General features: G+C 65.3%; 55 protein-coding genes and 1 riboswitch (2 of these 56 cut by a window edge). Of the genes, 36 read left to right on the forward strand and 19 right to left on the reverse strand.

Going from position 1 to position 55,836, the window contains the following annotated elements; genetic code table 11:
- Nucleotides 1-1,283, reverse strand: partial view of an MDR family MFS transporter gene (locus tag JQ616_RS36420; RefSeq protein ID WP_212022998.1) — the 5' portion only. The gene continues 331 nt to the left of window position 1, outside the view; 1,283 of the gene's 1,614 nt are visible here — the first part of the coding sequence; its start codon is at nt 1,281-1,283; its stop codon lies off the left edge, out of view.
- Between the two features lie 22 nt (nt 1,284-1,305).
- The gene (locus JQ616_RS36425; RefSeq protein WP_212022999.1) at nt 1,306-2,493 is read right to left on the reverse strand and encodes an HlyD family secretion protein; all 1,188 of its coding nucleotides are present in this window, start codon (nt 2,491-2,493) and stop codon (nt 1,306-1,308) included.
- A gap of 156 nt (nt 2,494-2,649) precedes the next feature.
- On the opposite strand from JQ616_RS36425, the gene JQ616_RS36430 reads away from it, so the two are divergent.
- Nucleotides 2,650-3,354, forward strand: coding sequence for a TetR/AcrR family transcriptional regulator (locus JQ616_RS36430; protein ID WP_212023000.1), 705 nt, complete (start codon nt 2,650-2,652; stop codon nt 3,352-3,354).
- A gap of 39 nt (nt 3,355-3,393) precedes the next feature.
- Here JQ616_RS36430 and JQ616_RS36435 read toward each other — a convergent pair whose 3' ends face one another.
- Complete coding sequence (locus JQ616_RS36435) at nt 3,394-5,091, reverse strand: ATP-binding protein (RefSeq protein ID WP_212023124.1); 1,698 nt, start codon at nt 5,089-5,091, stop codon at nt 3,394-3,396.
- 147 nt (nt 5,092-5,238) lie between these two features.
- On the reverse strand, nt 5,239-6,165 hold the full coding sequence (locus tag JQ616_RS36440; RefSeq protein WP_212023001.1) for a LysR family transcriptional regulator: 927 nt from the start codon (nt 6,163-6,165) through the stop codon (nt 5,239-5,241).
- A 157-nt stretch (nt 6,166-6,322) separates the two neighbouring features.
- On the opposite strand from JQ616_RS36440, the gene JQ616_RS36445 reads away from it, so the two are divergent.
- The 12 genes from JQ616_RS36445 (at nt 6,323) to JQ616_RS36500 (ending at nt 20,453) form a co-directional block, all read left to right on the forward strand.
- Nucleotides 6,323-7,354, forward strand: a complete 1,032-nt coding sequence (locus JQ616_RS36445) for a class 1 fructose-bisphosphatase (RefSeq protein WP_433996036.1) — start codon at nt 6,323-6,325, stop codon at nt 7,352-7,354.
- A gap of 11 nt (nt 7,355-7,365) precedes the next feature.
- A complete protein-coding gene (locus tag JQ616_RS36450; RefSeq protein ID WP_212023002.1) occupies nt 7,366-8,241 on the forward strand; it encodes a phosphoribulokinase in 876 nt (291 codons plus the stop codon).
- Nucleotides 8,238-10,262: a transketolase gene (gene tkt / locus JQ616_RS36455; protein ID WP_212023003.1), complete on the forward strand. Its 2,025-nt coding sequence runs from the start codon at nt 8,238-8,240 to the stop codon at nt 10,260-10,262. The genes JQ616_RS36450 and tkt overlap by 4 nt, the downstream gene beginning before the upstream one ends.
- 15 nt (nt 10,263-10,277) lie before the next feature.
- Complete coding sequence (gene fba / locus JQ616_RS36460) at nt 10,278-11,360, forward strand: class II fructose-bisphosphate aldolase (protein ID WP_212023004.1); 1,083 nt, start codon at nt 10,278-10,280, stop codon at nt 11,358-11,360.
- 36 nt (nt 11,361-11,396) lie between these two features.
- Nucleotides 11,397-12,854 carry a form I ribulose bisphosphate carboxylase large subunit gene (locus JQ616_RS36465; RefSeq protein WP_433996037.1) on the forward strand — a complete coding sequence of 486 codons (1,458 nt, stop codon included), beginning with the start codon at nt 11,397-11,399 and terminating at the stop codon, nt 12,852-12,854.
- 21 nt (nt 12,855-12,875) lie between these two features.
- Nucleotides 12,876-13,301, forward strand: coding sequence for a ribulose bisphosphate carboxylase small subunit (locus JQ616_RS36470; RefSeq protein WP_212023006.1), 426 nt, complete (start codon nt 12,876-12,878; stop codon nt 13,299-13,301).
- A 110-nt stretch (nt 13,302-13,411) separates the two neighbouring features.
- Nucleotides 13,412-14,344, forward strand: coding sequence for a CbbX protein (cbbX, locus tag JQ616_RS36475; protein ID WP_212023007.1), 933 nt, complete (start codon nt 13,412-13,414; stop codon nt 14,342-14,344).
- Entirely contained in the window at nt 14,341-15,057 is a 717-nt protein-coding gene (locus JQ616_RS36480; RefSeq protein ID WP_212023008.1) for an HAD-IA family hydrolase, read from the forward strand. Before cbbX ends, JQ616_RS36480 begins: the two co-directional genes overlap by 4 nt.
- 612 nt (nt 15,058-15,669) lie before the next feature.
- The gene (gene chvE, locus JQ616_RS36485; RefSeq protein ID WP_212023009.1) at nt 15,670-16,737 is read left to right on the forward strand and encodes a multiple monosaccharide ABC transporter substrate-binding protein; all 1,068 of its coding nucleotides are present in this window, start codon (nt 15,670-15,672) and stop codon (nt 16,735-16,737) included.
- Between the two features lie 66 nt (nt 16,738-16,803).
- Entirely contained in the window at nt 16,804-18,375 is a 1,572-nt protein-coding gene (mmsA, locus tag JQ616_RS36490; protein ID WP_212023010.1) for a multiple monosaccharide ABC transporter ATP-binding protein, read from the forward strand.
- Nucleotides 18,372-19,562, forward strand: a complete 1,191-nt coding sequence (gene mmsB / locus JQ616_RS36495; protein ID WP_212023011.1) for a multiple monosaccharide ABC transporter permease — start codon at nt 18,372-18,374, stop codon at nt 19,560-19,562. Before mmsA ends, mmsB begins: the two co-directional genes overlap by 4 nt.
- 57 nt (nt 19,563-19,619) lie before the next feature.
- The gene (locus JQ616_RS36500; protein ID WP_349630097.1) at nt 19,620-20,453 is read left to right on the forward strand and encodes an inositol monophosphatase family protein; all 834 of its coding nucleotides are present in this window, start codon (nt 19,620-19,622) and stop codon (nt 20,451-20,453) included.
- 190 nt (nt 20,454-20,643) lie between these two features.
- Here the strand turns inward: JQ616_RS36500 and JQ616_RS36505 are convergent, their stop codons facing one another.
- Complete coding sequence (locus JQ616_RS36505) at nt 20,644-21,990, reverse strand: glycosyltransferase family 87 protein (protein WP_212023012.1); 1,347 nt, start codon at nt 21,988-21,990, stop codon at nt 20,644-20,646.
- 214 nt (nt 21,991-22,204) lie between these two features.
- Here JQ616_RS36505 and JQ616_RS36510 point away from each other — a divergent pair, with 214 nt between their 5' ends.
- Entirely contained in the window at nt 22,205-22,396 is a 192-nt protein-coding gene (locus tag JQ616_RS36510; RefSeq protein WP_212023013.1) for a hypothetical protein, read from the forward strand.
- Between the two features lie 12 nt (nt 22,397-22,408).
- Here the strand turns inward: JQ616_RS36510 and JQ616_RS36515 are convergent, their stop codons facing one another.
- On the reverse strand, nt 22,409-23,635 hold the full coding sequence (locus JQ616_RS36515; RefSeq protein WP_212023014.1) for an ABC transporter substrate-binding protein: 1,227 nt from the start codon (nt 23,633-23,635) through the stop codon (nt 22,409-22,411).
- Nucleotides 23,636-23,818: 183 nt separating this feature from the next.
- Between JQ616_RS36515 and JQ616_RS36520 the strand changes: the two genes are divergently transcribed.
- Nucleotides 23,819-25,450 carry a flavin-containing monooxygenase gene (locus JQ616_RS36520; protein WP_212023015.1) on the forward strand — a complete coding sequence of 544 codons (1,632 nt, stop codon included), beginning with the start codon at nt 23,819-23,821 and terminating at the stop codon, nt 25,448-25,450.
- 162 nt (nt 25,451-25,612) lie between these two features.
- Here JQ616_RS36520 and JQ616_RS36525 read toward each other — a convergent pair whose 3' ends face one another.
- Complete coding sequence (locus JQ616_RS36525) at nt 25,613-26,650, reverse strand: LacI family DNA-binding transcriptional regulator (protein WP_249137781.1); 1,038 nt, start codon at nt 26,648-26,650, stop codon at nt 25,613-25,615.
- A 130-nt stretch (nt 26,651-26,780) separates the two neighbouring features.
- Complete coding sequence (locus JQ616_RS36530) at nt 26,781-27,707, reverse strand: LysR family transcriptional regulator (RefSeq protein WP_212023017.1); 927 nt, start codon at nt 27,705-27,707, stop codon at nt 26,781-26,783.
- A 128-nt stretch (nt 27,708-27,835) separates the two neighbouring features.
- On the opposite strand from JQ616_RS36530, the gene JQ616_RS36535 reads away from it, so the two are divergent.
- The 5 genes from JQ616_RS36535 to JQ616_RS36555 all read left to right on the forward strand — a co-directional run bounded on the left by JQ616_RS36535 (nt 27,836) and on the right by JQ616_RS36555 (nt 33,020).
- A complete protein-coding gene (locus JQ616_RS36535) occupies nt 27,836-29,077 on the forward strand; it encodes a CaiB/BaiF CoA transferase family protein (protein ID WP_212023018.1) in 1,242 nt (413 codons plus the stop codon).
- Between the two features lie 62 nt (nt 29,078-29,139).
- Nucleotides 29,140-30,354, forward strand: coding sequence for an ABC transporter substrate-binding protein (locus tag JQ616_RS36540; RefSeq protein WP_212023019.1), 1,215 nt, complete (start codon nt 29,140-29,142; stop codon nt 30,352-30,354).
- Nucleotides 30,355-30,376: 22 nt separating this feature from the next.
- Nucleotides 30,377-30,994: a DsbA family protein gene (locus JQ616_RS36545; RefSeq protein ID WP_212023020.1), complete on the forward strand. Its 618-nt coding sequence runs from the start codon at nt 30,377-30,379 to the stop codon at nt 30,992-30,994.
- A gap of 18 nt (nt 30,995-31,012) precedes the next feature.
- Nucleotides 31,013-31,747 carry a glutathione binding-like protein gene (locus JQ616_RS36550; RefSeq protein ID WP_212023021.1) on the forward strand — a complete coding sequence of 245 codons (735 nt, stop codon included), beginning with the start codon at nt 31,013-31,015 and terminating at the stop codon, nt 31,745-31,747.
- 1 nt (nt 31,748) lies between these two features.
- Nucleotides 31,749-33,020 (forward strand): CaiB/BaiF CoA transferase family protein, encoded by a 1,272-nt coding sequence (locus JQ616_RS36555; RefSeq protein ID WP_212023022.1) that lies wholly within the window; start codon nt 31,749-31,751, stop codon nt 33,018-33,020.
- A gap of 25 nt (nt 33,021-33,045) precedes the next feature.
- Here the strand turns inward: JQ616_RS36555 and JQ616_RS36560 are convergent, their stop codons facing one another.
- The 5 genes from JQ616_RS36560 to cobU are packed head-to-tail and all read right to left on the reverse strand — an operon-like array spanning nt 33,046 to nt 35,493.
- A complete protein-coding gene (locus JQ616_RS36560; protein ID WP_212023023.1) occupies nt 33,046-33,783 on the reverse strand; it encodes a CbtA family protein in 738 nt (245 codons plus the stop codon).
- Between the two features lie 10 nt (nt 33,784-33,793).
- Nucleotides 33,794-33,991, reverse strand: coding sequence for a CbtB domain-containing protein (locus JQ616_RS36565; RefSeq protein WP_212023024.1), 198 nt, complete (start codon nt 33,989-33,991; stop codon nt 33,794-33,796).
- A complete protein-coding gene (locus tag JQ616_RS36570; protein ID WP_212023025.1) occupies nt 33,988-34,332 on the reverse strand; it encodes a hypothetical protein in 345 nt (114 codons plus the stop codon). The genes JQ616_RS36565 and JQ616_RS36570 overlap by 4 nt, the downstream gene beginning before the upstream one ends.
- Complete coding sequence (gene bluB / locus JQ616_RS36575; RefSeq protein WP_212023127.1) at nt 34,310-34,942, reverse strand: 5,6-dimethylbenzimidazole synthase; 633 nt, start codon at nt 34,940-34,942, stop codon at nt 34,310-34,312. The genes JQ616_RS36570 and bluB overlap by 23 nt, the downstream gene beginning before the upstream one ends.
- Nucleotides 34,943-34,989: 47 nt before the next feature.
- On the reverse strand, nt 34,990-35,493 hold the full coding sequence (cobU, locus tag JQ616_RS36580) for a bifunctional adenosylcobinamide kinase/adenosylcobinamide-phosphate guanylyltransferase (protein WP_212023026.1): 504 nt from the start codon (nt 35,491-35,493) through the stop codon (nt 34,990-34,992).
- Between the two features lie 127 nt (nt 35,494-35,620).
- On the opposite strand from cobU, the gene cbiB reads away from it, so the two are divergent.
- Together cbiB and cobD are read left to right on the forward strand one after the other, a co-directional pair.
- Nucleotides 35,621-36,562, forward strand: coding sequence for an adenosylcobinamide-phosphate synthase CbiB (cbiB, locus tag JQ616_RS36585; RefSeq protein ID WP_349630098.1), 942 nt, complete (start codon nt 35,621-35,623; stop codon nt 36,560-36,562).
- Nucleotides 36,563-36,571: 9 nt separating this feature from the next.
- Nucleotides 36,572-37,537: a threonine-phosphate decarboxylase CobD gene (cobD, locus tag JQ616_RS36590; RefSeq protein ID WP_212023027.1), complete on the forward strand. Its 966-nt coding sequence runs from the start codon at nt 36,572-36,574 to the stop codon at nt 37,535-37,537.
- Here the strand turns inward: cobD and JQ616_RS36595 are convergent.
- Together JQ616_RS36595 and cobO are read right to left on the reverse strand one after the other, a co-directional pair.
- Nucleotides 37,534-38,982 carry a cobyric acid synthase gene (locus JQ616_RS36595; RefSeq protein WP_212023028.1) on the reverse strand — a complete coding sequence of 483 codons (1,449 nt, stop codon included), beginning with the start codon at nt 38,980-38,982 and terminating at the stop codon, nt 37,534-37,536. The genes cobD and JQ616_RS36595 overlap by 4 nt on opposite strands.
- An 11-nt stretch (nt 38,983-38,993) precedes the next feature.
- Nucleotides 38,994-39,647 (reverse strand): cob(I)yrinic acid a,c-diamide adenosyltransferase, encoded by a 654-nt coding sequence (gene cobO / locus JQ616_RS36600; RefSeq protein ID WP_212023029.1) that lies wholly within the window; start codon nt 39,645-39,647, stop codon nt 38,994-38,996.
- Between the two features lie 36 nt (nt 39,648-39,683).
- Nucleotides 39,684-39,894, forward strand: a riboswitch (cobalamin riboswitch).
- Nucleotides 39,895-39,987: 93 nt separating this feature from the next.
- On the opposite strand from cobO, the gene JQ616_RS36605 reads away from it, so the two are divergent.
- Genes JQ616_RS36605 through cobJ form a run of 7 tightly spaced genes read left to right on the forward strand, consistent with a single transcriptional unit; the run spans nt 39,988 to nt 47,895 of the window.
- Nucleotides 39,988-40,362: a DUF1636 family protein gene (locus JQ616_RS36605; RefSeq protein ID WP_212023030.1), complete on the forward strand. Its 375-nt coding sequence runs from the start codon at nt 39,988-39,990 to the stop codon at nt 40,360-40,362.
- Nucleotides 40,359-41,393, forward strand: a complete 1,035-nt coding sequence (gene cobW / locus JQ616_RS36610) for a cobalamin biosynthesis protein CobW (protein ID WP_212023031.1) — start codon at nt 40,359-40,361, stop codon at nt 41,391-41,393. The genes JQ616_RS36605 and cobW overlap by 4 nt, the downstream gene beginning before the upstream one ends.
- On the forward strand, nt 41,393-44,641 hold the full coding sequence (gene cobN, locus JQ616_RS36615) for a cobaltochelatase subunit CobN (protein ID WP_212023032.1): 3,249 nt from the start codon (nt 41,393-41,395) through the stop codon (nt 44,639-44,641). The genes cobW and cobN overlap by 1 nt, the downstream gene beginning before the upstream one ends.
- Nucleotides 44,638-45,801: a precorrin-3B synthase gene (cobG, locus tag JQ616_RS36620; RefSeq protein ID WP_212023033.1), complete on the forward strand. Its 1,164-nt coding sequence runs from the start codon at nt 44,638-44,640 to the stop codon at nt 45,799-45,801. The genes cobN and cobG overlap by 4 nt, the downstream gene beginning before the upstream one ends.
- Nucleotides 45,801-46,430 (forward strand): precorrin-8X methylmutase, encoded by a 630-nt coding sequence (locus tag JQ616_RS36625; protein ID WP_212023034.1) that lies wholly within the window; start codon nt 45,801-45,803, stop codon nt 46,428-46,430. Before cobG ends, JQ616_RS36625 begins: the two co-directional genes overlap by 1 nt.
- Before the next feature lie 2 nt (nt 46,431-46,432).
- A complete protein-coding gene (locus tag JQ616_RS36630) occupies nt 46,433-47,164 on the forward strand; it encodes a precorrin-2 C(20)-methyltransferase (RefSeq protein ID WP_212023035.1) in 732 nt (243 codons plus the stop codon).
- On the forward strand, nt 47,161-47,895 hold the full coding sequence (cobJ, locus tag JQ616_RS36635; protein WP_212023036.1) for a precorrin-3B C(17)-methyltransferase: 735 nt from the start codon (nt 47,161-47,163) through the stop codon (nt 47,893-47,895). The genes JQ616_RS36630 and cobJ overlap by 4 nt, the downstream gene beginning before the upstream one ends.
- Here the strand turns inward: cobJ and JQ616_RS36640 are convergent.
- The gene (locus tag JQ616_RS36640; protein WP_212023037.1) at nt 47,871-48,620 is read right to left on the reverse strand and encodes a cobalt-precorrin-6A reductase; all 750 of its coding nucleotides are present in this window, start codon (nt 48,618-48,620) and stop codon (nt 47,871-47,873) included. The genes cobJ and JQ616_RS36640 overlap by 25 nt on opposite strands.
- On the opposite strand from JQ616_RS36640, the gene cbiE reads away from it, so the two are divergent.
- From cbiE to cobF, 6 genes are read left to right on the forward strand one after another with little or no spacing between them, the layout of a single operon-like run.
- Nucleotides 48,619-49,800 carry a precorrin-6y C5,15-methyltransferase (decarboxylating) subunit CbiE gene (gene cbiE / locus JQ616_RS36645; RefSeq protein WP_212023038.1) on the forward strand — a complete coding sequence of 394 codons (1,182 nt, stop codon included), beginning with the start codon at nt 48,619-48,621 and terminating at the stop codon, nt 49,798-49,800. The two genes, JQ616_RS36640 and cbiE, sit on opposite strands and share 2 nt — an antisense overlap.
- Nucleotides 49,797-50,165, forward strand: a complete 369-nt coding sequence (locus JQ616_RS36650) for a cobalamin biosynthesis protein (RefSeq protein ID WP_212023129.1) — start codon at nt 49,797-49,799, stop codon at nt 50,163-50,165. The genes cbiE and JQ616_RS36650 overlap by 4 nt, the downstream gene beginning before the upstream one ends.
- Entirely contained in the window at nt 50,162-50,947 is a 786-nt protein-coding gene (gene cobM / locus JQ616_RS36655; protein WP_212023039.1) for a precorrin-4 C(11)-methyltransferase, read from the forward strand. The genes JQ616_RS36650 and cobM overlap by 4 nt, the downstream gene beginning before the upstream one ends.
- A complete protein-coding gene (locus JQ616_RS36660) occupies nt 50,944-52,251 on the forward strand; it encodes a cobyrinate a,c-diamide synthase (protein WP_212023040.1) in 1,308 nt (435 codons plus the stop codon). The genes cobM and JQ616_RS36660 overlap by 4 nt, the downstream gene beginning before the upstream one ends.
- A complete protein-coding gene (gene cobA, locus JQ616_RS36665; RefSeq protein WP_212023041.1) occupies nt 52,248-52,976 on the forward strand; it encodes a uroporphyrinogen-III C-methyltransferase in 729 nt (242 codons plus the stop codon). Before JQ616_RS36660 ends, cobA begins: the two co-directional genes overlap by 4 nt.
- A gap of 7 nt (nt 52,977-52,983) precedes the next feature.
- On the forward strand, nt 52,984-53,733 hold the full coding sequence (gene cobF / locus JQ616_RS36670; protein WP_212023042.1) for a precorrin-6A synthase (deacetylating): 750 nt from the start codon (nt 52,984-52,986) through the stop codon (nt 53,731-53,733).
- A gap of 37 nt (nt 53,734-53,770) precedes the next feature.
- Here the strand turns inward: cobF and JQ616_RS36675 are convergent, their stop codons facing one another.
- The 3 genes from JQ616_RS36675 to JQ616_RS36685 all read right to left on the reverse strand — a co-directional run bounded on the left by JQ616_RS36675 (nt 53,771) and on the right by JQ616_RS36685 (nt 55,324).
- Nucleotides 53,771-53,962, reverse strand: coding sequence for a hypothetical protein (locus tag JQ616_RS36675; protein WP_212023043.1), 192 nt, complete (start codon nt 53,960-53,962; stop codon nt 53,771-53,773).
- Nucleotides 53,963-54,244: 282 nt separating this feature from the next.
- Nucleotides 54,245-54,751, reverse strand: coding sequence for a YkgB family protein (locus tag JQ616_RS36680; protein ID WP_212023044.1), 507 nt, complete (start codon nt 54,749-54,751; stop codon nt 54,245-54,247).
- A gap of 36 nt (nt 54,752-54,787) precedes the next feature.
- Nucleotides 54,788-55,324 carry a carboxymuconolactone decarboxylase family protein gene (locus tag JQ616_RS36685; protein WP_212023045.1) on the reverse strand — a complete coding sequence of 179 codons (537 nt, stop codon included), beginning with the start codon at nt 55,322-55,324 and terminating at the stop codon, nt 54,788-54,790.
- A gap of 130 nt (nt 55,325-55,454) precedes the next feature.
- Between JQ616_RS36685 and JQ616_RS36690 the strand changes: the two genes are divergently transcribed.
- Nucleotides 55,455-55,836 carry the 5' portion of an AraC family transcriptional regulator gene (locus JQ616_RS36690; RefSeq protein ID WP_212023046.1) on the forward strand. 572 nt of this gene lie beyond the right edge of the window, so the window shows 382 of its 954 coding nt (coding positions 1-382); the start codon lies at nt 55,455-55,457; its stop codon lies beyond the right edge, outside the window.

Below are 55,836 nucleotides of genomic sequence, written 5' to 3' on the forward strand. Positions count from 1 at the left end.
GCCCCGCCGAGGTTGCGCATCATGTTGGAGATGCCGGAGGCGGCCGGCGCATCCTGCGGTGCGACGCTGCCGAGGCTGACGGCCGACAGCGGCGCCAGCATGATGGCCTGGCCGATCGCGCGGACGATGTTCGGCACGAAGAACTGGTCGCCGGAGTAATCGAGCGACATCTGGATGTTCATGAAGGACGAGATCGCAAACAGGATCATGCCGGTGAAGGCGATGTAGCGGGCATCGAAGCGCTGCATCAGCTTCGGTACCAGCGGGATCAGGATCAGTTGCGGCAGGCCGGTCCAGGCCAGCACCTGGCCGATCTGCTCGGCATTGTAGCGCTGTACCTGGCCGAGATAGGCCGGCAGCAGATAGACCGAGCCGAACAGCGCGAAACCGACGAACACCGCCGAGATGGTGCCGAAGCCAAAACTCCGCTGCGTCAGCAGGCGCAACCGGATCAGCGGCTTCTCGACCACGAGCTCGATCCAGACGAACAAAGTGAGGCTGACGGCTGCGATCACCGCGAGCCTGACGATGAAGGGCGAGCCGAACCAGTCGTCCTTGTTGCCTTCCTCGAGCACGGCCTGCAGCGACGAGAGACCGATCGCCATGGTGATAATGCCGAGCCAGTCGCCCTCGCGCAGCAGATGTAGCTGCATCGGCTGCCGTTCCAGCGTGAAATAGAGGGTGATGACCATGACCGCGGTCGGGACCACGTTGACGAAGAAGATGGTCTGCCAGCCGTAATTTTCGGTGAGAAAGCCGCCGATGGTCGGGCCGATCGCCGGCGCAAAGGTCACGGCAAGCGCGAACATCGCAAGGCCGACCGGCTGCTGGGTCTTCGGCAGCTTGGTGAAAACCAGCGTGAAGGCCATCGGGATCAGCACGCCGCCGAAGAAGCCCTGCAGGCCGCGCATCGCGATCATCGACGGCAGGTCATGGGTGAAGGCACAGGCGACCGAGAAAATCGCGAACAGGGTGGCGAAGCTGATGATGATCTTGCGGAACGAGAACACCCGGCTGAGATAGTCGGTCAGCGGGATCACCACGATCTCGCCGATCAGATAGGACGTCGAGATCCAGGAGCCGTTGTCGACTCCGGTTCCGATGCCGCCCTCGATGTTGAGCAGCGAGGCGTTGGTGATCTGGATATTGAGGATCGCCATGAAGGCGCCGATCATCGCGGCGACGATGGAGATCCAGACGGCGAGGCTGGCCCGGTTGGGGTCGGTTGCTACGGCCGCTGCGCGCGGCGCAGAGGCCGGGGAGGAGAGCGCGAGGTCGGACATGACATCACCTGTTTGACATCGATTACTTGAACGAGGCGACAGCGAGCTTAGGCGAGGCGCTGGAGTGCGGCGCCTCGGCGGTCGGTTGCGACAGCGTCGCGATCGTTGGGATCACCGACATGCCGGGCCGCAGTTCGACCGGCGTCGCGTCGAGCGCGATCTTCACCGGGATGCGCTGCACCACCTTGGTGAAGTTGCCGGTGGCGTTGTCGGGCGGCAGCAGCGCGAATTCCTGGCCGCTGGCGGGCGCCAGGCTGTCGACATGGCCGCGCACGACCTGTCCCGGGAACATGTCGACCGCGATTTCGACCGGCTGGCCCTTGCGGACATTGGTGAGCTGCGTCTCCTTGTAGTTCGCGATCACATAGGCGCCGGTGGCCGGCACCAGCGACATCAGCTGCGTGCCGGCCTGCACGAACTGGCCGGTGCGCAAGGTGCGGTTGCCGACCACGCCGTCGATCGGGGCAATGACGGTGGTATAGCCGAGGTTCAGTTCGGCCTGATGCTGGAGCGCGGTGGCGCGCGCCTGCGCCGCGATCGCCTGGGCAATGTCGGCCTTGAGCAGCTCGACCTGACGCAGCGCGGAGGCGAGGTTTGCGGTATCGCGGGCGACCGCGGCCTGCGCGCTGGCGTAGCGCGACTGTGCCTGCTGCGCGTTCTGCACGCTGCCGAAGCCAGTGCCGGCGAGGTCGGTGTAGCGCTTGTTCTCCTGCTCTGCGAAAGTCTGGTTCGCGGTGTCGACCGCGAGCGTCGCGCGGGCCGCTTCGATCACGGATTGCTGCACGTCGAGCTGCGCGCGCTTGCTGGTGATTGCGGCTTCGGCGGCGGCGACGTCGGCCTTGGCCTGATCAAGCGCGACCTTGAAATCGCGTTCGTCGATCCGCGCCAGGATCTGGCCGGCGCGCACATGCTCATTGTCACCCACCAGCACCGCGCTGAGATAGCCGGAGACCTTTGGCGCGATCGTGGTGTTGTCCGCCTTCACATAGGCGTCGTCGGTCGAGATCTGAAAGCGGCCGACCGTCCAGTAATCCCAGCCGTACCAGGCCCCACCCGCCAGGACGGCGAGGGCTGCGCCGGCCAGCAGCAGGCGGCGAAGCTTGCCCTTGGCGGCGGCAGGCTTGGCGGCGTCCGGGGTAGCGATCAGCTGCTTGGCGGTCTCGGCCGGAACCTGGCTCTCGGCCTTGAATGATGTCTCATGCTGGCTCATGGCGGCGCTCCTGATCCGTTCTATCCCGTTGAAAAGCCTTGCCAATGTCGGCGTGCGGTCACGGGATTAATTAGGAAACTTGATGTTTTCCAAAATAGAGCCCATATTGGGACTGTCAATAGAATGACAGTCATCATCTAAAAGCATGGCTCGCGGATGAACCGGAATGACAAAGACCAGACGGAGCAGGCCGCGCCGGAGCGGCGCGGCCGCGGGCGGCCGCAGCTTCGCTCCGACGACGAGACGCGCACGCTGATCTATGAGGCTGCGCGGCGTGAATTTTCAGAGCGCGGCTTCGCTGCGGCCAATATCGCCGACGTGGCCTGCCGCGCAGGTGTCTCCACCAAGACGCTCTATCGTTTGATCCCAACCAAGCTGGCGCTGTTCGAAGGCATGGTGACGGACCGGGTGGACCGGTTCGTGTCGATCGTGAATCTCGGCGCCTGCGATGGCCGCACTATTGCGGCGGCGCTGGAGACTGCGCTGCTGACTTGCGCCGAGCTCATTCTCGATGGCGAGGTCATTGCGCTGCAACGGATCATCCTGGCCGAGAGCGACAAATTCCCCGACATAGCCGAGACGTTCTACGAGAAGGCCATGCAGCGGACCATCGCTGCGCTGGCGGGCTGGCTCGGCGTGCAGCAGCGGCGAGGGCGGATCGTGCTCGACGATACCGAGGCGGCCGCCGGCATGCTGCTCGGCATGCTCGTGTTCAAGCCGCAGCGCGACGTGATGTTCGGGCACAAGCCGGTGCTGACGCGCAGCGAGATCGAGGCACGCGTGAAGGCTTGTGCGGCACTGTTCCTGTCGGGATGCGCCGTGCCGGCCGACCAGACCAGGAAGCAGAGCGGGGACGCGTGATGCCGGAGCCGGCCGCGTTCTAGTCCTGAGCGGCTCGCGTTACTTGGCGGCAACCGACGATGCGGGAGACTGCGTCAGCACCTGCCGGATCATCCGCGCCAGATCGGCCTTGCGATAAGGCTTCGGCAGCAGCGTCACGTCGGGGTCGAGACGGCCGTGATGGATGATCGCATCCTCGGTATAGCCCGAGGTGAAGAGCACGCGCACCGAGGGCAGCCTGGCGATCACGGCATCGGCGACCTGCCGGCCATTCATGCCGCCGGACATGATGACGTCGGTGAACAGCACGTCGCAGACGAAGCCATTGTCGACCGCGGCCAATGCTTCCGGCCCGTTGGCGGTGACCATGGTGCGGTAGCCGAGCTGCTCGAGCTGTGCACTGACATAGTTGCGGACCAGCGGATCGTCCTCGACGACCAGAATGGATTCATGGCCGCCGCGGGTGTCGACCGGAGGCGGCGGCTCGACGTCGACCATGTCGCCCACGCTGCGCGGCAGATAGAGCTTGATCGACGTGCCGTGGCCCTCTTCGGAATAGATCTTGAGATGGCCGTCGGACTGCTTGATGAAGCCATAGACCATGCTGAGCCCGAGGCCGGTGCCCTTGCCGGTGTCTTTGGTGGTGAAGAACGGTTCGAACACCTTGTCGCGGATCGCCGCCGGGATTCCGCCGCCGGTGTCGCTGACCGCGACCATCACATACTCGCCCGCGCGCACGTCGGGATTCGCGGCGGCATAGACCTCGTCGAGGATGACGTTGCTGGTCTCCAGCATCAGCTTGCCGCCGTCGGGCATCGCATCGCGGGCATTGACGGCGAGATTGAGCAGCGCGGTCGCCATGTGGTTGGGGTCGATGAAGGCCGGCCAGGCATCGGACTCGAGCGCGGTGTCGATCTCGATCTGCTCGCCGAGCGACGGGCGCAGCAACCGCGCAGTGTCCTGCACCAGCGTGTTGAGATCGGCTTCGCGCGGTTGCAGCGGCTGCTGCCGCGAGAACGCCAGCAGATGCTTGGTCACTTCGGCGCCGCGAAAGGCGGCGTCGCTGATCATCTTTGTCACTGACGACAGCGCGGCGTCGTGCTCGACCGCCTCGGCGAGGATGTCGATCAGGCCGGTAATGACGGTCAGGATGTTGTTGAAGTCGTGCGCGATGCCGCCGGTGAGGTGCCCGACGGCTTCCATCTTCTGCACCTGGCGCAGCTTCTGCTCGGCTTCGAGCTGCTCGCGCGCAGCCTCCACTTCGCGGGCGCGCATGAAGATCTCGGCTTCCATCCGCTCGGTGCGCTCGCGCAGCCGGTCGGTCAGCTCGGCCTGCTCGGCGCCGCGCTGCTTCAGCTGGATGAAGCTGGTGACGTCTTCCACCCGATGGATGATGTAGATGAACTGTCCGGTCGGCCCGAACACCGGCGTATTGCGCGGGCTCCAGAACTTTTCCTCGAATCCGCCGCCCTCCGACTCGGGCTTACGGATGTCGTATTTCTGCACCGTCATGGTGTCGGGGCGGCGGAACTGGACCACGCGCTCGAGCGAGGCGCGCAGGTTCCGCACCCCGTCTGCCGCCGGATCGTCCGGATTGTCGGGAAAGATTTCGAACAGGTGGCGCCCGAGGACCGCCGCGCGCTCGGTCTTGGTGGCGCGCAGATAGGCGTCGCTTGCGGCTACGATACGGAAGTCGGGCTGGGTCAGCACCAGATAAAGGCCGGGCGCCGCCTCGAATAACGCCTTGAAGTCAGGCATCGGCGGGGACTGGTTTTGCAGTTCATCCTCCCTCGCAGGGATACGGTCCGCCACTGACCGCACTCAAGATGTGGCATGCGCTTGTCGGAACTGCAATGCTTAACATACGGTACCAGCTCCATTTTTCGCGTCGTGGCGATTCTTCCGCTAGTGCGAATTCGGCAGATAACGCCAGCCCTCCTTGCCGAGAAAGTCCAACATGGCCTGCGCCGGCGGCAGCAGGATCTTGTCGATCCGCCTGATCGCATGCCACTGCCGGACGATCGGCAGGCCCTTCACCTTGAGCACCACCAGCCGGCCATCCTCCAGCTCATGGAACACCGTATGCTGGGAGATGAAGGCGATGCCGAGCCCGGCCATGACCGCCTGCTTGATGGTCTCGTTGCTGTCCATCGCCATGCCGAGCTTCGGCTCCAGTCCGACCCGCTCGAAATATTGCTGCATCAGCATCCGCGTGCCTGACCCTTGCTCGCGGGTGATGAAGGTTTCATTGGCGAGCTCCGACGGGGCGACGTGCCGCCGCCGCGCCAGCCGATGGTCGGGTGCTGCGATGATGAAGTGCGGATGCCGGCCGAGCGGCTTCATCTCGACCTCGACATCGGCCGGCGGCCTGCCCATGACCGCGATATCGAGGTCGTAGCCGCGCAGCGCGTCGCGGATCTCCTCGCGGTTGCCGATCCGCAGCGTGACCTCGATCTTGGGAAAGCGGCGCGAGAACGCCGCGATCGCGAACGGCACGAAGTATTTCGCGGTCGAGACAGCGCCCATCGCGACGCGGCCGCCGCTGCGGCCGGCGATCATGTCGAGCGATTGCTCGCAATCCTTCAGCGCCGCCTCGATCCGTTCCACCAGCGCCAGCACATGCGCGCCGGCATCGGTCAGCGCCATGCCGTCGCCGGTGCGCTGGATCAGCGGCAATCCCGCCAGCGCCTGCAAATTGCGGAGCTGCAGCGTTACCGCGGGTTGCGTCAGGTTCAAGCGGTTGGCCGCCGAGGTGATCGAGCCGGCCTCGTGCAGGGTCGACAATGCGCGCAACTGGCGGATGGTGAGGTCCCGCGTGAAGTTGCCAGCCATATGACAAGCTCCATAAGAAAAACTTTGCCCAGACCCAAGATAATGAAATTTCCCTAATTGGGCAATTCGCGCGTTGATAGTGCCAGGGCGACTCCCCTGAGGTCGCCTCTCGAAGCCTCGGGACAGAGGGCGCGATCATAGGGAGAGGCCGGTGGAGATTCGTCCTGCATTGCATGCCCATCTGGAGTGGCCGACGCGGCATAACCCGCTGCGCGCCGCGACCGTTGCGGTGATCGAAGCGCTTGCTGCGGCCGCGATCGAGCTGTCGCGCACCATTGCCGCCGGACCGCTCGCCGGCATCGTCGGCGAGAGCGGCGGCGTCAATCCCGACGGCGATCGCCAGAAGACCATCGACATCGTCGCCGACGGCCTGATGCGCGACGCGTTGCGTACCGCGCCGGTCGCCGCGCTGCTGTCGGAAGAGGCCGAGCTGCCGGAGACGCTCGATCCCGATGCGCCGCTCTGCGTCGCGATCGATCCGCTCGATGGATCGGCCAATCTCGAAAACAATATCTCGATCGGCACCATCTTCTCGATCCGGCCGAAGGGCAACGACATCCTCTCGACCTTCTTCGAGCCTGGCACCGCGCAGTGCGCCGCCGGCTGCTTCATCTACGGTCCGCAGACCGTGCTGGTGCTGGCGCTCGACCAGTGCGTCGACTGCTTCACGCTGGATCCGCGCAGCGGCGAGTTCGTCCTGACTGGGCGCGACCTGCGGGTGCCGCAGGACGCCTCGGAGTTCGCCATCAATGCTTCGAACCGGCGGCACTGGAGCGGCCCGGTGCGCAATTATATCGACGACTGCCTCGCCGGGGTGAATGGCGAGCTCGGCCAGGATTTCAACATGCGCTGGATCGGCTCGCTGGTGGCGGAAGCCTACCGCATCCTGATGCGCGGCGGCGTGTTCCTGTATCCGGCGGATGCGCGCCAGGGTTATCGCGAAGGCCGCTTGCGCCTACTGTACGAGGCGCACCCGATCGCGTTGATCATGGAATGGGCCGGCGGCGCCGCGTCGAATGGCCGCTCGCGCATCCTCGAATTGTCGGCACGCACGCCGCATCAGCGCGTGCCGCTGATCATGGGATCGACGCGCGCCGTGCGCGACGTCGATGCGATCCACCTGACCGTCGAGCCGTTGTTCGAGAGCAGCGATGCCCCGCTGTTCGCGCGGCGCGGCCTGTTCCGCTGAAGGGGGAACGTATGTCTCGTCGACATCCCATCATCTCGATCACCGGCTCCTCCGGCGCCGGCACCACCTCGGTGAAGAAGACGTTCGAGAACATCTTCCGCCGCGAGAACGTGGTCGCGGCCTACATCGAGGGCGACGCCTTCCACCGCTACGACCGTGCCGAGATGCGCAGCTTGATGTCGGAGAAGGCAGAGCGCGGCAACAAGCACTTCAGCCATTTCAGCCCCGAGACCAATCTGTTCGAAGAGCTGGAGAAGCTGTTCAGCGACTATGCCGAGACCGGCACCGGAACGACGCGGCACTATGTGCACGACGAGGAGGAGGCACGGCTCTACGGCGCCAAGCCCGGCACCTTCACCGCCTGGGAGGCACTGCCGGAGAATTCCGACCTGCTGTTCTACGAGGGCCTGCATGGCGCCGTGGTCACCGACAAGGTGAATGTCGCGCAGCACGCGGATCTCAAGATCGGCGTCGTGCCGGTCATCAACCTCGAATGGATCCAAAAGCTGCATCGCGATCGCAGCCATCGCGGCTACTCCACCGAGGCGGTGACCGACACCATCCTGCGCCGCATGCCGGACTACGTGAATTACATCTGCCCGCAATTCACCGAGACCGACATCAACTTCCAGCGCGTGCCGACGGTCGACACGTCGAACCCGTTCATCGCGCGCTGGATCCCGACCCCGGATGAATCGATGGTCGTGATCCGCCTGAAGAATCCGCGCGGCATCGATTTCCCCTATCTGCTCTCGATGATCCCGAACAGCTTCATGTCGCGTGCCAATTCGATCGTGGTGCACGGCGCCAAGCTCGACCTCGCGATGCAGCTGATCCTGACCCCGCTGATCCTGCAACTGATCGAACGAAAGAGGCGAACGATATGACGACCGCACTTGCGTCCGTTGCGAGCCGCCCCGACATCAGCCATGACGAGATGGCCAACGCCATCCGCTTCCTCGCCATCGACGCGGTGGAGCAGGCGAAGTCCGGCCATCCCGGCATGCCGATGGGCATGGCTGATGTCGCCACCGTGCTGTTCACCGACTTCCTGAAGTTCGACCCGGCCGATCCGGCCTGGCCCGACCGCGACCGCTTCGTGCTGTCGGCCGGTCACGGCTCGATGCTGCTCTATGCGCTGCTCTATCTGACGGGCTACGAGAGCATGACGGTCGATCAGCTCAAGGCTTTCCGTCAATGGGGATCGCAGACCCCAGGCCATCCCGAGTATGGCCATACGCCTGGCGTCGAGACCACGACGGGACCGCTCGGACAGGGGATTGCGACCGCGGTCGGCATGGCGCTTGCCGAGCGGCTGATGAATGCCCGCTTCGGTGACGAGCTCGTCGACCACTACACCTATGTGATCGCCGGCGACGGCTGCCTGATGGAAGGCCTCAGCCATGAGGCAATCTCGCTGGCCGGCCATCTGCGGCTCAATCGCCTGATCGTGCTGTTCGACGACAACCGCATCTCGATCGACGGCGCGACTTCGCTGTCCTGCTCGGACGACCAGGCCGCACGGTTTCGGGCCAGCGGCTGGAATGTGTGCCGCATCGACGGCCACGATCCGGAAGCGATTTCCGCGGCGATCAAGCAGGCGCGAGCGAGCGATCGTCCGTCGCTGATCGCCTGCCGGACGGTGATCGGGTTCGGCGCGCCGAACCGGCAGGGCAGCGAGAAGGTGCATGGCGCGCCGCTCGGTGCCGACGAGGTGGCGAAGACCCGCAGCGCGCTGCGCTGGCCGTATCCGGCCTTCGAGATTCCCGATGCGGTGCTCGCCGAGTGGCGCGAGCTCGGCGGTCGCGGCCGTGACGCGCGGCGGGCCTGGATCGAGCGCTCGCGTGCCGCTTGCAAGGCGGACAAGGGCGAGCGGTCTCCGTTCCACGATGCGCTGAACCGGAAACTGCCCTGCACCTATACCAAGGCGATGGCCGCGCTCGTCGAGCGCTTTGCGACCGAGCGGCCGAAGCTCGCCACGCGACAGGCCTCGCAGCAGGTGATCGACGTGATCGCGGAAGCGCTGCCCAATCTGCTGGGCGGCTCGGCCGACCTGACGCACTCCAACCTGACGCAGGCGAAGTCGCAGGTCTCGGTGCGGCCCGAAACGCTCGACGGCAGCTACATCCACTACGGCATCCGCGAGCATGGCATGGCCGCGGCGATGAACGGCATCGCGCTGCATGGCGGGTTCATCCCCTATGGAGGCACCTTCCTCAGCTTCGCCGATTACAGCCGGCCGGCGATCCGCATGGCGGCGCTGATGGGGATCCGCGTCGTCCACGTGATGACCCACGATTCGATCGGGCTCGGCGAAGACGGGCCGACGCATCAGCCGGTCGAGCATCTGGCGGCGCTGCGCGCGATCCCGAACGTCCTGGTGTTCCGCCCGGCCGATGCGGTCGAGACGGCGGAAGCCTGGGACTGCGCGCTGAAGGCGGAGAGTTCGCCGTCGATCCTCTGCCTGTCGCGGCAGGCACTGCCGACGGTTCGCACCGAAATCAAGGATAACCAGGTCGCGCTCGGCGCCTACGTTCTCGTCGAGCCGTCCTTCGCGCGTGACGTCACCCTGATTGCAACGGGTTCGGAGGTGGCGATCGCGCTCGAAGCCGCAAGGCTGCTGGCGGAAGACGGAGTACAGGCCGCGGTCGTCTCGGCCCCGTGCTTCGATCTGTTCCGCCAGCAGCCGAGCGACTATCGCGCCAAAGTTCTGGGCAGCGCGCCGCGCGTCGGCGTGGAAGCTGCGGTCGAGGGCGACTGGGCACGCTGGCTCGGTGACAACGGAGCCTTCGTGGGCATGACCGGCTTCGGCGCCTCCGCACCGGCCGACGTGCTGTACCGCGAATTCGGCATCACGCCCGCGGCAATCACTGCTGCAGCAAAACAGCTCATGCAACGAGCGAATTGAAAGGAGGACGCCACGATGGCGCGGATCACACTGAGGCAATTGCTGGACCACGCCGCCGAACGCGGCTACGGCGTGCCGGCCTTCAACATCAACAACATGGAGCAGGGTCTCGCCATCATGGAGGCGGCGGCCGCCTGCGATGCGCCGGTCATCATCCAGGCCTCGCGCGGCGCGCGGTCCTATGCCAACGACATCATGCTGGCGAAGATGATCGATGCGCTGGAGGAGATGTATCCGCAGATCCCGCTCTGCCTGCATCTCGATCACGGCAATGAAGAGGCGACCTGCGCCACCGCGATCCGCTACGGCTTCACCTCCGTGATGATGGACGGCTCGCTGAAGGCCGACGCCAAGACCGCCGCCGACTATGACTACAATGTCGATATCACCCGGCGGGTGGTCGACATGGCGCATTGGGTCGGCGCGTCGGTCGAAGGCGAGCTCGGCGTGCTCGGCTCGCTCGAGCATGGCGGCGGCGAGCAGGAGGACGGCCACGGCGTCGAAGGCACGGTGAGCCATGATCAGCTGCTCACCGATCCCGACCAGGCGGTCGATTTCGTCCGCGCCACCAAGGTCGACGCGCTGGCGATCGCGATGGGCACCTCGCACGGCGCCTACAAGTTCACGCGCAAGCCTGACGGCGAGATCCTGGCGATGCGCGTGGTCGAGGAGATCCACACCCGCCTGCCCAACACGCATCTAGTCATGCACGGCTCGTCCTCGGTACCGCAGCCGCTGCAGGACATGTTCAACCAGTTCGGCGGCGAGATGCCGCAGACCTGGGGCGTGCCGGTCGAGGAGATCGTCCGCGGCATCAAGCACGGCGTGCGCAAGGTCAATATCGACACCGATTGCCGGCTGGCGATGGCGGCGGCCTTCCGCAAGGTCGCCACGCAGTCGAAGAGCGAGTTCGATCCGCGCAAATTCCTCAAGCCTGCGATGGATGCGTTGCGCGAACTCTGCCGTGACCGCTTCGAGCAGTTCGGCACCGCCGGCAATGCCGCCAGGATCAAGGTGGTCGCACTGCCTGAAATGGCCCGTCGCTACCGCGCCGGCGCACTCGACCCGCAGATTGGAAAGATGACCCAGGCCGCCTGAGCAGACGGCGACGAACGACAGGAGAGTTTAATGAATATGCAGCAGTCGATCACGGTGCGCGGCAAGGATCGCTACAAGTCCGGCGTGATGGAATACAAGCGGATGGGCTATTGGGAGCCGAACTACGAGCCCAAGGACACCGACGTCATCGCCCTGTTCCGCGTGACGCCGCAGGACGGCGTCGATCCGACCGAGGCTTGCGCGGCGGTCGCGGGTGAATCCTCGACCGCGACCTGGACCGTGGTGTGGACCGATCGGCTGACCGCCGCGGAGAAATACCGCGCGAAGTGCTATCGCGTCGATCCGGTGCCGAACTCGCCCGGCAGCTACTTTGCCTATATCGCCTATGACCTCGATCTGTTCGAGCCGGGCTCGATCTCGAACCTGACGGCGTCGATCATCGGCAACGTGTTCGGCTTCAAGCCGCTGAAGGCGCTGCGGCTCGAGGACATGCGGCTGCCGACTGCCTATGTGAAGACCTTCCAGGGTCCGGCGACCGGGATCGTGGTGGAGCGCGAGCGGCTCGACAAGTTCGGCCGACCGTTGCTCGGCGCCACCGTGAAGCCGAAGCTTGGCCTGTCCGGCCGCAACTATGGCCGCGTCGTCTACGAGGCACTGAAAGGCGGACTCGACTTCTGCAAGGACGACGAGAATATCAACTCGCAGCCCTTCATGCATTGGCGCGACCGCTTCCTGTATTGCATGGAAGGCGTCAATCGCGCGCAGGCGGCTACCGGCGAGGTCAAAGGCACCTATCTCAACGTGACCGCGGGCACCATGGAAGACATGTACGAGCGCGCCGAGTTCGCCAAGCAGCTCGGCTCCGTCATCATCATGATCGACCTCGTGATCGGCTACACGGCGATCCAGTCGATGGCGAAATGGGCGCGCCGCAACGACATGATCCTGCATCTGCATCGTGCCGGCCACTCGACCTACACGCGCCAGCGTTTGCACGGCGTCTCGTTTCGCGTTATCGCCAAATGGATGCGGCTCGCCGGTGTCGATCACATCCATGCCGGCACCGTCGTCGGGAAGCTTGAAGGAGACCCGGCGACGACGCGCGGCTACTACGACATCTGCCGCGAGGACTTCAACCCGATGACGCTCGAGCATGGCGTGTTCTTCGATCAGCCTTGGGCAAGCCTCAACAAGATGATGCCGGTCGCCTCGGGCGGCATCCACGCCGGCCAGATGCACCAATTGCTCGATCATCTCGGCGAGGACGTCGTGCTGCAGTTCGGCGGCGGGACCATCGGCCATCCGAAGGGTATCCAGGCCGGCGCCACCGCCAACCGCGTTGCGCTCGAAGCCATGATTCTCGCCCGCAACGAGGGCCGCGACTACGTCCACGAAGGTCCGGAGATCCTCGCCAAGGCCGCCCAGACGTGCACGCCGCTGCGCGACGCGCTCGAGGTCTGGAAGGACGTGAGCTTCAACTACGAGTCGACTGACTCGCCGGACTTTGCCCCGACCGCGACCCCGGCAACGTGACGCAGTGAAAGGAGAATCGACATGAGAGTGACCCAAGGCTGCTATTCTTTCCTGCCCGATCTCACCGATGAGCAGATCGCAGCGCAGGTGCAATACTGCCTCGACAAGGGCTGGGCGGTGAACATCGAGTTCACCGACGACCCGCATCCCCGCAATACTTATTGGGACATGTGGGGCCTGCCGATGTTCGACCTGCGCGATGCCGCCGGCATCATGAAGGAGCTCGCCGATTGCCGCCGTGTCTATGGAGACCGCTACATCCGCATGAGCGGGTTCGATTCTTCCCATGGCTGGGAGTCCGTGCGCATCTCTTTCATCGTCAACCGGCCAAAGAACGAGCCCGGCTTCCGCCTCGAGCGGCAAGAGGTCGGCGGCCGCAGCGTTAGCTATACGACCAGGGCTTACGCGCTGGATCGCCCCGAGGGCGAGCGCTACGCAGATCAGTAACCGCGTCCGGTTGGCAAGCCAGACGGGTTGCTCCCTCGACCGCCTGGTCCGGATGCACTTCTCCGTCGTCGCCGCAGCGACGACGGAGCTTTTCTGAAAGCGAGAGGATAATGACGCAAGCGCAAGAACAGATTAGCGAACAAATCCGCCAGACCCCGCCCGAGACCATCGATCTCCGGCATGAATTCGCCGACCTCGGCATCGGAAATGTGCTCGACCAGCTCGATTCCGAATTGATCGGCCTCAAGCCTGTAAAGACCCGCATCCGTGAGATCGCCTCTCTGCTGCTGGTCGAACGCATCAGGCAGAAGATGGCGTTGGCGACGACATTCCCGACCCTGCACATGTCGTTCACCGGCAATCCCGGCACCGGCAAGACCACGGTTGCGCTGCGGATGGCCGGCATCCTGCACAAGCTCGGCTTCGTGCGCCGCGGCCACGTCATCAGCGTCACGCGCGATGACCTCGTCGGGCAATATATCGGCCACACCGCGCCGAAGACCAAGGAGATCTTGAAGAAGGCGATGGGCGGCGTGCTGTTCATCGACGAGGCCTATTACCTCTACCGTCCCGAGAACGAGCGCGACTACGGCCAGGAGGCGATCGAGATCCTGTTGCAGATCATGGAAGCGCAGCGCGAGGATCTGGTGGTGATCCTGGCCGGCTATGGCGACCGCATGGAGAAATTCTTCCAGAGCAATCCAGGCTTCCGCTCCCGGATCGCACATCACATCGACTTCCCGGACTATTCGGATGGCGAGCTGCTCTGGATCGCCGAATTGATGTTGCAGCAGCAGAATTATCGCTTTTCTCCGGAAGCACGCGAGGCCTTCACCCGGTACATCGGCATCCGCAAGGAACAGCCGCTGTTCTCCAATGCCCGCTCGATCCGCAACGCGCTCGATCGCATCCGGCTACGCCAGGCCAACCGGATCGTGGCGAAGCTCGACCGCACGCTCACGGCCGACGACGTGATGTCGATCGAGGCCGGCGACGTGCTGGCCAGCCGCGTGTTCGCGAAAGGGGCGGACGAGGGGCGATGAACCACGCGCTCGCGACGATCCGGACTGCCGGGATGCGCGATATCATCGCTGGCGCGCGTGCCCTGATCTTCGATGTCGACGGCACGCTCGCCGAGACGGAAGAGGTGCATCGCCGCGCCTTCAATGAGGCGTTTGCCGAAGCCGGCCTCGACTGGTTCTGGGATCAGGTCACCTACGCGCGGCTGCTTCGCACAGCCGGCGGCAAGGAGCGCATCCGCGCCTTCGACCAACGCAACGCGGTTCCGTCGCTGACATTCGCTGAGATCGCCGACCTGCACAGGATCAAGACCGCGCGCTACGCCGCTCTGATTGCGGGCGGCAGCTGCCCTTTGCGGCCCGGCGTCCGGGCCTGGCTCGCCGGCGCCCGCCGTCGCGGCCAGCGTCTGGCGATCGCGACGACGACCTCGCATGGTAATATCGATGCGCTGCTCTCGGTCGCGCTCGGGCTTGATTGGGCCGATCTGTTCGAGACGATCGTCGCCGGCGACGACGTGCCGCGAAAGAAGCCGGCGCCCGATGTCTATATCGAGGTTCTGGCGCGGCTCGGGCTCGGGCCGGCGGATTGCATCGCCGTCGAGGATTCCGGCAACGGCCTCGCCGCCGCGGCGGGGGCGGGCATCCCCGTCGTCATCACCCGCAGCACCTATTTCAGCGACGACGATTTTGCCGAGGCATTGCTTGTTGTCGACGATCTCTCGGAGATCGATGCCTGAAGGCCGCGGCCGCCGCCGGCTAGCAGCTCCAATTAATTTCTTCGGATAGTGAAATAAATGGCGCTTGCATCCCTAGCATAGTAAGGGCACAATCTCACCGAAGGTTGCCAGAAGCAGCAATGCCACCGAATTGGCTGGTGGACTGACAAGCAATTCCGGGAGACTGCGCCTCATGATCCCTTGCTCTCCGATAAATTTATTCGGATAGTGAAATAAATGACCAGTCGGTGCTTGCATCCGTGAGGGCGCCATCCACCATAAGTTGCCAGAGGCAAGTGCTGCATCACCAGATGTTCTGGCGGGCGCTGGCGTTTGCCAGCGATTGCGGGAGGCGGGCGCCTCATAATCTTCCACCTCATCCGTCCCACGACGTGAATCGCGGGTGAACCCGGCATGGCAGGATCGACTTGGCTGATCAACATGGCTGATCGTGTGGAGCGAGCATTGGCGCTGTTGACGGGTTCAATCCACATCCCGCAATTTCGGTTGGCGACTATCCCGGTGCCGATCCGGCATCGTCGTAGATCTGCGGCCAGCCCACCAATGATAGCGGTCGATTGACGCTGTCCAAGACAACGATAACCAACTCAAAAAGAACCGAGGGAGCGAAGCATGTTCAAATTGAAGACCACCTTGTTCGCGTTGGCGTTGGCAGGTCTCTCCGTGACCGCGTCGGATGCGTTCGCCCAGAGCAAGGCCACCATCGGCATCGCGATGCCGACCAAGTCGTCGGCGCGCTGGATCGACGACGGCAACAACATGGTCAAGGTGCTGAAGGAGCGCGGCTACGGCACCGACCTGCAATATGCCGAGGACGACATTCCGAACCAGCTCTCCCAGGTCGAGAACATGGTGACCAAGGGTGCTAAGGTGCTGGTCATCGCAGCCATCGACGGCACCACGCTGTCCGACGCGCTGAAGCAGGCCAAGGCCCAGGGCATTACGGTGATCGCCTATGACCGGCTGATCCGCGACACCCCCAATGTCGATTACTACGCGACCTTCGACAATTTCCAGGTCGGCGTGCTGCAGGCGAGTTCGATCGTAAATGCACTGGGGCTGAAGGACGGCAAGGGTCCCTTCAATATCGAGCTGTTCGGCGGCTCGCCCGACGACAACAATGCCTACTTCTTCTACGACGGTGCGATGTCGGTGCTGAAGCCGTATATCGACAGCGGCAAGCTCGTGGTCGGTAGCGGCCAGATGGGGATGAACAAGGTCGCCACCTTGCGCTGGGATGGCGCGACCGCGCAGGCGCGGATGGACAATCTGCTCAGCGCGTTCTACGGCAAGAAGCGCGTCGATGCGGTGCTGTCGCCCTATGACGGCCTGTCGATCGGCATCATTTCCTCGCTGAAGAGCGTCGGCTACGGCAGCAAGGACCAGCCGATGCCGTACATCAGCGGGCAGGATGCAGAGGTGCCCTCGATCAAGGCGATGCTGCGCGGCGAACAGTACTCGACGATCTTCAAGGACACTCGCGACCTCGCCAAGGTCACGGCCGACATGGTCGATGCCGTGCTGAGCAAGAAGGAGGTCAGCGTCAACGACACCAAGACCTACAACAACGGGGTCAAGGTGGTTCCGTCCTATCTGCTCAAGCCGGTCGTGGTGGACAAGACAAATTGGGAGAAAGTCCTGATTGACAGCGGCTACTATAAGCGCTCGCAATTCGACTAGGGCGCACAGCCGGGTGAGCGGCGGCGAACCATGTCGAGGCCGATCGACGCTGCAGGACATGATCCGATGACGGCAATGCTTGAGATGCGCGGCGTCAGCAAGAGCTTTGCCGGCGTGCAGGCGCTGCGCGACGTCAGCTTGACCGTGGAAGCCGGCCAGATCCATGCCCTGGTCGGGGAGAACGGCGCCGGCAAGTCGACCCTGATGAAGGTGCTGAGCGGGGTCTATCCGGCCGGCAGCTACGACGGGTCGATCGTGTTCGACGGCGAGGAGCGCCGGTTCCGCGACATCAACGACAGCGAGGCGCTCGGGATCATCATCATCCACCAGGAGCTGGCGCTGATCCCGCTGATGTCGATCGCCGAGAACATCTTTCTGTCGCATCCGCCGTCGCGCTTCGGCGTCATCGACCGCCACGCCGTGCATCGGCGAACCGCCGAGCTGCTGGCGCAGGTCGGCTTGCGGGAGTCGCCGGATACGCTGATCACCGACCTTGGCGTCGGCAAGCAGCAGCTGGTGGAGATCGCCAAGGCGCTGTCCAAGCGGGTGCGCCTTTTGATCCTCGACGAGCCGACCGCCAGTCTCAACGAAGCCGACAGCGCCGCCTTGCTCGATCGGCTCCTGACCTTCCGCGAGCAGGGCATTGCCTCGATCCTGATCTCGCATAAGCTGAACGAGGTTGCGCGGGTCGCCGACCGCATCACGGTGCTACGCGACGGCCGCACCGTCGACAGCATCGACTGCCGCACCGAGCGGATCGAGGAGGATCGTATCATCCGCAGCATGGTCAACCGCGATCTCGCGCATCGCTTTCCGGAGCGAAGCGCCGAGATCGGCGAGCCCGTGATGAGCGTGGAGAACTGGTCGGTGTATCATCCGCTGCATCCCGAGCGGCAGGTGATCAAGAATGTCGATTTCAAGCTGCGCCGCGGCGAGGTGGTCGGCATCGCCGGCCTGATGGGCGCCGGCCGCACCGAGTTCGCCATGAGCCTGTTCGGCCGGGCCTGGGGCAGCAACGTCACCGGCGAGGTCCGCCTCGAGGGACGTGAGGCCGATCTGTCCAGCGTGCCGGCCGCGATCGCTTCCGGACTTGCCTATGTGACCGAGGACCGCAAGCAGCTCGGGCTGATCCTTGCCGCCGACGTCCGCAAGAACGTGACGGTGGCGAGCCTCGGAAAAGTGTCGGAGCGCGGCGTGATCGACGATGTCATCGAGCTGAAGGCCGCGAACGACTACCGCACCCGGATGCGGATCCGTTGCTCCGACGTCTACCAGGCGACCGGCGACCTCTCGGGCGGCAACCAGCAGAAGGTCGTGCTGTCGAAATGGCTGATGACCGATCCCAAGGTGTTGCTGCTCGACGAGCCGACCCGCGGAATCGACGTCGGGGCGAAATACGAGATCTATTCCATCATCAACGAGCTCGCCGAGGCGGGAAGGGGCGTCGTGGTGATCTCGTCGGAGATGCCCGAGCTGCTCGGCATCTGCGACCGGATCTGCGTGATGAATGACGGCGCCTTCGTCGGCGAGTTCGCGAAGGGCGAGGCGACCCAGGAGAAGATCATGCGCGCCATCATGCGCAATGTCAGGATGTCCGGCGTCGATAGCGGCGCGGCGCGGGCCGGAGGGGCGCAATGACCGACAAGACGGTGTCACTTCCCGAGACCCCGAAGCATTCCGGCTTCATCAAGAACAATCTGCGCAATTACGGCATGCTGCTGTCGCTGCTGGCGATCATGCTGTTCTTCGAGATCGTGACCGACGGTACGCTGCTGCAGCCGCTCAACCTCACCAATCTCGTGCTGCAGAACAGCTACATCGTCATCATGGCGCTTGGCATGCTCTTGGTGATCGTCACCGGGCATATCGACCTTTCGGTCGGCTCGGTCGCGGGCTTCGTCGGCGCGGTCGCTGCGGTGCTGATGGTGCACTACCATGTCAGCTATCCGATTGCGTTCGTCGCCTGCCTCTTGGTCGGAGCTGCGATCGGCGCCGCCCAAGGCTATTGGGTCGCTTATTTCAAGATTCCGTCCTTCATCGTGACGCTGGCCGGCATGCTGGTGTTCAAGGGCCTGGCGCTCGCGGTGCTGCAGGGGCAGTCGGTCGGGCCGTTCCCGCCGACCTTCCAGAAGCTGTCGTCGGGCTTCATTCCCGAGCTGTTTCCCAGCGCCGGCACGCTCTACCCGACATCGCTGCTGATCGGTGTGGTGCTGGCGTTCGTGCTGGTGCTGGCCAGCGCCAAGAGCCGGGCGCGCGAGCAGGCGCATGGCATCGAGGTCGAGCCCTATGCCTTCTTCATCGTCAAGAGCATCACGCTTGCCGGGGCGGTGCTCTACTTCACCTATCTGATCGCCTCGCATCGCGGCCTGCCGAACGTGCTGGTGATCATGACCGCGCTGATCGCGCTCTACGGCTTCGTCACCCGGCGCACCGTGGTCGGCCGGCAGATCTACGCGGTCGGCGGCAATGCCAAGGCGGCGAAGCTGTCGGGCGTCAAGACCGAGCGGCTGACCTTTCTGACCTTCGTCAATATGGGCGTGCTCGCTGCGCTCGCCGGGCTGGTGTTCGCAGCCCGGCTCAACACCGCGACGCCGAAGGCCGGCCTCGGCTTCGAGCTCGACGTGATCGCCGCCTGCTTCATCGGCGGCGCCTCGGCCTATGGCGGCGTCGGCCGGGTCGGCGGCGCGGTGGTCGGTGCCATGATCATGGGCGTGATGAACAACGGCATGTCGATCCTCGGCATCGGCATCGATTATCAGCAGGTGATCAAGGGCCTCGTGCTGCTGGGCGCCGTCTGCATCGATGTCTACAACCAGCGTCGGTGACTGCGACGTGGTCACATTTCTGCGGTAGAATGACTAGGCAATGCAGGAGAATGCCGCGTGAAACTGTCCCATGCCGATGCGCTGACCATCGGAAACATCCTTGCCGAAGTCGGCCGCAGCGAAATCATGCCGCGATTTCGCCGCGTGCGGGAGATCGAGGTCCGCACCAAGACATCGGCGTTCGACGTTGTCACCGAGGCCGATGAGCTTGCCGAGCAAGCGATCTCGGCGGCGCTGCTGCGGGCGTTCCCGAATGCCGCCGTGATCGGCGAGGAGGGCACGGCGCGTGATCCGGCCGCACTCGATCAGGTCGGAACCGCGGAGCTCGCCTTCATCATCGATCCGATCGACGGTACCCGGAATTTCACCTCCAGCCTGCCGCTGTTCGGCAGCATGGTGGCCGCCACCATGCGCGGCGAGATCGTGTTCGGCGCAATCCATGATCCGGTCAGCAATGACACGGCATTTGCGCTGCGCGGCGAGGGGGCGTGGCTCGAGCTGCCGGACGGCAGGCGGCATGACCTGAAAGTGGCGCCGGCGGTGCCGGTCAATCAGATGGACGCGGTGGTCGGCGTCAACTTCCTGCCCGAGCCGTTGCGCGCGATCGTCGCCGGCAATTTGTCCAAGCTCGGCGCCAGCGCCTGGCTCCGATGTGCCGCGCATGAGTATCGCATGGCGGCATCAGGTCATTGCCATCTGCTGTTCTACAACAAGCTGATGCCGTGGGATCACGCCGCGGGCTGGCTGCTGCATCGCGAGGCCGGCGGCTACAGCGCGCATTTCGACGGATCGCCTTACAAGCCGGTCAATCTGACCGGCGGCTTGCTCTGCGCGCCCAATGAGGAGAGCTGGCATGCGGCCCGGCAGGCGATGCTGATGCGCGTCGAGTAGGGGCGGAATACGACTCCTTCCACGGGTCGTCCCTGCGAAAGCAGGGACTCATACTCCGCGGCGGACATTGTGAGAGCGACTCGTCGTTCCAGCCGCTTTCAGCAAAGACCATCGGTGGTTATGGGTCCCTGCTTTCGCAGGGACGACAGCGGAATGTGTTGAGCTGCTGCGGCTTGCGCCTTCGGGCAACTCAGCGATTGGCGATTTCGGCCGGCGCATCGCCAAGTGGCCAATGCCTGATCCGTCGCGTCACCAGCGCGATGAGGGCTGCGGCAGCGACCGGAGCCAGTTGAAGGCCGTTGGCGCTCGCAGGCACCATGGCAAACGGCGTCACATAAAGCGCGGCGAGTGCGATGCGCTCATAGGGCAGCCAGCCCTGCACGAGTGCTTGCGAGATCAGCCAGGCGCCGGGGATCGCCAGCATCACCACCTCGTAGCTGCCGAGGGAAGGGATGCACAGCGCCGTCACGCCCACCATCAGCGCGATCTCGGCCGCGCCGCCGCGGCGTTTCCGCAGCATGGCGATCAGAACGATAATCGCGATCGCAGCCGCGACCACCTGAACGACCCAGGCAACGCTGCTCGAGCCGCCGGCCAGCCTGATTGCGGCGTAGGGACTTCCGAATTTCTCGAAGCCGGGCGCGCCGCCGAGGCTCCAGGCGCCCGCTTCCGGGAGAACGGCAATAAATTTGAGCCACGGCTCGATCCCGAAGCTCGCGGTCGCCGCCAGCACGAGAACCAGTGCCGTTGCCGCCGCAGCACCGAGCGCGCGCCAGCGCCGGGTCAGGATCAGCATCAGCGGCGCAAGCAGGGCGACCTGCGGCTTGTAGGCAAAGCATCCGAGCAAGATGCCCGCGATCACCGGATAGCGATCGAGCGTCACCGCCGATCCGCCGAGCAGGGCGGCCGAGAACAGCGAGTTCTGTCCGAATAGCGCGCACACCCATACGCCGGGAAAGGCGAGCGCGGGAACGATCGATCCGCCCTTCAGAATGGCCCGCACCGCCGCTGCATAGGCGGCGCCGGTCGCGACCACCCAGATGATCGCGGCCGTTGCAAACGACAGCAGCGCGAAGGGAAGCCAGAGCAACAGCGAGGTCGGCGGATAGAAGAACGGGGCGTAGGTCTTGTGACCGAGCACGGCCGCGACGGCGGCGCGGCCCGCGTCACCATAGGCATTGCCGGCGTGGCCTTCGCGCGCGAGCTTGGCCGCGGTCCAGAATGCTGCGAAGTCGGGGCCGACATCCATCGTCGGCGCCGCCCACGGGATGATCGCGATGCAGCCAACGAACAGCAGCAGGAAGACGCGGGTGAAGGCGGTGACGCGATCGGCCGTCAGCCAGTCGGCGTCGCGCAACGCGGCGACCAGCGCGCCGGTCCGCGGCGAAGATTGAGCTGTCGAGGCACGGGACGCCTGGCCGATCGCTCCGCGCTCCGTCACCGCGCCGCGAGCTGCGTCAGCCTGCGTTGCGAGATCAGCCGTGGCATGATCGGCGAAGGCCAGCCTGTGCCCCTCGAGGTTCGACTTTTGCGACATCGGCCGCTTCATTCCGATTGCGTCGTGCACGCGCCAGATGTGGACCAAATCGTCTAAGGTTGCGTAAATCCGGCCGCTGCAATTGGGTAGGACAGAGCGGGAACTCGGCGTTGGGCATTGCCCGTGTCCACGCCGGGCATGGTAAAGAAATCCGCAACCCGCAACCCGCAACGCGCGACCGTCTGACCGGCGCTGCGCTCGGTGGTTGGGTTCAATGGAAATGGCGGTTTTGCGGCCCTTCAACCGGGACATCTGGTTGGCCGGCGGCCCGAAGCTTGCGCTCGCCGGCTTTCATTATCCGACCCGGATGGCCGTGATCGGGCTCGCGGACGGCGGTCTCTTCATCTGGTCAAGTTTTGCGATCGTCGCCCGCCAGCCGGAGACCAGTTCGGCAGCCGGGCAATGACGCACAGAGGCCTCACTCGTTGCCGACCTCGCCGGTGATGATGTTGCCGAACAGCTTCCAGCTCTCGCCTTCGAACCGCATCAGCTGCGACTGCTCGATCGGGCGGAAATCAGTCGCGCTGGTGTTGATCCGGATCCCGGGCAGAATCATCTTCGGTGCAAAATCCTTCAGGCTGGCGGCCTGCTTCATGACGTTCTCGCGCGTGAGATCGTCGCCGCATTGCTTGAGCACCTGCGCGAGTGTCTGCGCGGCGGCATAGCCATAGACGTGATTGCCGTTGGTCTTGTCGCCGTCGGGCATGTACTTGTCCATGAAGGCGCGCCATTCCCTGGTTTCTGCATCGTCGTTCCAGATCGTGTCGGTCGGATCCTTCAGATATGCGACCGAGATGATGCCCTGCGAATGCTCGATGCCGGCGGCGCGCATCACAGAGGCGACCGAGGTCGCGGTCGAGGTCAGGAAGAAGGTCGGCTTCCAGCCGAGTTCGGCGACCTTCTTGATGGTCTGCGCCGCGCCCTTCGGCGCCGCCCAGGTGAACAGGATGTCGGCGCCCGAGGCCCGCAGCGCCACGATCTGCGAATCCAGCGTCGGATCGGTCAGTTCATAGGATTTGTCGGCGACGATCATGCTGCTGGCCTTGTCGCCAAGGCCGTCGCGCAAGCCCTTCAGCGCATCCTTGCCGGCATCGTCGTTCTGCCAGAGCACCGCGATCTTGCCGTTCGGCAGCTTGTCCAGGATGTACTTGGCGTAAATGCGCCCCTCGCTCTGGTAGTTCGGCTGCCAGCCCATCGTCCAGGGAAAGCTTTGCGGATCGCCGAAGCGCGTCGCGCCCGAGGCGATGAAGAGGTGAGGGACCTTCTTGCCGTTGAGATATTTCTGGATCGCGACATTGGGCGCGGTGCCGAGCGGCTGGAACACCAGCAGCACCTCGTCGCCCTCCACCAGCTTGCGCGCCTGCTCGACCGATTTCGGCGGCGAGAAGCCGTCGTCATAGCTGATGAAGTTGATCTTGCGTCCGTTGATGCCGCCCTGGTCGTTGATCATCTTGAAATAGGCGGCTTCAGTGCGGCCGATCGCGCCGTAGGCGGACGCGGGGCCGCTATAAGGCATGATGTTGCCGATCTTGATCTCGGTATCCGAGACCCCCGGGCCGTAGTTCTTCTGCGCGAGCGCCGGCGACAGCGCGCCGATCGCTGCCGCGACCGCTACACACGCGCGAAGACAAAAACCGTCCAACATCCCTGAGTCTCCCCCTGATGATTCACCGATCGCCTTGTGACGTCCGTGCGGACCCGCTGCTCGGGGCCCGGCGCGTTGACGCCCGGCGACATTTATCGTATCCGCTTCCATTCTGGAAACGTTTCCAGACTAGCGCGCGTTCCCACCGATGGCAATATTCCTGCGGCCGGAGAGATGTGACAAATGAGCAGACTGGAGCAGACGAGCCCGGACCGCGAGGCAAGGCCACCGCTGGTCGCCGAATGCGACGCCGTCGTGGTTGGTGCCGGCTTCGGCGGGCTCTATGCGATCTATCGGTTGCGCGAGCTCGGCCTAAAGGTGATCGGCATCGAGGCGGCGGCCGATGTCGGCGGCACCTGGTACTGGAATCGCTATCCCGGCGCGCGCTGCGACATCCCGAGCCTGCTCTATTCCTACACCTGGTCGGAGGAACTGCGGCAGAAGTGGCGCTGGAGCGAGAAATACGCCGCCCAGCCGGAGATCCTGCGTTACGCAAGGCACGTTGCTGACCGGTTCGAGCTGCGCTCCCTGATCCGCTTCGATACGCGGGTGATTGATGCCGATTGGGACGAGGCCGGCGAGAGCTGGACGGTGCGCACCGACCGTGGCGATTGCATCGTGGCATCCTTTTGCGTGATGGCGACGGGCAATCTCTCGGTCCCCAACAAGCCGAAACTGCCGGGCCTGGAGCGTTTCCGCGGGCCGGTCTATCACACCGGGCAGTGGCCGCATCAGGAGGTCGACTTTTCCGGCTTGCGCGTCGCCGTGATCGGCACTGGCTCGTCGGGCGTGCAAACCATCCCGATGGTCGCGAAGGCGGCGAGCCGCCTGACCGTGTTTCAGCGCACGCCGAACTATTCGGTGCCGGCGCGCAACGCGCCGCTGTCCGACGCCGACATCGCAGCCGCCGAGCCGATGATCGCGAAATATCGCGAGAGCCTCGAGACGCCGGAGTTCGGGCGCGTACCGGCGAATGCGTTCGATGCGTCGGTGCCGGCGCGGGACGTGCAATGGGCGCGCTATGAACAGCTCTGGGAGCAGGGCGGAGGCGGCATCCTCACCGCATTTCCGAATATCCTGACCGACGAGGCGGTCAACGATGTCGCCTGTGACTTCGTACGCGACAAGATCCGCGGCATCGTGGACGATGCGGCGACGGCGGAGGTGCTGTCACCGAAGGACTACCCGCTCGGCGTCAAGCGCATCTGCATCGATACCGGCTATTTTGCGACCTACAATCTGCCGCATGTCGAGCTCGTCGACCTGCGCGCGGAGCCGCTGACGTCCGTCACCGAGGGCGGCGTCGAGACTGCGACGCGATCCTTCGCGCTCGACGCGCTGGTGCTGGCGACAGGCTATGACGCGATGACCGGGGCGCTCGCCGCGATGCGGATTCGCGGGCGCGACGGCGCGACACTGAATGAGGCCTGGGCCGACGGGCCTCGCGCCTATCTCGGGTTGATGGTGTCGGGATTCCCAAATCTATTCGTCGTGACCGGACCTGGCAGCCCGTCGGTGATTGGCAATGTGATCCATGCCTGCGAGAACCATGTCGAGTGGATCACCACCTGTCTCGCCGGCATGCGCGCCAAGGGACAGACGCGGATCGAGCCGGAGCCCGATGCCGAGCGCGCCTGGATGGCGCATGTCGCGGATGCTGCCAGCCGCACGCTCTATCCGAAGGCCAATTCCTGGTACCAGGGCGCCAATATCGCCGGCAAGCCGCGCGTGTTCATGCCCTATGTCGGCCAGGGCTACCGGCACCGCATCGCGCAGATCGCGCAGCGCGGCTACGAGGGTTTCGTGCTGCGCTGAGGGCACCGTCTCTCCCCGTCATTGCGAGGAGCGCAGCGACGAAGCAATCCATTTCTCCGTTGCGCGAAAGGCGGATTGCTTCGCTTCGCTCGCAATGACGTGGATGGAGTGATCCGAACCGAAGCACTGGAACCGTTTCCAGTGACCGCTTGTTCCGCCGGGCTACTTCCGCCCGCGCGCGGGCGCGGCGCAGGAATGGCGCAGGATCAGGCGCGTCGGCAGGAACACGGGCTCGCTGCTGCCGGCCTTGTCGCTGTCGCGGATCCGCTCCAGCAACAGCCGCGCGGCGGTGCGGCCGACCTCGTTCATGTCCCAGCTCAAGGCCGAGATCGCGGGCGTTGCATGGCGGGCGAGGTCGGTGTCGCCGCTGCACACGATCGAGACGTCCTGCGGATAGCGCAGGCCGTTGCTGGTGATCGCCTCCAGCACCTCGGCGAGCATGCTGGTGCCGAGGGAGATGATCGCGGTCGGCGGCCTGGCCGATTGCAGCAACTGGCAGACCGAGCTGAAGGCGGTGTTGGCGCCCTGCATATGCGGGCGGATCAGGTTTGCGTCGACCTCGATCTGCGCCTCGCGATGCGCCTGCCGGTAGCCCGCGAGCCGCTCCGAGCTCGGCAGCACGGCAGCGCTTCCAGTGAGCAGGGCGATCCGGCGGTGGCCGAGGCCGATGAGGTAGCGCGTCGCCTCCAGCGCGCCGCCGCGGTGATCGACCCGAACCGGCACGCTGTCAGGCACCTCGCGGTCGACGGTGACGCAGGGCAGGTCGAGCGTCGCCAGCCCCTTCATGAAGTCCTTGTGGGAATTGTCTCCGGCAAACAGCAGCAAGCCGTCCATTTGCCGCCTCCGCACCGCCGACAGGAACGCGGCCTCGCGCGCCTCCTCATGCTTGGTCGCAGCGAGCATCAACAGGAAGCCGGCGCGCTGGAATTCCTCCTCCGCCGCGCTCACCATGCCGGTGTAGTGCGGGTTGGAGAAGTCGGCCACCATGCAGCCGATCGTGTTGGAAGCCCGAGAGCGCAGCGCCTGCGCCGCCTGGTCGGGCTCGAAGCCCAGCCGCTTCACCGCTCGCATGATGCGGGCATGCAGCTCCGCGCTGGTGTAGATGCCGCCATTGAGGGTGCGGCTGACGCTCGAGACGGACACGCCGGCCTCCGCCGCGACGTCACGAATCGTCGGTCGTGTCCGTCGCGCCTTTGCCATCCGTGGTCGGGTCCTGTCGATTCGGCATTGCCGCCGCCACGCGGCTCGCGCCAGACGGCATCGCCGAACCTAATCAGGCTCCGCCGCGAATCTCAAATGATTCTTGGCTGGCCTAGCGTGCCGGCGCGGGTTATCGGCGTGAGGCGCTGAGGAACAGCGGACGGAAGATATCCAGGAATCCGGTCGCAGCCGGCGTCAGCGGGCGGTTCTTCAGCCGCAGGATCCCGATCCTGCGAACCAAAGGCGGCGCGACCAGCCGTTTCACGACCACGCCACGCGGCGGGCGGGGCGGCAATGCCGAAGCCGGAACGATCGAGATGCCGACATTGGCGGCGACGAAATCGTAGAGCGTGCCGAACTGCTCGACGATGGTGCTGTGCTTCAGCACGATGCCGTTCGTGGTGGCGACGCTGTCGATCTGCTGCCGCAGGCCGGAGCCGGTCGGCAGCGAGACGAACGGTTCGTTGCGCAGCTCGCGAAGGCTCAGCGTGCTCTTGTTTCGCAGCGGATGGCGAGAAGGCAGGATCGCAAAGCAGGATTCCTGCACCGCATCGTCGCTGACGACTTCCTGGCCGAGCGCCGTGACGTTGCCGACGCCGAAGTCGGCGAGGCCGCTGCGGACATCCTCATAGACCTCGCTGCCAAGACCCTCGCGCAAGTGGATCTCGACGCCCGGATGCGCCTTCCTGTATTTCAGCACGGCCTCCGGCACCACGTGGTGGGTGAGCGACAACAGGCAGGAGATGATCAGGCGTCCCCTGATCTGCTCGCCGAGCGCGCGGGCGTTGTCGACCTGGGCGCCGAGATCGGCGAGCAGGCGCTGCGTCGATGCGGTGAATTCGCGACCCGGCGCGGTCAGGATGACGTTGCGCGTCGATCGCAGGAACAGCGAGACGCCGAGCTGCCGCTCGAGCTGAAGCACGAGACGGCTCACCGCCGACTGCGTCATGCCGAGGTCGGCCGCAGCGGCGGTGAAGCTGCCATAGACCGCAACCGAGTTGGCGGCACGAAGGTGTTTGAGGCTGACCTCGAACTGGCGTCGGCGGCGCTCGCGCATCATTCATTCCAATTCTGCATCAATAATCCGGATCGGAAAATATTTGACCTATATGACCGCGGCGTCAACGATGAAGACAACGACAGAGCAGCAAGCGGGAAGGGACGTTCCGGATGACGGCGAGCCAGATGATGACGAGGCAAGGCGCGCTGCACGGGGTTCGCGTTCTCGATCTGACGCGGTTCTATTCGGGGCCGTTTGCGACCTTGATGCTGGCGGGCTTCGGTGCGGAGGTCATTCGCATTGATGGGCCGGAGCAGGGCGATCCCACCATGACCGGGCCGCCGTTCCTCGGTAAGGACGGCGTTTCGCTCGACCGCAAGCATGACAGCGATCTCGGCCTCGCCTATCTGAAGCGTTGCCGCGACAAGAAGTCGATCACGCTGAACATGCGCACGCCGGAGGGCATGGAGCTGTTCCATGCGCTGCTTCGCAAGTCGGATATCCTGGTCGAGAATCTGCGTCCCGGCGCGGCAGAGCGGCTCGGGATCGATTACGAGACAAATCGCCAGGTCAACCCCGCGATCGTGCATTGCGCGCTGACCGGCTATGGCTCGACCGGCGCCGACCGGCGTCTCAAGGCCTATGACCTGATGATCCAGGCCGCGGCCGGCCTGATGTCGATCACGGGTGCGCCCGACGGCGGCCCCAGCAAGGCGGGCACCGCGCTTGCCGACGGCATCACGGGCGCCTTTGCCGTCTCCGGCATCCTCGCCGCGCTGACCGAGCAGCGGATGTCGGGGCGGGGTCAATTCGTCGACGTCGCGATGGCCGACTGCCTGTTGTCGCTGGTGCTCGACGAGCCGCTGGATTGCTATCCGCAAATGGGAATGGCGCCACGGCAGGGCAATCGCATCATGCGGTTCTCGCCGTTCAACACCTATGTCACGCGCGACGGTGCGATCGCGCTCGGCGCCGCAACGAACGAGGACTGGCTGGCGTTGCTCGGCGTGATCGACCGGCTGGACCTCGCCGAAGACGCGAAGTTCATGAACACCGGCTGGCGTGTCGCCAACAACGCGATCATCGACGCGATCGTCATCGAATGGACGGAGAAGCGGACCACAGCGGAGGCGATCGAGGCGCTCACTCGCGGCGACGTCGCGGCAAGCCCGATCCGTGACATCGACGACATCCTCGCCTGGGAGCATCTTGGCGCGCGCGACATGCTGCAGACGATTGCGCATCCGACCGAGACGCTCGAGCAGCGCGTCGTTGGCGCCGGATTCCCGATCAAGATGGGACGGACAGCTAAGGGATACACCGCGCCGGCCCCGACGCTCGGGCAGCACAATCAGGAGGTCTATGGCGGCCTGCTCGGCCTCTCCGGGGAGAGGATCGACGATCTGAAGTGCAGGCGGATCATCTGAAGCAAAGAAGGGCGGCACATGCATGCCGTCCCAGGCGAGGAGAGTCGAGGAAAGTCATGGTGATGAAAGGATCTACGTTTGCGGCGATCGCGCTGCTGGCCGGCAGCACGATGCTGGCGCCGGTTCAGGCGGAGGATGTGCAGCCGGTTCGGATCGGCGTGCTCACCGACATGTCGGGGATGTACCGCGACATCATGGGGCCGGGCTCGGTGCTCGCCGCGAAGATGGCGGTCGAGGATTTCGGCGGCAAGGTGCTGGGCCGTCCGATCGAGGTCATCTCCGGCGATCACCAGGCGAAGCCCGATGTCGGCGCGGCGATCGCCCGCAACTGGTTCGACAATGGCGGCGCCGATGTCATCGTCGACGTGGCGCAATCGGCCGTGGCGCTCGCCGTGCAGGAGCTGGCGCGAGCGCGCAACAAGATCGTCATCCACGGCGTCACCGGAAGTCCCGCGATCACGCAGCAGGCCTGTGCGCCGACCGCGTTCTCCTGGTCGCTCAATGCCTACGCCATTTCGGCGCCGTTGCCCAAGCCGCTGATCGAGCGTGGGCTCGACAGCTTCTTCTTCCTCTCAGCCGACTACTCCTTCGGCAAGGCGATGGAGGATGCTGCGGCGGGCGCGATCAAGGCGGCCGGGGGCAAGGTGCTCGGCTCGGTGCGGTTCCCGCAGAATAATCCCGACTTCAGCTCGTTCCTGCTGCAGGCCGTGGCGTCAAAGGCCAAGGTGATCTGGCTGATCTCGGCGGCGGAAGACACCACCAACGCCCTCAAACAGGCCAAGGAGTTCGGCATCGCCGAGGGCGGTCAGCACATCGTGGTGCCGCTGACCTACATCACCAATGTGCATGCGCTCGGAATTGCCAATGTGCAGGGTCTGACCTTTGCGACGCCGTTCTACTGGGATCGCACCGACAAGACGCGCGCCTGGTCGGAGCGCTTCTACAGGCAGCATCATGCGATGCCGACCATGGATCAGGCCGCGGTCTACTCGGGGACGCTGCATTATCTTGAGGCGGTCGCGGCCGCCAAGACTCTGGATGGTCTGAAGGTCGCCGACGAGATCCGGAAGCTGCCGGTCAACGACATGTATGTCGAGAACGGCTCGGTGCGTGCCGATGGCTGGCTGATGCATCCGTTCTACATGGCGAGCATCAAGGCGCCTGCCGAGGTCAAGAAGCCCTGGGACTACTACAAGATCGAGAAGGTCATTCCGGCATCCGAGGCGGCGCAGCCGTTGTCGGAGAGCCAGTGTCCGCTCGTCGCTCAATCGCAATGACATCCGCATGGAAGGAGAGACAATGTCCCGCGAAATTCTCAAGATGTATTCGGACTACAAGAGCCCCTACGCCTGGCTGGCGTTCGATCCGGTGTTCGAGCTGGAGAAGACTTACGACATCAAGGTGCAGTGGCGGCCGTTCCAGCTGCGCATCAAGGGCTCGGGCCAGCGCAGCGTCTACTCGGAGTACAAGGTCAAGTATTCCTACATGGACGCGCGGCGAAGCGCGAACGAGCGCGGCGACAAGAAGATCATCCGTGGCCCGCTGAAGATCTTCGACACGGCACCGGCGCTGATCGGCGGCCTGTTCGCGGAGAAGCAGGGACGTCTGATCGAATACAGCCGCCTGGTCTACGAGCTGTTCTTCCGTCGCGAGCTTGCTGTCGACGAGGTCGACGCGGTGGAGCGCTTCATCGAATCGCTCGGGATGTCCGGCGCCGAATTCCGCGGCTATCTCGAAGGTGATGGCCGGCGCGAATACGAGGAGGCGCAGCTGGAGAGCCAGGGCGATCATATCTTCGGCGTGCCGATCTGCGTGTTCCGCGGCGAGCAGTTCTGGGGCAATGACCGCGTGCCGATGCTGGAGCGGCGGCTGCAGGAGGCCGGTCTGTCGCTGTCGCGCGAAAAACAGCTGGCTTGAGCCGTGTCGGAGGCTCCGATGATCGACCTTCATTTCGCGCCGACACCGAACGGCTGGAAGATCTCGATCATGCTCGAGGAATGCGGGCTGCCGTACACCGTCGTGCCCGTCAACATCACGCGCGGTGACCAGTTCAAGTCCGAATTCCGGACGCTCAATCCCAATGGCCGGATTCCTGTCATCGTCGACCGGGATCCGCCTGGCGGTGGAGCGCCGCTGACGATCTTCGAATCGGGAGCGATCCTGCTCTACCTCGCGGAGAAGGCCGGCCGGTTCATGCCACGTGACCTCCATGGCCGCACCAGCGTGCAGCAATGGCTGATGTGGCAGATGAGCGCGCTCGGGCCGATGCTCGGCCAGAACGGGCACTTCTCGCTCTATGCGCCGACCAGGATTCCCTACGCGGTCGAACGCTACAACAACGAGGCGCGTCGTCTCTACGGCGTGCTCAACGATCGACTGGGCGAGAGCGGTTATGTTGCGGGCGAGGAGTATTCGGTCGCCGACATCGCCTGCTTTCCGTGGGTGATGACCCACAAGGCGCAGGGCTTCACGCTCGACGACTTCCCGGAAGTCAGGCGCTGGTTTGCCGAGCTGCGCGCACGGCCGCCGCTTCAGAAGGGGCTGGCCGTCGGGCGGCGCGCGATACGCAAGACGCTCGACGAGCAGGCGCGCAGCAATCTGTTTGGAACGAGACCGGCAGGCGGAGACGCGGCTGCCGGAACGCTTCGATCACAACACTTGGACAATTGAGATGACCCTGCCTCCGAAAATGCTGACCGGCTATCGCGTGCTCGATATCACCCAGTTCGTCGCCGGTCCGACCTGCACGCGTCTGCTGGCCGAGGCCGGTGCTGACGTGATCAAGATCGAGCTCGCGCCATTCGGCGATCGGTCGCGCTTCCAGGGCCTGAAGCCGCGCGATCCCGCCTACAAGAACACGTCGCAGAGCACGTATTTCTTTCAGCAGAACCATTCGAAGCGCAGCCTCGCGCTCGACTTCAAGCATGAGAAGAGCCGCCAGATCCTGACCGGGCTTGCAGCGAAGGCCGACGTTTTGGTGGAGAACTTCACCCCGGGTGTGATGGCGCGCGCCGGGCTCGGCTATGAGACGCTCAAGGCCATCAATCCGCGGCTGATCATGTGCTCGATCTCCTTTGCGGGACAGACCGGTCCTCTGAGCGACAAGCCCGGCTTCGACTACATCGCCCAGGCTTTCGCGGGCATCACCGGGGTGATCGGCGAACCCGACGGCAAGCCGGCGCAGGTGCCGGTTGCGATCGGAGATGCCTCGACCGGCGTTGCCGCGGCGATGGCGATAGCCTTTGCGTTGCTTCACCGCGAGCGGACCGGAGAGGGGCAGTTCATCGAATCGACGCTGCTCGACACCTACTTCCATATGCATGAGGCCAACGTGCCGAAGGTTTCGCTGCGCGGGGACAGCTTTGTGCCGCAGCGGGAAGGCTCGTTGCATCCGAACGGCGGCCCGGTCGGCGTGTTCGACTGCGGACGCGACGAGTTTCTGGTGATCTGTGCGCTGGCGCATCAGTGGCCGCAAATGGTCCGCGCGCTGGGGCGGCCGGAGCTCGAGAAGGATCCGCGGTTCGAGTCCGCACGCGCCCGGGCCGACAACAGGGTGTTGGTAGGGGAGATCGTCGAAGCCTGGCTCAAGACTTTCCCGTCGCGCGCGGCGGCGATCGCCGCGCTGGAGCAGGAGAGGATTCCCTGCGCTCCGGTGCTGACCCTGAATGACGCCATGGCCCAGCCGCATCTGATCGAGCGCGGCACGGTCCGCCATGTCAGCGATCCGCAGATCGGAAAGTTTGCCATACCCGGCGCGCCGATGCGCTTCTCGGAATGGCCGCAGCGCTCCGACCTGAGGGCGGACCTGCTCGGCGAGCACAATGAGGCGATCCTGGGCGAACTCGGGCTGTCCGAGCAGGAGATCGACCAGCTCTATTCGGAGAAGGTGCTGGTGCAGGACAAGGAGTTGCGAGCCGGCAAGCAGCTTAGGCGGGCGAGCTGAGCGGCGTCATTTTCAGACCGCGCCGTCACGCCGATGCAGGCCGATCAAAATACGCGAAGGCGGCACTGGTCAGGCTGCCCAGCAGCGACCAGAACACCAGGCTGGTCAGCGTGACCGCGACCACGAACTGGTGCGACAGCGACGAGGGCACGTTGGTCTCGACATGCTCGAGCTCGGGCGCGCCGATCACATGCGGTAGCATGATCAGGACCACGCCGGCGATGGCGGCGGGTGCCGAGCGCCGGAAAACGATCAGTCCGAGGCCGGCTGAGGTCGCCAGCACTGCCGTCGTCCACCAGATCTGGCGCGAGAGCAGCGGCGCGGCGGGAACCCCCGGCAGTTCAGGCGGCAGCCCAAGGCCCGGAGCGATGGTGAAGACGGCAAAACCTGCAAGGCCCCACATCAGGCCTTCGTGCCAGGAGATCGCCTCGCCGGTAGCGCCGCTGCGAACCGAAAAGAAGCCGCAGAGCAGCAGCGCAAAGCCGATCGCGGTCAGGATGTTCGCGCCTGCCGTATAGAGATTGCGCTCCAGCCCGTCCTTCGGCTCCCAGGCTTCCGCAGCATGCGCAGCGTCTGCATGATCGTGCACGAGTGTCACCTGCGGCGGCGCTGAGGCTTCGTGCTTGTGTTCGGCCGCCTTCTCATAGACCTCGGCCCTGAGGATCAGGGGCACGGTGCCGAACTGCTGGACCGCGGTGACGATCAGGCCAACGATGAATCCGGCGATGACCGACGCGAAGACGATCGAGCGAAACGTGCTCATACCGACCGGGTTAGTGGCAGGGGAAGGCGTTGGAATGGCGCACGTCGTGCGCGGCGTTGTGGATCACGTCGATATGCGAGAAGCCGACCACGCCGACGATGAACAGGCCGAGCGTCATCGCCATCAGAGACTGGGCAAGCCGTCCGACCTGTCGGGTCGCAACCGGCAGATGCGTGAGCTGGGTTTGCGCGGTCTGGGACTGGCTCATGGTCGTTCTCCACATTCGATTTGGTCGGCTTCTAGCAGCTTTCGGGCGATGTCGCGACTGGTAAGATGCAGATTTGTTCCAACAGGGATACGCTTGTGCAGAATTTTCGTGGTTGCCGCGCTCCTGAACGCATCTTGAAACCGCGCGAAATAGCCGAGGCAGGCATCCGGCGTCGGGACGGCGCCGAGCAGCGTCCGAAAGGCGCCGCGATGCACCGCGCAGATCGCATTGTGCTCCGGGAGCGGAAAAATCAGCGAGGCGATGTCAGCGCGCCAGTGGACGCCGCCGATCGCAGCGGGGCCGCCGGCCACGGATTCGTCAGCGCCGGATGGTGAATTCATCCGGACCTCGCCGCGATTCCCACTTGGCCTGCTCGAGCTCCGGACGGTCGCACTCGGCCTGGGGGTAACCGATGCAGAGATAGCCGATGAATTTCCAGGCGGCCGGTATCTCCAGGATCTCGTGGATGCGGGGCGGATTGAGGATCGAGACCCAGCCGATCCCGATGCCTTCGGCGCGCGCGGCAAGCCACATCGAGCAGATCGCCGCCACGACGGAGTATTCTGAGGTCTCCGGCATCGTCGCGCGGCCGAGGCCGGAGCCGATCTGATCGGTCTTCTCGGCGAACACGGCGAGGTGGCCGGGCGCCTCTTCAAGGCCTGATAATTTCAACGCGGCATATTTGGCAGCGCGCTCACCGGAGTAGGACCGCAGCGCATCGGCGTTGCAGGCCTTGAAGTCTTCGATCACGGCGCTGCGCCGTGCCGCATCGTCGACAATGACGAACCGCCAGGGTTGGCTCAACCCGACCGACGGCGACAGGCAGGCGATCTCGATCAGCCGCTCGATCGTGCCATCCGGCAGCGGATCGCTCCGGAAGCGCCGCACGTCGCGCCGCCACACGAACAGCTCGTGCAATTGGCGGCGAAACGTGTCGTCGAATGAGATCATTGTGGAGCCCTTGGCTGGTTCGATCTCGGAGTTCATTTTAAGCTTCACTACTTAAGCTTCATGGGCAGGCCCGCAACGACGAACTCGACCTCGTCGGCCACAGCGGCGATGGTCTGATTCATCAAGCCGGCGGCATCGCGAAAAGTCCGCGCCAGTGCATTGTCAGGCACGATGCCGAGGCCGACCTCATTGGTGACAAAAATGACCGGGCTGCGCTGATGCTGTAGCGCATCCGCCAGCCGCGCGATTTCCTGCGACCAGTCGCGCTCCGCATGCAGCAAATTGGACAGCCACAGCGTCAGGCAATCGACCAGCCGTGCACCGCCTCCATCTGTCTCAGAAAGTGCCTCCACCAGATCGAGTGGCACCTCGCGCTCAACCCAGTCATTGCCACGCCGTGCGCGATGCTTTGAAATCCGCTCATCCATTTCCGCATCGAGTGCTTCGGCGGTGGCGACGTAGACCGGCTGCCCCGGAAAGCTCCGCGCACGAAGTTCGGCGCGCCGGCTTTTGCCGGAGCGTGCTCCACCCGTGATCAGAATGACGGCCATATGATCTCCTGTTACATCCGCTCTAACCACCAATCGCGGTGAAACACAAAGCCGAAATCCGCCTCGGAGGGCTTGCACTTGGTCCGCGTCTTGCGCATCAGGGGGATCGCGGTAAGGAGCGGTTGAAGTGGGATTTGCGGGAGCGATGGCGGTGGCGATGGCCGTGGACGCCTTGATTGGCTGGCCGTCCGCGTTGTTTGCCCGTATCGGGCATCCCGTGACCTGGCTCGGCCGGCTGATCCATTCCCTTGACTGTGCCTGGAACCGGGACGCTGATGCGCCAGCGCTTCGCCGCGTGGCCGGTGTTGCGGCCGCCATCCTCGTGATCGCGATGACGGCGGCGATCGGTTGGGCTGTGCAGTCTTTGCTCCCATCTGGATGGGTTCACGTCGTCCTTGTCGGTGTCCTGGCGGGGCCGCTGGTGGCGCTGCGCTCGCTGGATGACCACGTCGCCGCGGTGGCCGATCCGCTTGCCTCCGGCGACATCGCAGCCGCACGTCTGGCAGTCGCGCAGATCGTCGGCCGCGATCCGGCGACGCTTGACGACGCCGGCATCGCGCGCGCGACCATCGAGAGCCTCGCCGAGAATGCCTCCGACGGCATCGTCGCGCCGGTGTTCTGGGGCGCGCTGTTCGGCCTGCCGGGGATTCTCGGCTACAAGGCGATCAACACGCTGGACTCGATGATCGGGCATCGCAGCGAGCGGCACGAAGCCTTCGGCTGGGCCGCCGCCCGGATCGACGATCTCGCCAATCTCGTTCCGGCGCGGCTGAGTGGGCTCTTGTTCGTGCTGCTCGCTCCAAACCGTTCGCAGGCGTGGGCGTGTATGCTGCGCGATGCGCATCGGCATCGCTCGCCGAATGCCGGCTGGCCGGAAGCGGCGATGGCCGGCGCGCTCGGTGTGCGGCTCAGCGGTCCCCGGATCTATCACGGCCACATCGCGGATGAGCCCTGGCTGAATGAGGGGGCGCGTGATCCGCTTGCCACCGACATTTTCGCGGGGCTGAAGCTCTATCGCCGCGCGATGATGCTGCTGTGCGGGGTGTTCGTCGCCCTCGCATTGCTGTAAGAGCGGCGCATGCGAGAGCACGGCGGAAATCTTGACGTCGCCCGGCAGCGCTTCGGCGGGGCTGCGGAAGACTGGATTGATCTCTCGACCGGGATCAACCGGGTGCCTTATCCTCTGGTCGATGTCGAGCCGCGGCAATGGAGCGCGCTGCCGTCGCGATCCGAGATCGAAACGCTGCACGCCGCCGCGCGTCAGGCCTATGGCACCGAGGCGCCGATCGTGGCGATCGGCGGTGCGCAGGCCGCCATTCAGTTGCTGCCGCGTCTGGCGCCGCGCGGGCGAGCGCGCATCCTGGCGCCGACTTATAATGAATATGCCGGGGTATTGTCGGCCGCCGGTTGGGACGTCAGTGAGGTACCCGATCTTTCCGCGCTTGCGGGCGCGGACATTGCCGTCGTCGTCAACCCGAACAATCCCGATGGACAGCGCCATGACCGGAGCGAACTGCTTGCGCTGCTGCCACGCGTCGGCCGGCTCGTGATCGACGAGAGTTTCGCCGATGCCGTACCCGGCATCTCGCTCGCGTCGGAAGCGGGACAGCCGGGACTCCTGATCCTGCGCTCATTCGGCAAATTCTACGGGCTGGCGGGCCTGCGGCTCGGCTTCGCCGCCGGCGGCGAGGCCGACATCACCGTGCTTGCCGCGATGGTAGGCCCATGGCCGGTTTCGGGCGCCGCAATCGCGATCGGACGGCGGGCTTTGCTCGATCAGGACTGGGCCAAGGCGACTGCTGCACGTCTGGCGGAGGACTGCGTCAGGCTCGATACAGAGGCGAGCGTGCAGGGCTGGACGCTGGTCGGCGGCACGCCGCTGTTTCGTCTCTACGACGTCGGCGATGCGCTGGCTGCGCAGGAGAAACTGGCCCGTGCGCAGATCTGGTCGCGGGTCTTCCAGCAAATGCCGGGCTGGCTGCGCTTGGGCTTGCCGGGCAGCGAGACCGAGTGGTCGCGGCTTTCCGCCGCATTGGCCGTCTAGCGCGCCAACGCGAGCAGACCTTCGACATCAAGATGGGCCTCGATGTGCTCGGCCAACGCGTCGAGCGCGCTCTCGACCCTGGCGCCGTAAAGCTGATCCGCCGCGGCGATGTCGAGCTGCGCAAGGAATGCCCTGCGGAAATCGTCCGAGGTGAACAGGCCGTGTAGATAGCTGCCGTGAACCCGCCCATCGGCAGAAACAGCGCCTTCAGCCACGCCGTCAAGCAATGAAAAAGGCCGTGCGCGATCCGCCCCATCGGTGCGCCCGATATGGATCTCGTAGGCGCTGATCGGCTGGCGGGTCGCAGCATGTACCGCGCTGACGCGGGTCAGCGTCTTCTGTTCGGTCATGGTGGTCGTGACATCGAGCAGTCCAAGCCCGCGCGTTTCGCCGGCGGGTCCCTCGATCCCATCAGGATCGGCGACGGTCTGCCCAAGCATCTGATAGCCGCCGCACAGACCCAGCACATGGCCGCCGCGGCGATGATGCGCCAGCAGATCGATGTCCCAGCCTTGCGCGCGCAGGAAGGCGAGGTCGCCGCGGGTCGATTTCGAGCCGGGCAGGATGACGAGCCTCGCATCGCCGGGGATGGCTTCGCCCGGCCGCACCATCACGAGATCGACGCCGGGTTCGAGCTTGAGCGGATCGAGATCATCGAAATTGGCGATCCGCGACAGCGCCAGGAAGGCGATCTTGCATTGGCCGGGCCTGCGCGCCTCGCCGAGCCCGAGCGCGTCTTCGGCCGGAAGCTCGCCGGCGCGGGCAAACCACGGCAGCACGCCAAAGCCGCGCCAGGCGGTTCGCTCTTCGATCATGCGGTAGCCGTCGTCGAACAGCGAGGGATCGCCGCGGAATTTGTTGATGACAAAGCCCTGGATCATCGCGGCATCATCGGGATCGATCACCGTCTTGATGCCGACGAGCTGAGCGATCACGCCGCCGCGGTCGATGTCGCCGACCAGAACCACGGGGACGTCGGCTTTGCGCGCGAAGCCCATATTGGCGATATCGGACTTGCGTAGATTGACCTCGGCCGGGCTGCCGGCGCCTTCGACCAGCACCAGATCGGCGCGCGCCTTCAGCCGTCCAAAACTCTCGAGCACTGCGCCCATCAACGAAGGCTTCATGCCGGCATATTCCCGTGCGCGTGCGGTCGCGATCCGCTTGCCGTGTACGATGACCTGGGCGCCGACATCGGTCTCGGGCTTCAGCAGCACCGGGTTCATATCGGTGTGCGGCTCGACGCCGGCGGCGAGCGCTTGCAGTGCCTGCGCGCGTCCGATCTCGCCGCCGTCGACGGTCACCGCGGCGTTGTTCGACATGTTCTGCGGCTTGAACGGCAGCACGCGGAGGCCGCGTCGCGTGGCGGCGCGTGCGAGGCCGGCGACGATGAGCGACTTGCCCACGTCCGAGCCGGCTCCCTGGATCATCAACGCGCGCGCCATGGTGCTGCCTGTCAGAATTCGACGCCCGGCTGCGCCTTGATGCCGGAGCGGAACGGATGCTTCACCAGCGTCATCTCGGTGACGAGATCGGCGATCTCGATCAACTCGTCCTTGGCGTTGCGCCCGGTGAGCACGACATGCGTCATCGGCGGCTTCGACGTGGTCAGGAAGTCGACGACATCGGCGATATCAAGATAATCGTAACGCAGCGCGATGTTGATCTCGTCGAGCACCACCATGCGCAGGCTCGGATCTGCGATCAGCTGCTTGGCCTTTTCCCAGCCGGCTTGAGCTGCCGCGATGTCGCGGGCGCGATCCTGCGTCTCCCAGGTAAAACCTTCGCCCATCGCGTGGAATTGACACAGATCGCCGAAATGCCCGGTGAGCAGGCGGCGCTCGCCGGTATCCCAGGCGCCCTTGATGAACTGCACCACGGCGCAGGGAAAGCCGTGCGCCACGCAGCGAACGATCATGCCGAAGGCGGAGGAGGATTTTCCCTTGCCGGCGCCGGTATGAACGATGATCAGGCCCTTTTCGCCGCTCTTGGTCGCCATGATCTTGTCGCGGGCAGCCTTCTTTTTCGCCATCTTGTCCGCGTGACGCGCATCCAGCGAAACCTCGCTGCTGGCGACCTCGTCTTTGGCCCCGTTTCCTTCAGACGTCATGACGTTCCTTCGGCTTGACAAGTTCGAGCCGCGGACGAATGGTGGGCCCGCGTTGGTTCCTGTCCTATGACAGGCGAAGAGGGAATGCGATAGGGCTCAACTCGGGCCTGAAAAGCAGCCGCCCCCGCGACCGTGACCGGAGAGATGCCCAAAGCCACTGATTCCCCAAGGGGATCGGGAAGGCGGGGATCGAAGGGAGAAATCCTGCTCCGCAAGCCGGGAGACCTGCCAACGCAGCAAAGTTGAGACCGGCGGACGGGGTGTTCCGCGACGGGGAACGAGCCTGTCCACTTCAGGTTCGTGTGCCTCATCGCTTCCCGCAGTCAATCCAGGAAGGGCGATGAGCGTTACACTTCATGTCTGCATCACTTGCCGCGCCGGCCAGACGCTGGCCGAAGGCGAGACCGCGCCGGGCGCACGCCTGCATGCCGCGCTTGTCGAAGCCGGTGTGCCCGATGACGTCAATCTGGTTCCGGTCGAGTGCCTGTCGGCCTGTAGCCAGGGTTGCTCGGTCGCACTCAGCGCGCCGGGGCGGTGGTCCTATGTCTATGGCCGCCTCTCCGAAGCCAATGCCAGGGATGTGATCGCCGGAGCGGCCGCCTATGCGTCGGCACCCGACGGCATCGTGCCGTGGCGCAGCCGTCCTGAAATCTTCCGCAAGCAATCGCTTGCGCGCATTCCACCACTTCCCGTCGCGCCGGAGGCCGCTGAATGACCACGCTCGCCAAGGTTCCGGTCACTGTCGTGACCGGCTTTCTCGGATCCGGCAAGACGACGCTGATCCAGCATCTGATCCGCAATGCCAATGGCAAGAAGCTCGCGGTGCTGGTGAATGAATTCGGCAGCGAAGGCGTCGACGGCGACATCCTGAAATCCTGCGCCGATGCCAATTGCCCGACCGAGAACATCGTCGAGCTCGCCAATGGCTGTATCTGCTGCACCGTCGCCGATGATTTCATCCCGGCGATGGAGCAATTGCTGGCGCGCCCGGTGAAGCCCGATCACATCGTGATCGAGACCTCTGGCCTTGCGCTGCCGAAGCCGCTCTTGAAAGCGTTCGACTGGCCGGAGATTCGTTCGCGGATCACGGTCGACGGCGTGATCGCGCTGGCCGACGCCGAGGCCGTTGCCGCCGGCCGCTTTGCGCCTGATGTGGACGCAGTGGACGCGCAACGCGCGGCGGACGACAGTCTCGACCACGAGACGCCGCTGTCCGAAGTGTTCGAGGACCAGATCGCCTGTGCCGATATCGTGCTGCTGACCAAGGCCGATCTCGCGGGGGCAGAGGGGATCAAGGCGGCGAAAGAGGTGATCGCGGCCGAGATGCCGCGCGAGGTGCCGATGCTGCCCATCGTCGATGGCGCGATCGATGCCCGTGTGATTCTCGGCCTCGAGGCGGCGGCGGAGAATGATCTCGCGGCGCGGCCGTCGCATCACGACGGCGAAGAGGAACACGAGCACGACGATTTCAATTCCGTGGTGATCGATCTTCCGGAGATCGTCGATATCGATGCATTGGTCGCCTCGATCAAGGGACTGGCGCGAGAGCAGAACGTGCTGCGTGCCAAGGGGTACATCGCGGTCGAGGGCAAGCCGATGCGGTTGCTGGTGCAATCTGTCGGCGAGCGGGTGCGGCATCAGTTCGACATGCCCTGGGGCGTGCGGCCGCGGCAGTCGAAGCTCGTCGTGATCGGTGAACACGGCGATATCGATGAAGCCGCAATCAGGGCGCGGCTTGGTGTCTGATGCACGTCGTTTTCCGCGAGAGCCGCGGCCTTGAGGAGACCGCGACACCAAGGGACATCGGCCAGGATCCGGCCGATCTCGTGGTGTTGTCGTTTTCCGACAGCGACCTCGCGGCGTTTGCGGCCGGCTGGCGACGCGGCCGCGCCGCGCTGCCGTCGCTGCGGCTCGCCAATCTCGCGGAGCTGCGCCACCCGCTCTCGGTCGACACCTATATCGAACGGACGCTGTCGCACGCCCGCGGCATCCTGATCCGGCTGATCGGGGGCGAACCCTATTGGTCATACGGGCTGGCCGCGGTGCACCGTCTCGCAAAGGAACGCGGCATCGCCTTGGTGGTGCTGCCGGCGGATGGCCGCGACGATTTGCGACTCGATGAATTTTCGACCCTGCCGGTCTCGGCGCTGCGTCGCCTGAAGGTGCTGTGCGACAAGGGCGGCCCCGTTGCCGCGCAGGCCGTGATGGCGCAACTGGCGCTGGCGTCCGGGCTCTATGCCGGACCAGTTGTCGGTGAGATCGACCTTCCCGAGATCGGCGCCTACGATTCCGTACGCGGTGCGGTCGCGGCACTGCCGGCTTCGGATGGCCGGCCGCTTGTACTGGTGACCTTCTATCGTTCGTATCTGGCGGCCGGTGACACGGCGCCGGTCGATGCACTGATCGATGCGTTGCGGGTGAAGGGATTCGATGCTCACGGCGTCTTTGTCACGTCGCTGAAGGCGGCTGGCGTCGCCGATTGGCTGCGTGCCCAGTTTGGGCAATGTGCCCCAGCCGCCATCGTTAATATGACTGCGTTCTCCGCGGCGGGTGACGACGGCACCACGCCGTTCGACGCGGCATCGTGCCCTGTATTCCAGGTCGCGCTGTCGACGGCGCGGCGCGAGGATTGGGCGGAGTCGCTGCGCGGCCTTTCGCCCGGCGATCTGGCGATGCATGTCGTGCTGCCGGAGGTCGACGGCCGGCTGTTCGCGGGCGTCGTGAGCTTCAAGTCGCCAGGCGAGCGCGATCCCGATCTGCAGTTCGCGCATCTGGCGCATCGGCCGGATGCCGAGCGCGTCGCAGCGATCGTTGCGCGCGTGGCGGCTTGGCATCGGCTTGCCAGCAAGCCGGCGCAGGACAAGCAGCTCGCGCTCGTGCTGTCGAACTATCCGGGGCGTCCGCACCAGATCGCGCATGCCGTTGGCCTCGATGCGCTTGCCTCCGTCGAGGCGTTGCTGGCTGATCTTGCGGCCGCGGGCTTTGATATCAAGCCGACGGCGTCGCTAGGCGATGCGCTCTTGCACCGGAAACTGGCCTGGGACGTGGCCGAGTATCGCGCGGCGATCTCCAGCCTTCCGCAGCAGCTTCAGGACGACCTCGCGCGCGCATGGGGCGTGCCGGAGGATGATGCCGATTGCCGCGACGGCGCATTTCACTTCGCCGCGATCGAGTGCGGCAAGTCCGTCATCGCCGTTCAGCCGGAGCGCGGCGACGCCGCTCACCGCGATGCCGATTATCACGATCTCTCGCGCACGCCGCGCCATGCCTATGTCGCGTTCTATCTGTGGCTCAGACAGCAACGCATCGATGCCATGGTCCACATGGGCGCGCATGGCACGCTGGAATGGCTGCCCGGCAAGTCCGTTGCGCTGTCATCGGCATGCTGGCCGGAGGCGCTGATCGGCGGTCTGCCCGTCATCTATCCCTTCATCGTCAACGATCCCGGCGAGGCGGCGCAGGCCAAGCGGCGGATCGGCGCGGTGACGATCGGCCATCTGCCGCCGCCGCTGGCGCAGGCCGCAGTGCCGGAAGGCTTGCGCGGGCTCGAGCGCTTGCTCGACGAATATTCCACCGCCGATGGTCTCGATCCGGCGCGGCGGCAGCGGCTGATTGCTGCGATTCGCGAGGAGGCGCGGATCGCCGGATTGGAAGATGATCTGGATCTCGCGGCATCGGTCTCGGCGGCTGAGGCCATTCCGCAGATCGATCGCTTCGTCTGCGATCTCAAGGAAAGCCAGTTCGGCGACGGCCTGCATGTGTTCGGGCAAGGCGCGTGCGGCGAGGCGGAGCGGGCAGCGTTGCGCGAGGCGCTTGCCGGCCGGCGTGTTGCGCCGGGACCGTCGGGTTCGCCCTATCGCGGGCGCAGCGACGTGCTGCCGACCGGGCGCAATCTGTTCGCCGTCGATCCGCGCGCGGTGCCGACGCCGTCGGCGCATGCGCAGGGTGTGAAACTCGCCGAAGAGCTGCTGCGCCGTCACTTGCAGGACTACGGCGACTGGCCGAAAGGACTCGTTGTCGACCTCTGGGGCTCGTCGACGATGCGTACCGCCGGCGAGGATTTCGCGATGGCCTTGCATCTCGCCGGCATCGCGCCGCGCTGGGATCACGGATCGGGCCGGGTGGTCGGCTACGACATCATTGCGCCGGCGGAGCTCGGCCGTCCCCGCATCGACGTGACGCTGCGCGTGTCAGGCCTATTCCGCGACGTGTTCTCGGGTCTGGCCCAGTTGTTCGAAGCTGCGACGGAGGCGTTGTCCGAGCGCACCGATGAGGGCGACGAGAATCCGTACCGGCAGCGTAGCTCACGCGTGTTCGGTCCTCGCCCCGGTCACTACGGCGCCGGCATTGCGTCGATCCCGGATGTGTTCACAGCGGAAGCGCGCGACGCGGCCGGCGAGGCCTGGCTGTCGGCATCGTCCTGGGCCATCGCGTCCGACGGTGAGATCCGGCCCGACCGCGCCGGCATCGAGGCCAGGCTCGCTGCTGCCGACAGCTTTGTTCATACCCAGGATTTGCCGGAGACCGATCTGCTGCTGGCGGCGGACTATGCCGCGCATGAAGCGGGCATTGCGGCCGCGGCCCGGCGGCTTGGCGCAAAAGCCCCGTCGCTTTATCACCTCGATGCGACGCGGCCGGATCAGCCGCATGCCCGTTCACTGACCGAAGAGATCTCGCGGGTGGTGCGCTCGCGCGCCGCCAATCCGGCGTGGATCGCCGGCATGATGCGCCATGGCTTCCGTGGTGCCGCCGAGATCGCCGCGACGCTGGAACACATGGCGGCGTTCGCGCATCTCGCCGGCGCGGTGCCGCCGCATCTTTTTGATCTCTATTACGACGCGACGCTCGGCAACGACGAGGTTCGTGCTTTCATGGCGCGCGAGAATTCGGCGGCGCTGGCTGCGATCGAGACCTGCTTCACCCGATTGCATGACGCCTCGCTCTGGCAGACGCGGCGCAATTCGATCGCGGTTGCGTTGCAGGAGGCCTCATGAGCGCGGTCGCGGTCAAGGGCTGGTGTCCCGGTGCGCTGCGGCCGATGCAGTCAGGCGATGGCCTCGTGCTGCGCATTCGCCCGCGCGGGGGACGGCTGGACGCAGCGCAGGCGGCCGGGATTGCAGAGCTGGCGGGGCAATACGGCAACGGCCTGATCGACCTGACCAGCCGCGCCAATCTGCAGATCCGCGGCGTCGGCGATGCAAGCTATCCGCCCTTGATCGATGGGCTCGCCGGGCTCGACTTGCTGGACCGGGACTCGGATACCGAGGCGCAGCGCAACTTGCTGGTGACGCCGTTCTGGACGACCGATGACGATACGCCCTCGCTTGCGGCCGAGCTTGAGCGTGCGCTCGCCGGCGCTTCGCTCGATCTTCCCACCAAGTTCGGCTTTGCAATTGATGATGGGAAGGAGCGCGTGCTCTCCGGCGCGTCGGCGGATATCCGGATCGAGCGAGATCGTAACGGAGGATTGCTGGTGCGCGCCGATGGCGCACAATTCGGCCTTTCCGTGACACGGAACGAGGCCGTGCAGGTGGCACTGGCGCTGGCTGAATGGTTCGTCGCCTCCGGCGGCGCTCAGGGCGAGAAGCGTCGGATGGCGGCTCATCTGACCGGCGGCGTGAGGTTGCCCGACTCGCTTCGTGGCGATGCCGAGCCCGTGGCCGGATCGCCAGAGCCTGCGCCGGGTCTCTATCCGACCGGTGCGATGATCGGTATTGCCTTCGGCCAAATGCCACACCAGACGCTCGGCCATCTCGCCACGAGGGCGCAAGCTCTTCGCCTGACGTCATGGCGGATGCTGCTGGCAGAGGGGATGCATGAGATGCCCCACGACGTGGACCTCGTCACTGATCCCGATGATCCGGCGCTGCGCGTGATCGCATGCAGCGGCGCTCCGCGCTGCCGCGAAGCGCATGCGGATACGCGTGCGTTAGCTTCGGCGCTCGCGCGGTATGTTCCACCCGATGCCCGACTTCACGTCTCCGGCTGCGCCAAGGGCTGTGCCCATTCCGGCTCTGCCGATGTCACCTTCGTTGCGTCACGCGAAGGCTTCGATCTGATTCGCCGCGGCACGACGCGGGATGTGCCGGCCATGCGAGGCCTGACCCATTCGTACCTCATCGCAAATCCCTCCGTGCTGATGGGAGGCCATTGATGCCGCACGTCTATGAGACCGACGGCGCGGCGATCTATCGCCAGTCCTTTGCCACGATCCGGTCCGAGGCCGACCTGGCGCGCTTCACGCCGGACGAAGAGCCGGTTGTGGTGCGCATGATCCATGCCGCGGGCATGGTGGGTCTGGAAGCGCATGTCCGCTTTACGTCCGGCATGGCCGCGCGCGCACGCGCCGCGTTGCAGAACGGCGCGCCGATCCTTTGCGACGCGCGCATGGTGTCGGAAGGGATTACGCGCGCGCGGCTGCCCGCAGACAATGCCGTGATCTGCACCCTCGGTGATGTCAGGATTCCCGCGCTCGCGCAGTCGATGCGCAACACGCGCTCGGCGGCCGCGCTCGAACTGTGGCGGCCGCATCTCGACGGTGCCATCGTCGCGATCGGCAACGCGCCGACGGCACTGTTCCATCTGCTCAACATGCTGGAGGATGCCCGCTGCCCACGGCCGGCGGCAATCATCGGCTGCCCGGTCGGTTTTGTCGGCGCGGCCGAATCCAAGGCGGCATTGATGGCTGAGCCGCCGGTGCCGGCGCTGACGGTCGAGGGACGGCTCGGCGGGTCGGCGATCACGGTGGCCGCGGTCAATGCGCTGGCGAGCCGGAGCGAATAGCGATGGGACGCATCATCTGCTGCGGGCTTGGCCCAGGCGATCCCGACCTGATGAGCGTGCGTGCCGACCGCATGGTGCGTGCGGCGAAGCACGTCGCCTTCTTCCGCAAGAAGGGGCAGTTGGGACAGGCGCGGCGGATCGTCGAAGGCCTGCTCGTTGCCGACGTCAACGAATATCCGATGGAATATCCCGTCACCACGGAGATCGCGTTCGACAGCCCGGACTACACGCGGTTGCTCTCCGATTTCTATGACGCATGGGCCGAACGGCTGGCGCGGCTCGCGCGCGAGATCGACGTCGTCGTGCTTTGCGAAGGCGATCCCTATTTCTACGGCTCGTTCATGCATCTGCATGCCCGCCTGCAGGGACGTATCGAGATCGAGGTGATCGCCGGCATTCCCGGCATGGTCGGTTGCTGGAATGCGGTCGGCCAGCCGATCGCCCTTGCCGACGATGTGACCACCGTCCTGATGGGCACACTTCCGGAGACCGAGCTGGCGCAGCGGATGCGGAGCTCCGACGCGCTGGTCGTGATGAAAACCGGTCGCAATCTTCCGAAGATCCGCCGCGCGCTTGCCTCCGCGGGCCGTCTCAACGATGCATGGCTGGTCGAGCGCGGCACCATGCCGGATCAGCGCGTCGCGCGGCTCGCTGAGATCGGCGAGGCCGACGCTCCGTATTTTGCGATCGTGCTGGTGCACGGGCAAGGGCAGCGCAGGGAGCCGGCGCCATGACCGGCACGCTGACCATCGCGGGACTGGGACCCGGCGACGAAGCGCTGATCACGCCGGAAGTCACCGCTGCGCTTGCGGCGGCGACCGACATCGTCGGCTATGCGCCCTATGTCACGCGCGTGCCGCCGCGCGACGGGCTCACGCTGCATCCCTCGGACAATCGCGTCGAGCTGCAGCGCGCCGGAGAGGCGCTGCAGCTGGCGTCCGGGGGGCGCCACGTCGTGGTGGTGTCCTCCGGTGATCCCGGGGTGTTCGCGATGGCATCCGCCGTGTTCGAAGCTTTGGAGGACGCGCCGCAGTGGCACGACCTCTCTATCCGCGTTCTCCCTGGCGTGACCGCGATGCTGGCGGCGGCGGCGAGCGCAGGCGCGCCGCTCGGCCATGATTTCTGTGCGATCAATCTCTCCGACAATCTCAAGCCATGGCCGTTGATCGAGAAGCGTCTGCGGCTCGCCGCCGAAGCCGACTTTGCCATCGCGATGTACAATCCGCGTTCGGCCAGCCGTCCCGACGGCTTTGCGCGGACGCTGGAGATCCTGAAGGAGGCAGGCTGCGGCGAGCGCATCGTGATTTTCGCTCGCGCCGTCAGTACGCAGGAGCAACGGATCGAGACGGTCGAACTGCGCGACGCCCGGCCGGAGATGGCCGATATGCGGACGCTCGTAATCGTCGGCAATTCGGCGACGCGGCGGGTCGGCCGTTGGGTCTATGCGCCGAGGCAGGTCCGGTGACCGAGCCATTCCATCACATCGCTCACGCTTTCCACCCGTGGCCGGTCGGGCAGATGCGGCCGTGTGATCATGACGACGGGAAGGCCGAGCGCGCGGGCGGCGTCGATTTTGGCACGCGCGCCGGTGCCGCCGGAATTCCGGGCGACGATCCATTCGATGGCACGCGTGCGCATCATCTCGAGTTCGCTCTCGAACGTGAACGGGCCGCGCGAGACAATGACGTCGGCGCCGGGCAACGGCAGCGTTTCCCCGGGCGGGTCGACGAACCGAAGCGTATAGGCGTGCTGCGGCCGGGCGCCGAACGGCGCGATGTGCTGACGACCGATCGCGAGGAACACGTTGGCGCGGCTGTCTGGCAAGGCCGCGACAGCGGAGACGACATCCGCGACCTCGATCCAGCGATCGCCGGAGGTCTTGCCCCATGGCGCGCGTTCGAGCGCGAGCAATGGCGTTGCGGTTTGCGTGCAGGCAGCGATCGCATTGCGGCTCATTTCGGCAGCGAACGGATGCGTTGCGTCGATCACATGCGTGATGCCTTCACTGCGCAGGTAGTCGGCAAGACCGCTGACGCCGCCGAAGCCGCCGATCCGCGTCGGCAGGGGCTGTTCGGCAGGGGCAGCGGTGCGGCCGCCATAGGAATACACCGCGGCGATGCCCGCGCGCGCGATTTGGGCGGCGAGCATGTTCGCGTCGGCCGTTCCGCCCAGGATCAGGGCGCGTATCATGAGTAATCCCTGGTTGACTATCATCGGTATCGGCGAAGATGGCCTTGCCGGGCTCTCTGATGCAAGTCGAAAGGCGCTTGGTGAAGCAGAGGTGGTTTTCGGCGGCGAAAGGCACCTCGCGCTGGCCGGTGTCACCGACCGCGGCCGCGCCTGGCCGGTGCCGTTCGATGCGGACATCGTCCTTGAATGTCGCGACCGTCCAACGGTCGTGCTCGCCTCGGGCGATCCATTCTGGCATGGCGTCGGCGGAAGCCTTGTCGAGAAATTGCAGCCCGGCGAATGGATCGCGCATTCTGCGCCGTCGACGTTCTCGCTGGCAGCAGCGCGCTTGGGCTGGCGGCTGGAAAACGTCGTCTGTCTCGGACTTCATGCCGCGCCGTTCGAACGGCTGTTGCCGCATCTGGCGCGGGATGTACGGATCATCTGCCTGGTGCGCGACGGCAAGGCGGTCCTCGATCTCGCGTGCTGGCTCACCGAACACGGCTGGGGGCCGTCGGCGATGTCGATGCTGTCCGCACTCGGAGGACCACGCGAATCCATCACCCGGCATCGCGCCGACAGTTTTGCAGGCGATACGGGCGATGGCCTGGTCACGGTTGCGCTGGAGGCGAGGGGAGGCCAGGGGATCGCACGCAGCTCGGGTCTTCCCGATGCGCTCTTTGTTCACGACGGACAGCTGACTAAACGGCCGGTGCGCGCGCTTGCGCTGTCGGCGCTTGCGCCGCGACCCGGCGAGAGATTGTGGGATGTCGGCGCCGGCTCAGGCTCGATCTCGATCGAGTGGGCGCTTTGCGGCGGGACGGCGATCACGGTCGAGGCTCGTGGCGAACGCGCCGCCAATATCCGCAGCAACGCGGCGAGCTTCGGTCTGGCGCATCGGATCACGGTGATCGAAGGCGAGGCGCCAGGCATTCTGTCAGACCTTGCGACGCCGGATGCCGTGTTCATCGGTGGCGGCCTCGATGCTGCGATGTTCGATGCGATCTGGCCGCGCATCGCGGCGGGAACGCGCCTCGTTGCGCATGCCGTGACATTGGAAACCGAGGCGTTGCTCTCCGATCTGCATCAACGCCATGGCGGCGAACTGATGCGGGTCGAGATCGCGCAGGCCGAGCCGTTGGGCCGGTATCGCTCCTGGAAAGCGGCGCGGCCGATCGTGCAATGGAGCGCTATCCGATGAAGGTCGCGGGCCTGGGATTCAGGAGCAGTGCCAGCGTCGCGTCGTTGCGCGAAGCACTCAATGCCGCCGGCGGTGCCGAAGGCCTTGCGGCGGTTGCCACAGTGAGTGACAAGGCCGATGCGGCTGCGTTGAAAGCGCTGGCACAGGAATTGGGGTTGCCGATCCGCGGGGTTTCCGCGGCGATGTTGGCTGAGATAGAAACCACAACGCAATCCGAATTCATCAAGGCGAGGTTCGGAGCGGGCTCGGTCGCCGAAGCCGCAGCGCTCGTGGCCGCCGGGCGTGATGCGCGCCTGATCTCGGTCAGGGCCGCTTCGAAAGATCGGATGGCCACTGCCGCGATCGCGGAAGGAGATGGCGAATGACGGTGCATTTCATCGGCGCAGGGCCGGGCGCTGCCGATCTGCTGACCTTGCGCGGGCGCGATCTCATCGCTTCTTGCCCGGTCTGCCTCTATGCTGGATCGCTGGTGCCCGCAGGTGTTCTGGCGCATTGCCCACGCGATGCGCGCATCGTCAACACGGCGCCGCTCTCGCTCGACGAGATCATCGCCGAGATTGCGGCGGCGCATGCCGAGGGAAAGGACGTCGCGCGGCTGCATTCGGGCGATCTCTCGATCTGGTCGGCGATGGGGGAACAGCTGCGTCGGCTGCGCGCGTTGAATATTCCGTATTCTGTGACGCCGGGCGTGCCGGCGTTCTCGGCGGCCGCGGCGGCCTTGGAGTCGGAGCTCACGCTGCCGGGCCTTGCGCAATCGGTGGTGCTGACGCGCACGCCGGGCCGGGCGAGCGCGATGCCTGATGGCGAGACGCTCGCGGCCTTCGCCGCGACCGGCGCGGTGCTGGCGATCCATCTCTCGATTCATCTGCTCGACAAGGTCATTGCCGAGCTGACGCCGCATTACGGGGCGGACTGCCCGGTGGCGATCGTCTGGCGCGCGAGCTGGCCGGATCAACGTATCGTGCGTGCCACGCTTGGGACACTCGATGCGGCTGTCGGACCTGAGCTCGAACGCACCGCGCTGATCCTGGTCGGCAAGACGCTCGGCGCTGGCGAATTCGCCGAAAGTCGGCTCTATGCGGCTGACTATGACCGCCGCTATCGGCCGGTAGGAGAGACGCCGCGCTTTCCGGGATCATCGCAATGACCGTGGGGCTGGTAATCTCCGCACCGGCATCCGGCGTTGGCAAGACGACGCTGACCCTGGCGCTGGCGCGCGCCTATCGCAATCGCGGCCTGAAGGTGCAATGCCTCAAGAGCGGGCCGGATTACATCGATCCCGCTTTTCATGCGGTGGCGACCGGGCGCGCATCCGTCAACATCGATAGCTGGGCGATGGCATCAGATGCGATCGCGCATCTGGCAAGCCGCGGTGCCGACGCCGATCTCGTGCTGGCCGAAGGCTCGATGGGATTGTTCGACGGCGTCGCGGCGCGTGGTGTCTCCGGCACCGGCGCCACCGCCGACATTGCCGAGATGATGGGATGGCCGGTGCTGCTGGTGATCGATCCGTCCGGCCAGGCGCAGACGGCGGCTGCGGTCGCGGCGGGATTGCGCGATTTCCGCAAGGGCGTTCGGCTGGCGGGCGTCGTTCTCAACCGCGTCGCCAGTGCGCGCCACGAAGCGCTGGTGCGCAGTGCCATGGAAGGCGCGGGCATACCGGTGCTGGGTGCGCTGCCCCGGCATGCCGAGATCGCTCTGCCGAAGCGGCATCTCGGCCTGGTGCAGGCCGAAGAGCAGGCTCAGATTGACGACCTGATCGACGAAGCCGCGCGCTTTATCGCCGAGCACGTCGATCTCGACGCCGTGCTGCAATCGGCGCGTGCGGGGGCGTCGCAATCTGCGCGCAGCCTGAACATCACGCCGCCCGGCCAGCGCATTGCGCTGGCGCGCGATGCTGCGTTCTCTTTCGTCTACCCGCACATGCTGGAAGCCTGGCACGCGGCTGGCGCTGAGATTGTGACGTTCTCGCCGCTTGCCGACGAAGGCCCCGACGCGAACGCTGACGTGTGCTGGCTGCCAGGCGGCTATCCTGAACTGCACGCCGGCCGGCTTGCCGGCAACAGGCGGTTCCTCGGTGGCTTGCGCTCCTTCGCCGAGACCAAGCCGGTGCATGGCGAATGCGGCGGCTACATGGTGCTGGGTGCAGCGTTGACTGATGCCGAAGGCGCGCGCCACGAGATGGCGGGGGTGCTCGGCCTCGAGACCAGTTACGCCAAGCGGCGGATGCATCTGGGCTACCGGCTCGCCGAGCTTGCCGCCGGGATGCCCGGGCATGGCGCCGGCGCGCGCCTGCGCGGCCACGAGTTTCATTACTCGACGATCATCGCGCAGCCGGACATGCCGCTCGCGGTGGTGCGCGACGCGACCGGCGCGATCGTTGCGGAGACCGGATCGCGGCGCGGCAACGCGACGGGGACGTTTTTCCATCTGATTGCGGAGGACCGATGAGCGGAACAGTCTCCTTCGTCTCGGCCGGACCCGGCGATCCCGAGCTCCTGACCATGAAGGGAGCCGCGCGGCTGCGCGAGGCCGACGTGGTGCTCTATGACGACCTCGCCTCCGGGGCGATCCTCGATCTCGTGCGCGCCGGCGCCAATCTCGTCGCGGTCGGCAAGCGCGCCGGGCGGTTGTCGGCACGGCAGCATCATGTCAGCCGTCTGCTGGTCGACTATGCGGCGACCGGCGTCCGGGTGGTGCGGCTGAAATCCGGCGATGCCGGCATTTTTGGTCGTCTCGAGGAGGAGATCGAGGCGTTGCGCGCGGCCGGCATCGGCTACGAGATCATTCCCGGCGTGACCTCGGCCTCGGTTGCTGCCGCACAGGCCGGCATTCCGCTGACGCGACGGCTGACCTCGCGCCGGGTGCAGTTCGTCACCGGCGCCGATGTCACCGGCGGGTTGCCGGCGGACCTGAATTGGGCGGCGCTCGCCGACCCGGAAGCGACCACCGTCGTCTATATGGGGCGGCGCACCTTCCCGGCGCTGGCCGCACAGCTGATCGCGCACGGACTCTCCCCGGATACGCCCGCGCTATTGGCGGAGTCGCTCGGCCATGCCGACGAACGGCTGGTTCGCAGCACGATTGCGGAGCTGGCCGAACAGCTCACGCATGCCGGTGCGGCCACGTCGGCTGCGATCATCCTGTTCGGCGCGCTGGCGCCGGAAGACAGGTGATGCGACGATGTTGACGCTGTCCCTGATCGGCATCGGTTGCGGCGATCCGCGGCAGCTCACCCTCGCTGCGATCGCTACGATCAACGCCGCTGACCTGATCCTGATCCCGCGCAAGGGGTCCGCGAAGACGGATCTCGCCGAATTGCGCCGAACGATCTGCGCGCAAGCCTTGAGCAACGACCGCACGCGCATGGCCGAATTCGATCTGCCGGTGCGCGACGCCGGCGAGGAGGACTATCGCAAGGGCGTCGACGATTGGCACGATGCGGTCGCCGCGACCTGGTCGCAGGAAATCGCGCGCTATCTCGGCGGCAAGGGGCGCGTCGCGCTGCTGATCTGGGGCGATCCCTCGCTGTACGATTCGAGCCTGCGGATCGCGCAACGGCTCGATCCACGGCCATCGATCGAAACCATCCCGGGCATCACCTCGATCCAGGCGCTCTGTGCGGCGCATGCGCTTCCGCTCAACGAGATCGGCGAGCCGTTCCTGGTCACGACGGGCCGGCGGCTGCGCGAGGGCGGCTGGCCGCCCGGTGTTGACACCGTGGTCGTGATGCTCGACGGCGCCGCGGCTTTCCAGACGTTGGATCCTGCGGGCCTGACGATCTGGTGGGGCGCCTATCTCGGCATGCCCGATCAGATCATCATGGCGGGGCAGCTCGCGGAGATCGGCCCTCGCATCGTCGCCGCACGGCGGCAGGCGCGTGCGCAGCACGGCTGGATCATGGATTGCTATGTCTTGAAGCGGAGATCGTGATCGGGAACCAAGCCGGCATGCGATACGCCGTGGCTCGTCAGGTCTTCAACCCGCGAATGGAGGGCTGGATGGTGAGGCGATAGGCAATGAGTCTGTCGCCCTCGAACTGCTCGAGCGTTGTCTCGCAGACCGGGCAGCGATACTCGCCTTTGCTTGCTGATCCGGATGCCAGCTCAAGGCGTCGGAATCCAGCCCTGCAGCGCGGACATGTGACGTCGTCCTTCTTCATCAACCCACCCCAGAACAACACCGGCGGCATTTTGTAACCCAGACCGCGCGGCGGAACTATGGTCATGGCCGAAGGGCTGCGGACCATTGATGCATGGGAATAAACGGTGCGCCCGCGTCGAGCGAGAAGCCGCGCGGCGGATCGCGCGGAGCGGGTGGCCAATTCCAACGCATTCCGCAAATGCGCGTGTCCGAGGGATGCTGCGCCTGCTCAATCCCTTGGCACGCGCGATCGCCGGTGTGCGCGAGGGCCCACCGGCGATCAATCGCGATCAGCCCAGATCTATTGTCTGGTCAGGCGAACCACGTCTTGGCGCAAGAGATAGAGCGAGACGGCGAGCAGGACGACGTCCTTCATCAGGAAGGGCACGTTGCCAGTCATCGCGGGGAAACCTCCGGCGGCAACGTCCCAGCCATCGGGCATGAACGGGATGATGGTGATGGTTGCGATGAAGGTGCCGGTCGAGCCAAGCGCGCCGAGCACGCCCAGCCGCTTGTCCCAGAAGCCTGCGAGCAGCAGGGATCCGAACGTCCACTCCGACGCGCCGAGGAAGTAGCTGGCGCCGGCGTGGCCGAACGCCGGATACAGCCACCAGATCAGCGGCCCGTTGCTGATGAACGGCACCAGCCGTTCAAACTCGTAGGGGAACCACTTCTGGTACCCGAAGAACAGGAACATGATCACCATCGCGGCGCGGACGACGTGATAGTCGAGATCCTCCGCAAGCAGGCCGGACCTGTTCAGTGCGCGGACAAGCGGACTTTGCGCGGTGCTGGAAAGCGTTGTCATGGTCGTGATCCCTTCGTGTGACTTCGCCCGTTCGCTTCACGCGACGGCGGGGAAGTCGATGTCGGTGTCGTTGATGCGGTTGAAGACGTTGGTGAAGATGATGGTCGCGAACGCCAGGCTGATCTCGACCAGTTGCGCGTCGCTGTAGCCGGCGGCCTTGATCGCGGCGAAGTCCTCGTCGCTGACGGTGCCGCTCGACTGCGCGAGCTTGCGAACGAAGCCGATCAGCGTGTCCTGCTTGGCATCGCCGGTGAGCGCGCCATCGCGGATCTGCTTCAATACGTCGGCCTTTACCCCGGCAAGCCTGGCGAGATGGGAATGCGCGGCGACACAGTAATCGCAACCGCCGGCGGCGCTGATCACGAGCTTGATGATTTCCCGATCGCGCTTGGACAGGGTACCGCCGGCCAGCACGGCATCGGCGGCGAGGATCGACTTGAGCGCGGCCGGGCCGTGGGCGGCGACGGCCGCATAGGCGTTCGGGACACTGCCTGCCGCCTTCTTGATCTGGGCGTAGATCTGGCCCGACGGGCCGGTGTCGGTTTCGAGATTGGGGACTGAGAGACGGGACATGGTGCAACTCCGTGTTTGCGGTGGTGAACGAGTACGGAGTGACAGTAGGAGCCTGATATGAGACATTGAATGTTCATATTGCTCGATTATATGCTCAATCGTCTCATGGATTGTCGCGGGGGAACTGGCCGTGGATTGGCTCAGCCGGCTATTCGAAATGATGCCGGTGCGCGGGCGGCTCGATATTCGCTGCAGTTACAGCGTCCCCTGGCGGATCGAGCAGGGCCCGGGCGTGACCAACGAGATCCCCTATCACGCGGTGCTTGCCGGCTCGGCGATTTTGGACCATCCCGCAGGCGGACGGCCGTTGCTGCTGAAGGCCGGAGACATCCTTCTGCTTCCCGGCAACCCGCGCCACGTCATGCACGACGGAAGCGGGGCGACACCGCTGCAGGCGCGTAATCGGGCGACGCGGAATTTTACGATCAGCGAAAACCTCGGGTCGGACGAGCGGCTTGACCTGTTGTGCGGGCACTTCGCGATCGCACCTCCGCACGACCGTCTATTGCGCA

This window comes from Bradyrhizobium tropiciagri, assembly GCF_018130545.1.
Classification (GTDB): domain Bacteria; phylum Pseudomonadota; class Alphaproteobacteria; order Rhizobiales; family Xanthobacteraceae; genus Bradyrhizobium; species Bradyrhizobium tropiciagri_A.

Coding starts and splice junctions, on each gene's coding strand:
- JQ616_RS36425 (WP_212022999.1), bottom strand. CDS start 2,493: ATGAGCCAGCATGAGACATCATTCAAGGCCGAGAGCCAGGTTCCGGCC.
- JQ616_RS36430 (WP_212023000.1), top strand. CDS start 2,650: ATGAACCGGAATGACAAAGACCAGACGGAGCAGGCCGCGCCGGAGCGG.
- JQ616_RS36435 (WP_212023124.1), bottom strand. CDS start 5,091: ATGCCTGACTTCAAGGCGTTATTCGAGGCGGCGCCCGGCCTTTATCTG.
- JQ616_RS36440 (WP_212023001.1), bottom strand. CDS start 6,165: ATGGCTGGCAACTTCACGCGGGACCTCACCATCCGCCAGTTGCGCGCA.
- JQ616_RS36450 (WP_212023002.1), top strand. CDS start 7,366: ATGTCTCGTCGACATCCCATCATCTCGATCACCGGCTCCTCCGGCGCC.
- tkt (WP_212023003.1), top strand. CDS start 8,238: ATGACGACCGCACTTGCGTCCGTTGCGAGCCGCCCCGACATCAGCCAT.
- fba (WP_212023004.1), top strand. CDS start 10,278: ATGGCGCGGATCACACTGAGGCAATTGCTGGACCACGCCGCCGAACGC.
- JQ616_RS36465 (WP_433996037.1), top strand. CDS start 11,397: ATGCAGCAGTCGATCACGGTGCGCGGCAAGGATCGCTACAAGTCCGGC.
- JQ616_RS36470 (WP_212023006.1), top strand. CDS start 12,876: ATGAGAGTGACCCAAGGCTGCTATTCTTTCCTGCCCGATCTCACCGAT.
- cbbX (WP_212023007.1), top strand. CDS start 13,412: ATGACGCAAGCGCAAGAACAGATTAGCGAACAAATCCGCCAGACCCCG.
- JQ616_RS36480 (WP_212023008.1), top strand. CDS start 14,341: ATGAACCACGCGCTCGCGACGATCCGGACTGCCGGGATGCGCGATATC.
- chvE (WP_212023009.1), top strand. CDS start 15,670: ATGTTCAAATTGAAGACCACCTTGTTCGCGTTGGCGTTGGCAGGTCTC.
- mmsA (WP_212023010.1), top strand. CDS start 16,804: ATGACGGCAATGCTTGAGATGCGCGGCGTCAGCAAGAGCTTTGCCGGC.
- mmsB (WP_212023011.1), top strand. CDS start 18,372: ATGACCGACAAGACGGTGTCACTTCCCGAGACCCCGAAGCATTCCGGC.
- JQ616_RS36505 (WP_212023012.1), bottom strand. CDS start 21,990: ATGTCGCAAAAGTCGAACCTCGAGGGGCACAGGCTGGCCTTCGCCGAT.
- JQ616_RS36510 (WP_212023013.1), top strand. CDS start 22,205: ATGGAAATGGCGGTTTTGCGGCCCTTCAACCGGGACATCTGGTTGGCC.
- JQ616_RS36515 (WP_212023014.1), bottom strand. CDS start 23,635: ATGTTGGACGGTTTTTGTCTTCGCGCGTGTGTAGCGGTCGCGGCAGCG.
- JQ616_RS36520 (WP_212023015.1), top strand. CDS start 23,819: ATGAGCAGACTGGAGCAGACGAGCCCGGACCGCGAGGCAAGGCCACCG.
- JQ616_RS36525 (WP_249137781.1), bottom strand. CDS start 26,650: ATGGCAAAGGCGCGACGGACACGACCGACGATTCGTGACGTCGCGGCG.
- JQ616_RS36530 (WP_212023017.1), bottom strand. CDS start 27,707: ATGCGCGAGCGCCGCCGACGCCAGTTCGAGGTCAGCCTCAAACACCTT.
- JQ616_RS36535 (WP_212023018.1), top strand. CDS start 27,836: ATGATGACGAGGCAAGGCGCGCTGCACGGGGTTCGCGTTCTCGATCTG.
- JQ616_RS36540 (WP_212023019.1), top strand. CDS start 29,140: ATGAAAGGATCTACGTTTGCGGCGATCGCGCTGCTGGCCGGCAGCACG.
- JQ616_RS36545 (WP_212023020.1), top strand. CDS start 30,377: ATGTCCCGCGAAATTCTCAAGATGTATTCGGACTACAAGAGCCCCTAC.
- JQ616_RS36550 (WP_212023021.1), top strand. CDS start 31,013: ATGATCGACCTTCATTTCGCGCCGACACCGAACGGCTGGAAGATCTCG.
- JQ616_RS36555 (WP_212023022.1), top strand. CDS start 31,749: ATGACCCTGCCTCCGAAAATGCTGACCGGCTATCGCGTGCTCGATATC.
- JQ616_RS36560 (WP_212023023.1), bottom strand. CDS start 33,783: ATGAGCACGTTTCGCTCGATCGTCTTCGCGTCGGTCATCGCCGGATTC.
- JQ616_RS36565 (WP_212023024.1), bottom strand. CDS start 33,991: ATGAGCCAGTCCCAGACCGCGCAAACCCAGCTCACGCATCTGCCGGTT.
- JQ616_RS36570 (WP_212023025.1), bottom strand. CDS start 34,332: ATGAATTCACCATCCGGCGCTGACGAATCCGTGGCCGGCGGCCCCGCT.
- bluB (WP_212023127.1), bottom strand. CDS start 34,942: ATGATCTCATTCGACGACACGTTTCGCCGCCAATTGCACGAGCTGTTC.
- cobU (WP_212023026.1), bottom strand. CDS start 35,493: ATGGCCGTCATTCTGATCACGGGTGGAGCACGCTCCGGCAAAAGCCGG.
- cobD (WP_212023027.1), top strand. CDS start 36,572: ATGCGAGAGCACGGCGGAAATCTTGACGTCGCCCGGCAGCGCTTCGGC.
- JQ616_RS36595 (WP_212023028.1), bottom strand. CDS start 38,982: ATGGCGCGCGCGTTGATGATCCAGGGAGCCGGCTCGGACGTGGGCAAG.
- cobO (WP_212023029.1), bottom strand. CDS start 39,647: ATGACGTCTGAAGGAAACGGGGCCAAAGACGAGGTCGCCAGCAGCGAG.
- JQ616_RS36605 (WP_212023030.1), top strand. CDS start 39,988: ATGAGCGTTACACTTCATGTCTGCATCACTTGCCGCGCCGGCCAGACG.
- cobW (WP_212023031.1), top strand. CDS start 40,359: ATGACCACGCTCGCCAAGGTTCCGGTCACTGTCGTGACCGGCTTTCTC.
- cobN (WP_212023032.1), top strand. CDS start 41,393: ATGCACGTCGTTTTCCGCGAGAGCCGCGGCCTTGAGGAGACCGCGACA.
- cobG (WP_212023033.1), top strand. CDS start 44,638: ATGAGCGCGGTCGCGGTCAAGGGCTGGTGTCCCGGTGCGCTGCGGCCG.
- JQ616_RS36625 (WP_212023034.1), top strand. CDS start 45,801: ATGCCGCACGTCTATGAGACCGACGGCGCGGCGATCTATCGCCAGTCC.
- JQ616_RS36630 (WP_212023035.1), top strand. CDS start 46,433: ATGGGACGCATCATCTGCTGCGGGCTTGGCCCAGGCGATCCCGACCTG.
- cobJ (WP_212023036.1), top strand. CDS start 47,161: ATGACCGGCACGCTGACCATCGCGGGACTGGGACCCGGCGACGAAGCG.
- cbiE (WP_212023038.1), top strand. CDS start 48,619: ATGAGTAATCCCTGGTTGACTATCATCGGTATCGGCGAAGATGGCCTT.
- JQ616_RS36640 (WP_212023037.1), bottom strand. CDS start 48,620: ATGATACGCGCCCTGATCCTGGGCGGAACGGCCGACGCGAACATGCTC.
- JQ616_RS36650 (WP_212023129.1), top strand. CDS start 49,797: ATGAAGGTCGCGGGCCTGGGATTCAGGAGCAGTGCCAGCGTCGCGTCG.
- cobM (WP_212023039.1), top strand. CDS start 50,162: ATGACGGTGCATTTCATCGGCGCAGGGCCGGGCGCTGCCGATCTGCTG.
- JQ616_RS36660 (WP_212023040.1), top strand. CDS start 50,944: ATGACCGTGGGGCTGGTAATCTCCGCACCGGCATCCGGCGTTGGCAAG.
- cobA (WP_212023041.1), top strand. CDS start 52,248: ATGAGCGGAACAGTCTCCTTCGTCTCGGCCGGACCCGGCGATCCCGAG.
- cobF (WP_212023042.1), top strand. CDS start 52,984: ATGTTGACGCTGTCCCTGATCGGCATCGGTTGCGGCGATCCGCGGCAG.
- JQ616_RS36675 (WP_212023043.1), bottom strand. CDS start 53,962: ATGAAGAAGGACGACGTCACATGTCCGCGCTGCAGGGCTGGATTCCGA.
- JQ616_RS36680 (WP_212023044.1), bottom strand. CDS start 54,751: ATGACAACGCTTTCCAGCACCGCGCAAAGTCCGCTTGTCCGCGCACTG.
- JQ616_RS36685 (WP_212023045.1), bottom strand. CDS start 55,324: ATGTCCCGTCTCTCAGTCCCCAATCTCGAAACCGACACCGGCCCGTCG.